Below are 55637 nucleotides of genomic sequence, written 5' to 3' on the forward strand. Positions count from 1 at the left end.
CCCGCGGGCGGGGGGGGGGGCGGGGGGGGGGGCGGCGCGCCGCCCCCCCCCCCGCCGCGCGGCGTTTTGCCGCCCCCCCCCCGGGGGGGGCCCCCGGGGGGGGCGGCCCCCCCCCCGGGCGCTGGTCGGCTCTTGTCGAGTCGTTCACTGCTACGTGCAGCCTCTCACTGGTGGAGGGTCAGGTCCGTCACGCGATCGCGTCGACGGCGCCCAGCACCTTCTGCTTGAACGCCTCGGGCAGCGAGACGTAGCCGGCCTCCTCCAGCTGCGCGGCGTCCGCGTTGGCGGCGACGGTCAGCACGGCCTTCACTGCCTTGGCGGTCTCCGGGTCGTAGCCCTTCGAGCAGACGATCTCGTAGGTGTTGAGCACGATCGGGTAGACGCCCGGCTGCTTGTTGCCGTAGATCGAGTCGAGGTCGACCCGCAGGTCGTGGCCCTCGCCCTCGACCTTGGCCCCGTCGATGGCCTTGCCGACGTTCTCGGTGGTCAGGTCGACCGGGCCGGCACCGCCGTCGATCTTGGCGATGCCGAGGCCGAGGTTCTTCGGGAAGGACCACTCGACGTAGGTGATGGCACCCGGGGTGGCCTTGACGGACTGGGCGACCTGGTCGCTCCCCTCGCGACCCTGGCCGATGCCCGGCCCCGACTGGAACTGCTTGCCCTCGCCCTTCCAGGCGCCGCCGGTCGCGGTGCTGAGGTACTTCTGGAAGTTGTCCGAGGTGCCGGACTCGTCGGAGCGGAAGAACGGGACGACGGCGAGGTCCGGCAGCTGCTTGCCGGGGTTCAGCGCGGCGACCGCCGGGTCGTTCCAGTTCTTGATCTGGCCCTGGTAGATCTTCGCGATCACGTCGGCGTTGAGCACCAGGTCGTCAACGCCTTCGACGTTGTAGGACACCGCGATGGGGCCGAAGACCATCGGGATGTTCCACGCCGGGTTGCCCTGGCAGCGCTCGGCGGCCTTGGCGACCTCGCCGTCGGCCTCGTCCAGCGGCGAGTCGGAGCCGCCGAAGTCGATCTGCCCGGCGGTGAAGGCGGCGACGCCCTTGCCGGAGCCGGACTTGGTGTAGTTGAGTTGCTGGCCTTCGCAGGCGATGCCGTAGTCGCGGGCGAACACGTCCATGGCGTTCTTCTGCGCGGAGGAACCTTCGGCGGAGACCGGCTTGGTGCCGCAGTCGACGTTCAGCCCGGCCAGCGCCGGGTTGCCGCCGCCCTGGGGAACGTTCTGGTCGGTGCCGCAGGCGGACAGCACGAGCGTGCCGGCCGCGAAGAATCCGAGCGCAGCACTGTGCCGCTTGATCTTCACTTCGTTCCTCCAGATCAGGGAAACACCGTGGGCGCGGCGCGCTGCCGCTCGTCTCCGAACGCTAAGCAGTGGGAGTGGATTCGCGCCATGCAACGGGTGAACGCGAAGTGAACAAGGCACGCTAAGTAAGCAGCGCCACGTTCCAACGGGTGACCGTCCACCATCTCGTGATCCAGGCGTTCGCAATCAGTGATCCAGACGGAGGGGGCGGATCACCGCCCGAACTGCACGTCCAGATCGGTGCGCTCGAAGCCCAGGCGCTGGTAGACCTTGATCGCGGGAGCGTTGTCGCCCTCGACGTAGAGCAGGACCTCCGCGCAGCCGGCCGCACGCAGGTGGCGCAGCCCGGCCGCGGTCAGCACCTTCCCCAGGCCACTACCCTGCGTGTCCGGATCCACGCCGACGACGTACACCTCGCCGCGCCCGTCCGGGTGGACCTTCGTCCAGTGGAAACCCAGCAGGCGGTCCTGCGGGTCCACTGCGAGGAAGAAGCCGGCCGCGTCGAACCAGTCCTCCGCTTCCTTCTCGCGCAGATCCGCCTCGCTCATCGCGCCCTGTTCCGGGTGCCATCGGAACGCTCGGTGATTGACCTCGACGACGGCGGCCTCGTCGGAGCCGGGCCGGAACGCGCGGATCGACACGCCGCCGGGCGCCGGGGCCTCCGGCAGTTCGGCGTCGGCGAGCCGCAGCCCCATCCGCCACAGCTCGCGCGGGCGGGCGAAGCCGAACCGCTCCGCCAGCCGCAGCGCACCCGGGTGCTCGCCGTGCGACCAGATCCGCAACCGGCCGGTGTCCTCGCCCGCGCCCTCCACCGGCAGGTCGGCGCGCTCCAGCAGCGCCCGCACCAGCCGGGTGCCGACGCCGCCGCGGCGCTGCGCCGGGTGCACGGCGAGCTCGGCGACCAGCAGGCCGGCCGCCTCGTCCGCGGTGTCCAGGTGCGCGTAGCCGAGCAGCTCGTCCGCCGCGTTCCGCACCACGAAGTGCTCGGAGCGGACGTCCGCCTGCACCGGCTCGATCTGCTGCGCCACGTCGCGGTGCGCGCGCAACCGCATGAGCACGTGCTCGCCCGCGGGCGCCACCCCGTCGGCCTCCGCGGCCGCGTCGAGCAGCGCCACCACCTCGGCCACCTCGGCCTGGTCCAGTCCGTTCCGCCACGTCAGCTGCACGGGCCCGACGTTACCCACCGAACCCCGCCCGGCACACGTGACGAACTCGGCACGACACCCCGGCGGGGCCGAATCCCGCGCCCGCCCGGATCTCGTCCGCCGGAACATCCCGCCGCCCGGTGGCACGATCACCAGGCCGCAGAACCACCCCACCGGCTGTCCTCGTGCGCGGGCTCGGACCGTCGCCCCCCGTCGGCCGAGCCCTCCGCCCCTGAGCCCGGGAGGAGGGCGGACCTAGACCGGCCGACACCGCCCCCGCAGCTCGGAGCGGCGGGGGCGGTGCGGCGGTGTCGGCTCAGGAGTGGGCGGCGATGATGGCTTCGGCCGCTTCGACGGCGCCGGAGGTGGCGGGCTGCTGCGGCTGGGCGGAGCGGGCGGGGCGGACGAACTTGTAGCCCACGTTGCGCACCGTGCCGATCATCGAGTCGTACTCGGCGCCGAGCTTCGCCCGCAGCCGCCGCACGTGCACGTCGACCGTGCGGGTGCCGCCGAAGAAGTCGTAGCCCCACACCTCCTGCAGCAGCTGCGCGCGGGTGAACACCCGTCCCGCGTGCTGCGCCAGGTACTTGAGCAGCTCGAACTCCTTGTAGGTGAGCTCCAGCGCCCGCCCCTTCAGCCGTGCCGTGTAGGTGGCCTCCTCGATCACGAGGTCGCCGACCGACAGCGAACCGTCGGCGGTGGCGCTCTCCCCGGCCCGGCGGGTGGTGAGCAGCCGCATCCGGGCGTCCACCTCGGCGGGGCCGCTGGTCGGCAGCAGGATGTCGTCCACACCCCACTCGGCGCTGATGGTGACGAGCCCGCCCTCGTTGACGATCGCGATCACCGGGGCGTCCCCGGCGGCGAGGACGCGGCACAGGTCCCTGGCTCCGGCCAGGTCGGTGCGGGCGTCGACGAGCACCACGTCGTGCGTCCCGGCGGAGAGGATCGCTCCGGGGTCGGGGGGCAGGACGCGCACCCGGTGCGGCAGCAGTGCCAGTGCGGGCAGTGCGGCTTCACCGTTCAGATCGCTGGTCAGCAGCAGCAGTTCGGAACTCATGTGGGGGTGCCTCCCGTCCCAGGGCCATCACCGAAGCGGCGGCTCGCGGAGGCCGACCGGACGGCGCGACAGACCGGACGACCCGGCTTCGTTGCCTGTGGATGCCGAGCACAATACCCCTCATGAGCACGAAAACCCCAGGTGAACCGGACGGCATCACATTTGTGAAGGCAACGCGAACCCGTGTTGCGCCGATGTTTCGGCCGACGCCGATCACGCTCTCGACCTCGGACGGGGTGCGGCTGCGCGGGCAGTACCTGAGCGGCCCGGGCAGCGCCGGAGTGGCGTTCGCGGTCGGGCACGGCTTCACCAACCACGTCCGGAAACCGGCGGTGCGGGCGGTGCTGCGGCGGCTCGCCGAGCACGGGGCGGTGCTCGCCGTGGACTTCCGCGGGCACGGGCGCTCCGGCGGAGCGAGCTCGGTCGGCCCCGCCGAGGTCGCGGACATCTCGGCGGCGCTGGAACGGCTCCGCGAGCTCGGGCACCGGCGGGTGGTGAGCGTCGGGTTCTCGCTCGGCGGCGCGGTCGCGCTGCGCCAGGCCGCGCTGGCCGACCCGGTGGAGCGGCCGGACGCGATGATCTCGGTGAGCGGGCCCGCGCGCTGGTGGGTGCGGGACACCCCGGCGATGCGGCGGGTGCACTGGCTGCTGGAGCAGCCGCACGGCCGGTGGGCGGCACGGCTGCTGGGCGTGCGCCTCGGCGAGGAGTGGGCCGAGGTCCCGGCCTCGCCGATCGAACTGGCACCGCTGCTCGCGCCGACCCCGGCGCTGCTGGTGCACGGCACCGACGACCACTACTTCCCGGTGTCCGACGCGGAGGCCCTGCACGCGGCGGCCGGTGGCGAGCTGTGGCTGGAGCGGGGCATGCGGCACGCGGAGAGCGCGACCACCCCGGAGCTGGTGGACCGGATGGCGCGCTGGGCCCGCACCGCCGTCGAGCGGTGCGCCGAGCGCGGTTGAGCGGGCGTTCCGGGGGATGTTGTCCAGGACACCTGTCGGCGTCCGGTGCTCAGGTGCGAAGGTGAACCGCACCGGATCACCCCGACCACGCCATCCGCTCACGAGAGAAACGGACCGCCCGCGGTGAAGAAGCTCGTCGTCACGCTGCTCCTCGTCCTCGGCCTGCTGGTCGTCGCCGACTACGGCGCGGCGTCGGTCGCCGAGTACCAGGTGTCGCAGCAGGTCCGCGAGCAGCTGGAGCTCGACGAGGACCCGTCGGTGCGGGTGCACGGCTTCCCGTTCCTCACCCAGGCCGTCGCCGGGGACTACCGGGACGTGGAGCTCGCGGCGAAGGCCGTCCGCGTCGGCCGGCTCAGCGAGCTCGGCGTCGAGGCGAACCTGCACCACGCGCGCGTCCCGCTGAGCGACGTCGTCGGGGGCACCGCGAACGAGATCCAGGTGGACGAGCTGGTCGGCCGGGTGAAGCTGAAGGCCTCCGACGTGGGGCGCTTCATCGGCATCACCGACCTGACGATCAACCCGGCGCCGAAGGACGCCCTCGACGAACCGGCGGACGACGCCAACGAGGGTTCCAGCGGCACCGCCGGGACGGGGACGAGCGATCGGAGCCGCGCGAAGGTGGCGCTGGACGGGTCGCTGGACATAGCGGGCAACGACGTGCGGGTGAAGGTGATCGCGGTGCTGTCGCTGCTCAACGGCCAGCTCACCATCGAACCGAAGAAGCTGGACATCGCCGACCAGGCGCTGTCGGACATCCCGCTCGGCGACGTCTTCGAGAAGTCGATCCTGCAGCAGTTCACCACCACCATCGACCCGGGCGTGCTGCCGTTCGAGGTGCGGCCCACCGCGGTGCGGGTGGAGCGCGGCGCGCTGGTCATGGAGGGCACCGCGGAGGACGTGACGATCGGCGCCGGCGGGGTGACCACGGGATGACCGGCTGGATCGTGCTGCTGGTCGTGGTCGCCGCGACGCTCGTGTTCGGCGCCTGGTGGCGTTCCCGCGAAGGCCGGGTGCGGCCGGCGAGCGGGCGGCTCGGGGCGGCGGGCGCGGACCGCGGCGCGACCGCCACCGAGGACGATCGCGGCTCCGGGAAGACCGGCGAGCCCGCGGGCGTTGCACCCGACGTGTCCGACCACCTGCCCGAAGGCCTGCGCACCCGGCTCGGCGACCTCGGCGGAGCCGGGGTGACGCTGCTGCAGCTGTCCACCACGTTCTGCGCGCCGTGCAGGCACACCCGGATCCTGCTGGCCGACCTGGCGCAGCGCACCGAGGGGATGCGGCACGTCGAAGTGGACCTCACCGACCACCCCGAGTGGTCGACGCCGCTGCGGGTGCACCGCACGCCGACGACGCTGGCGCTGGACGCCGCCGGGCGGGAGCTGTTCCGGGTCGGCGGCGTGCCCCGCCGCGACGAGCTCACCGCCGCGCTGCGCCCGCACCTGCCATGATCGCCCGGATGCTGGGAAACCCGGTGGGCGCCGCGTCCGGCGATCTCCGCCACACCGCCCGACGCGTGCCCCGCACCGACGTTGAGCTGCGGGTTCTCGGCCGCGCGTCGATGCGGCGGACCGAGCGGTGCGTCTCACCCAGTGAACGTTCTTCCCGCCGATCGGTCGGGACGGGTAGCCTCCGAGCCGTGCGCGTACTGCTGACCCGACGGCGCGCGGTGGACTTCTGCCGCGTGGGCAGCAGCCTGTGTCCGGAGCGCTGACCGGGCGGTGAACGATGCGCGCGGCGCTCGCGGTGGAACCTTCCCCGCGCAGCAGCCCGCATCCCGCACCGCCGGCCGGGCCGGGCGATCAGCCGGTTCCCGAGCTCCGGTCCACCCTGTCGGTCCAGCCAACGGAGGATGCCCATGCCCGCCACCCTCGACCCGCGCGGAATCCGCTTCACCGCCGCCATCACCAGCGTGATCCTGGCCATCGGCCTGGTCACCGGGAGCTGGCGGGTGCTCGCGGTGCAGACGGTCCTGTTCGCGCTGTGCGCCTTCGTCGGCATGGGCCTGAACCCGTGGGGCGCGGTGTACCGCTCGGCGGTGGCGCCGCGGCTGCGCGCCATCCCGGAGTCGGAGCGGGAGTCGCCGGCGCCGGTGCGCTTCTCGCAGGGGGTCGGGTTCGCGTTCGCGGTGGTCGCCACCGCCGGATACGCCTTGGAGTGGACGACGCTCGGCATGGTCGCCAACGCGCTGGCCTTGGTCGCGGCGCTGTTGAACGCGGCGTTCGGCTACTGCCTGGGCTGCCAGCTGTACCTGGTGCTGCGCCGGTTCGGGCCGGTGAAGCAGGAGGCCCGCTGATGGGCCCGCAACACACGTGCAAGGAACGAGAACGAGAAGGAGTCGCTCGATGAGCCGTGCAGAGGTCCTGGTCTCCACCGATTGGGCCGAACAGAACCTGAACACCGACAAGGTCGTGTTCGCCGAGGTGGACGAGGACACGACCGCCTACGACGGCGGCCACATCCCGGGCGCCATCAAGCTGGACTGGCGCAACGACCTGCAGGATCACGTGCGCCGCGACTTCGTCAGCCGGGAGGGCTTCGAGAAGCTGCTCTCCGCCAAGGGCATCTCGAACGACGACACCGTGATCCTCTACGGCGGCAACAACAACTGGTTCGCCGCCTACGCCTACTGGTACTTCAAGCTCTACGGCCACTCGGACGTGAAGCTGCTCGACGGCGGGCGCAAGAAGTGGGAGCTCGACGGCCGCCAGCTGGTCAAGGACGAGCCGAACCGCGGCGCCACCAGCTACCAGGCGCAGGACCCCGACACCTCGATCCGCGCGTTCCGCGACGAGGTCGTCGACGCGATCGGCACCAAGAACCTGGTGGACGTGCGCTCCCCCGACGAGTTCGCGGGCAAGCTGGTCGCCCCCGCGCACCTGCCGCAGGAGTCGGCGCAGCGCGCCGGGCACATCCCGCAGGCGGTGAACGTCCCGTGGAGCAAGACCGCCAACGAGGACGGCACCTTCAAGTCCGACGACGACCTCAAGAAGATCTACGCCGAGGCCGGGCTGGACGACTCGAAGGACACCATCGCCTACTGCCGCATCGGCGAGCGCTCCTCGCACAGCTGGTTCGTGCTCCGCGAGCTGCTGGGGCACGCGAACGTGAAGAACTACGACGGTTCCTGGACCGAGTACGGCTCGCTGGTGGGCGTGCCGGTCGCGAACCCGAGCCAACAGGAGGCGTGACATGAGCCTGGACGGATGCGGTGCGCCGCAGCAGGGGGCGACGGCCGTCGCCGAGGACACCGATCAGGTCGTGGTGACCGGCAAGGTGCGCTCCGGCGCGGCTCCGGTCGGCGGGGCGTTCGTGCGACTGCTGGACGCGACCGGGGAGTTCACCGCCGAGGTCGTGTCCTCGGCGGAGGGCGACTTCCGGTTCTACGCGGCTCCCGGGTCGTGGACGGTGCGCGCGCTGCACCGCGACGGCAAGGGCCAGTCGGACGTGTCCGCGTCCGGTCCCGGCGTGCACCCGGTGGACATCGCGGTCGCCTGATCCCGACCGCTCCCGGAGGGCCGGTACCCCGCGCGGGTACCGGCCCTCCGGCGTTCGCGGGGGTCAGACCTTCGTGGAGCGCAGCAGCGCGAAGGCGCGCTCGTCCCGGTCGGGGGGCGCCGGCTCGGAGCCGTCCGCGCAGCCGACGGTGGTGAACTCGACGATCTCCCAGCCGGTGCGCGCGAACAGCCGCTTCAGCCCGGTCTCGGAGAAGATCCAGAAGTTGGTGGCGTCGTCGTTCGCCTCCGCCGGGTCCAGCAGGTACGCCACCGGCTGCTCCCGCAGCGGCGTGCCGTCCGGTGCCTGCCGCGCGACCCGGGTGGACAGGAAGCACAGCTCGGCCCGCTGGGCCAGCGCCTCCAGCACGTAGAACGGGTTCTTCAGGTGGTAGAGCAGCCCCAGGAAGAACACCGCCCCGTAGTGCTGCGCGGGCAGCGCGAACTGCGAGTCGAGGTCGATCTCGTGCACCCGCACCTCGGAGGACAGCTCCTCGACGAGCCGCCGCGCCCCGCGCAGTCCGTTGAAGTTCGTCGGCGGGTTGTCCACCACGTCCACCGAGCAGCCCAGCTCGTGCTCCAGGAAGAACCCGAAGTCGCCGTCGGCGGCACCGATGTCGGCGATCCGGCTGCCCGCGATCCGGTCGAACACCTGCCGCTGCGGGCCGGTGAGCAGCCGGTCCAGGTGGAAGATGTTCGCCATCGTGTCGTACGGGTACCAGTCGAACTCGGCGGGAGCGATCTTCTCCTTGCGCGCGAGCAGCTCCTCGCGGAAGGCCAGCGCGCGTTCGCGCAGCGTGTCGAAATCGGTCATGTCGGCCCGGTTCCCCCAGTTCTGGCGGTCTGCTGCCTGCGAATCATGCCCGACGCCACACCCCACGTGGTGCGCGCGGTGGTTATCCTTTGCGCGTGGAACTCATACCTTTCCTGCACTACGGCCTCGTCACGCTGCTCGGCATCGCCGGTGATGGTCCTGTGGTTCGCCGGGTACGTGCTGTACCGGCTGTACAACGACTGACCCGCGGCGGTTCGCGCGCGGGTGCCGCGGGTAATCTCCGAACGATGAGCACGACGTCCAACCAGCCGGAGCCCGGCAGCGGCGACGCGGCCGTGCAGGCCGCCGCGGAGCGCGCCGAGAAGACCCGGTCCCGCAACGTTCCGACCTTCGACGACCTGCCCGGCGTCGGTGACACCGCGAACCTGCGCGAGGGTCCCGACCTGAACAGCGCGTGCTTGATGCTGCTGCCGCTGGTCGGGGTGTGGCGCGGCGAGGGCGAGGCGTCGCACCCGTCGCTGGACGAGAGCTACCGGTTCCTGCAGCAGGTCACCTTCGCCCACGACGGGCGCCCGTTCCTCTACTACGAGAGCAGGGCGTGGCGGCTCGACGGCGAGGGCGGTTCCGTGGTGGAGCCCGCGTTCCGCGAGGTCGGCTTCTGGCGGCCGCAGCCGGACGACACGATCGAACTGCTGCTGGTGCACAGCTCCGGCGTCTCGGAGATGTTCTTCGGGCAACCGCGGGGCAAGACGACCTGGGAGCTGTCCACGGACGCGGTGATCCGCACCCCCACCGGCGAGGACGCGACGGCGGCGAGCCGGCTCTACGGCGTCGTCGACGGGTCGCTGGCCTACGTGGAGGAGCGCGCGACCTCGGAGCACGAGCTGCAGCCGCGGCTGTCGGCGAAGCTGGAGCGCATCGTCGGCTGACGTCCCCCCGATCTCGCACGTGCCCCGCGGTGCCGCCCCGGGGGCCACGTCGCGCTTCAGTACAGCGATTCGTAGCGGCCGGTGAGCTCCCGGGTCAGCTCCGGATCGACCGCCAGCGGGACCCCGTCGAGCGCGTTCACCGGGGTGATGAGCCGGACGCTGGAGGTCATCCACACGCCGTCCGCGGTGCGCAGCTCCGCCTGGTCGAACGGTTCGACCCGCGTCTCCCAACCGGCCTTCTCGGCGGCGCGGAACAGCGCGCCCTGCGTGGTGCCGGGCAGGATCCCGGTGCTCGGCGGCGGGGTGCGCAGCGTCCGGCCGCGGGCGATGACGACCGCCGACGTGGGGCCTTCGAGCACCGAGCCGTCGGTGGCGGTGAAGATGACCTCGTCGGCGCCGCGGCGTTCCGCTTCGCGCAGCGCGGCCATGTTCGTCGCGTACGACAGCGTCTTCGCCGACAGCAGCAGCCACGGCGCCCGTTCCTTGAGGTCGGGCGCGATCCCGCGGTCGAGGGTGACCGCCGAGACGCCGTCCTGGCGCTTGCGCAGCGTGTCGGCGCCCACCGAGGACCCGGTGGCGAAGCCGGTGGGGGTGCCGTCGCCGCCGTCGACGCCGCGGCTGCACACGAGCTTGAGGGCCATCTCGCGCTCGGCGTCCCAGGGCCACGCGTCGATCACCGCTCGGGTGGCGCGCTCCCACACCTCGCGCGGCGGGGCGGGCAGGTCCAGCAGCGCGGCCGAGCGCTCCAGGCGGTCCAGGTGCGGGCCCAGCTCCCGCGGTTCCCGCGCCACCACCAAGATCGTTTCGAAGATTCCGTCGCCGCGGGTGACCGACAGGTCGTCGGCGCGCATCAGCGGCGCCTCCGGATCGGCCAAGGTCCCGTCCAGCAGTGCCAGTACACGCATACCCGCAGCCTAGGCGCCCTGCCGCGGGCCGGTGCCGCGCAGGGGTGGGCCCCGGCGGGCGGGCCCGGTCCCGCGATCAGCGGCGGCACCCGCCGTCCGCGCGAGGGGAGTTCGCGGACGGGCGCCGGGGGTGCGGGGCATACGATCGGAGGCGAGCCGCCGCCTTCGAGCACAGGAGCCAGCAGTGGGTGAGAAGGGATCGCTGCGCACCACACTGCACCGGCACGGCCTGCGGGTCACCCCGCAGCGCCAGCTGGTGCTCGACGCCGTGCGCGAACTGGGGCACGCGACCCCCGAGCAGGTGTGCCGCCAGGTGCGGGACACCGCGCACGCGGTGAACATCACGACGATCTACCGTGCCCTGGACGTGCTGGAGGAGATCGGGTTGGTGCGCCACACCCACCTCGGGCACGGCGCTCCCACGTACTCGGCGGACGAGCACGAGCACGTGCACCTGGTGTGCCACCGGTGCGGGGAGATCGACGAGGTGCCGTGCGACCTGCTCGACGACCTCGCGGAGCTGCTGCGGCGGCGGCGCGGGTTCGAGCTGGACGCCACGCACCTGGCGCTGTCGGGGACGTGCCGCGCGTGCCGCGGCCCCGAGGGCGCCGACCATCCGGAGCGCGCGGTCGAGGAGACACGATGAACTCACCCCTGCTGGAGCTGCCCGGAGCCGTGGCGGCTCCCGAGGAGGCCTCGCTGGACACCTCGCTCGACGTGGGGGTCGCGTGGCACTTCGGCGACCCGTTCGCCGAGCAGCGGTCGGCGACGCGTTCGGCGGTGGTGGTGGACCGCTCGCACCGCCGGATCATCGCGGTGCCCGGCGAGGAGCGGTTGAGCTGGCTGCACCTGGTGCTCTCGCAGCACCTCACCGAACTGCCGGAGGGCCGGGGGACCGAGGCGCTGGTGCTGGACAGCCAGGGGCGGGTCGACTGCCACCTGCTGCTCGCGCACCACGACGGCGTCGTCTACCTGGACACCGAGGCGGACGCGCAGGCGTCCAGCGCGCTGCCGTCGATGGGCGTGGACGGCAGGCAGCCGCTGCTGGAGTACCTGGAGGCCATGCGGTTCTGGTCGAAGGTCGAACCGCGCGACGCCTCCGACGAGTTCGCGCTGCTGAGCGTGCTGGGGCCGGACGCGGTGGACCTGCTCGGCAAGGCGGGCGTCACCGACGTGCCGACGAAGCCGTACGAGGTGGCCGGGCTCCCCGGTGGCGGGTTCGCGCGGGCGGTGCCGTTCCGCGGGCTGTACACGGTGGACCTGGTGGTGCCGCGCGAGTCGCTGGTGGACTGGTGGACCCGGGTGACCGATGCGGGGGTGCGCCCGGCGGGCACGATGGCCTACGAGTCGCTGCGCGTGGAGGCGCTGCGGCCGCGGGTCGGCGTGGACACCGACGAGCGGGCGATCCCGCACGAGCTGGGCTGGATCCACACGGCCGCGCACGTCGCGAAGGGCTGCTACCGGGGCCAGGAGACGGTGGCGAAGGTGCACAACGTGGGCAAGCCGCCGCGGCGCATGGTGCTGCTGCACCTGGACGGCTCGGTGGAGATCCGCCCGGAGACCGGTGATCCGGTGTGGCACGGCGAGCGCAAGGTGGGCCGGGTCGGTTCGGTGGTGCTGCACCACGAGCTGGGCCCGGTGGCGCTGGCGATGCTGAAGCGGACCGCGCCGGTGGACGTGGAGCTGGTGGCGGGCGATGCCGCGGAGGGCCGGGCGGTGGCCGCCGCGGTCGATCCGGACTCGGTTCCGCCGGACACCGGTGAGCCGCCGGGGCGGATCGCGGCGCAGGGTCTTCGCGGCCGCTGACCCGATGCCCCCGACCGGCGACCACACCGGGTGATGCTGATGGATTCGGTCACCCTGACAGGGGATATTTGACGGATCGGAACAACTGCGCGGCGCCGCCGGTGTGCCAAGATCACCCCATGACACGGTCGCCGGATCCGACGGGCGCGGTCCTCGCCGTCGCCCCGGCGCGCCCGGGCCGCGACGAGTCCGGTTCCGACGTCGTCGCCCGGTTCGCGCGCACCGCGGCGGACTGCGCCCGCGTCGGCGCCGCCGTGCTGGACCTGGCGCCGGTGCCGGGAGTTCCGCTGGCCGAGCCGGTCCGGGCCGTGCGCCGGGCCGGGTTGCTGGCCCGCGTCGCCGCGACTCCCGATGCCACGCCGGCCGAACTGCTGTCGTGCGGTGCGGACGCGCTGTGCGCGCCGCTGGACGCGCCGGCCGAGTTCCTCCGCGAGCTGCGGGCGGGCGTGGCGGAGCGCGGTGCGGCGCTGCACCTCCTGGCCCGCGGCGCGGCGGAGCTGGCGCTGCTGCGGGACGTCCCGGAGCCCGCGCACGTCGTGGTGGTCTTCACCGGTGACGGGCCCGGTGCGGTCGCCGCGTTCGCATCCGCAATGGATCAGGTCCCCGCGGGAACCGCCCGCACCGCCGCGGGCGTCGGACCCGCCGGGTTGCCCGTGCTGCTGACCGCGCTGGCCGGTGGTGCGCACGTCCGCATCGGACGCGGCGACACCCCGGACTACGCGCCGGGGACGCCGGCCCGGGACGACGCGCAACTGGTCGCCAGGGCCGCGGGCGTCGCGAAGATCGCGCAGCGGCCGCCGCTGGCGCCGGAGCGCGCCGCCGAACTGCTCGGGATCAAGACGTGATGCGGGAGTACTCGCAGGACATGCACACTGGACGCACCAGCCGCACCGGCCGTCGCGATGCCGCCAGGGCATCGGGTGCCGGTGGGCACGATCGACGGAGGATGGGCACGTGATCGAAGTCCGCCCCGGTGGGCGCCGCCGGATCGACCGGGTCCTGGACCCGGCCTACGCCGACGGGATCGAACAGCGCGAACTGGGCGAGGTCCGCGAACTGCGCGACGAGGCCGCTCAGGAGGAGACCGATCTGTCGTACCTGCGGCGGATGCTGCACGCGCGGATCGACATCGTGCGGGCCGAGCAGCGCAGGCGCACCGAGGACGGCTCCGCTTCGGTCGTGGAGCAGCTGGTGAACATCCTCTCCGACAACGCGGTCGGCCCGGCCACCGGTTCCGGCCGCTACCAGACCACCGAGCCGTCGCGGGCCGAAGCGCACCGCAGGCACGTGGAAGCGCTGGTGTCGGACGTGGACCTGTCGAACGTGACCTCGTTGACCGACGCCAAGCTGGACACCGCGCTGGCGGCCTACACCGGCGAGGAGGACTCGGTCTCGCAGCGGCGCCGCGAGGTGCAGGCCGTGGTGGACCGGTTCAACGGCGAGATCGCCCGCCGCTACCGCGAGGGCGCCGCCTCGGTGGACGACCTGCTGGCCGCGGAGCGGGACCGCCCGTGACCGCTCCCGCCCCGCTCGTCGAGCTGGTGCGCGGCGGGCTGCGCGAGGGGGTCCACTTCGGATCGGTGGTCCTGCTGGACGCCGACGGCTCGGTGCTGCGCTCCGCCGGTGACGTGCGGTCGCCGATGTTCCCGCGCTCCACGGTGAAGCCCGCGCAGGCGCTGGCGATGCTGCGCGCCGGGCTGGACCTGCCGGACGACGCGGATTTGGCGCTGGGCGCCTCCTCGCACGACGGGGAGCCCGGGCACGTGGAGCGGGCGCTGGCGCTGCTGCGCCGGCACGGCCTGGACGAGGACGCGCTGCGCTGCCCGCCGGACCTGCCGGGCCACGGACCGACCCGCGAGCACCGGCTGGCCGACGGCATCGGCCCGAGCAGGCTCGCGATGAACTGCTCCGGCAAGCACGCGGCGATGCTGGCGACCTGCGTGCAGCGGGGTTGGCCGGTGGAGAGCTACCTGGATCCGGCGCATCCGCTGCAGCGGGGCGTGCGGGAGGTGATCTCCGAGTTGTCCGGCGATCCGATCGACCTGACCACCGTGGACGGTTGCGGAGCGCCGCTGTTCGCGATCTCGTTGCTCGGGCTGGCCAGGGTGTTCCGCGGCGTGGTGACCGCGGGTGGTGACGCCGGCCGGGTGGCGGACGCGATGCGCGCGCACCCGTGGCTGGTGGCGGGCACGGACCGGGACGACACGGCGCTGATGACCGCGGTGCCGGGGCTGCTGTCGAAGATCGGCGCGGAGGGCGTGCTCGCGTTGGCGCTGCCGGACGGGCGCGCGGCCGCGGTGAAGATCAGCGATGGCGCCTCGCGGGCCCGCGGCCCGGTGGCGGTGGCGGTGCTGCGCGCCTTCGGCGTGCGGGTGGCCGGGGACGAGCTGGACCGCATCGCCGAGCAGCCGGTGCTGGGCGGCGGCGAGCAGGTCGGCGTGCTGCGGGTCATCGCGGGCGCCGTGGACTGAGCAGGAGTGCGGGTCCGCCCGGTACCTCGGAGGTGCCGGGCGTGCTCGTCGTGCGCGCGATCCGCACCGTAGACTCATATTCTGGACTCATTTTCCCACTTCTTGGGAGCAGTGATGGCTGACGTCTACACGCACGGGCACCACGAGAGCGTGCTGCGCTCGCACCGCTGGCGGACCGCGGAGAACTCCGCCGCCTACCTGCTCGCCGACCTGACCCCCGGCGCCGCGGTGCTCGACGTCGGCTGCGGACCAGGCACGATCACCCACGACTTCGCCGAGCGCGTCGCCCCCGGCCACGTCACCGGCGTGGACAACGCCGCCGAGATCGTCGAGCAGGCGAGCGCGGGCGCGCCCGCCAACACCGAGTTCCAGGTGGCCGACGTGTACGCGCTGCCGTTCGCCGACGGCTCCTTCGACGTGGTGCACGCGCACCAGGTGCTGCAACACCTCACCGACCCGGTCGCGGCGCTGCGCGAGATGCGGCGGGTCTGCCGGCCCGGCGGGATCGTCGCCGCCAGGGACGCCGACTACGCGGCGATGACCTGGTATCCGCAGCTGCCCGCGCTCACCGACTGGCTCGACCTGTACCACCGCGTGGCGCGCGGCAACGACGCCGAACCGGACGCCGGGCGGCGGCTGCTCGGGTGGGCGCGGGAAGCCGGGTTCGGCGAGGTCGACGCCACCGCCTCCGCCTGGTGCTTCGCCACCGCCGAGGAACGCACCTGGTGGGGCGGCCTGTGGGCGGACCGGGTGCGGAACTCGGCCTTCGCCACCCAGGCCGTCGAGCGCGGGCTGGCCACCGGCGCCGAACTGGAGCGGCTGAGCGCGGGCTGGCGCGAGTGGATCGACGCCGACGTGGCCTGGTTCGCCGTCCTCAACGGCGAGATCCGCTGCCACCGCTGAGGATCCCTCGCGGCGGGAGAGCGGCAGCGGTCAGTTGTAGCGCTCGCGGGCGGCGAACTCGGACCAGAAGTCGCGCAGCGCCTCGTAGCGCTCGCCGACCTCCACCGTGTCGCCGGACTCCATCGCGTCGATGATCGCGTGCACGTCCTCCGCCGAGGTGTCGGCGTCCAGGTCGCTGTCGCTCATCATCTGCACCAGGCCGCCGTAGTCCAGCTCCACCGCGGAGTGCGGGTGGAACCGCTCCAGCCAGCGACCGGTCTCGCGCAGGATCTTGGTGGGCCCGCCGTCGCCGATGGAGTCCCGCGCGACGGAGTGCGCCCGCGCCACCCGGCGCCGCGCGTCGGCCATCGCGACCCGCCAGCACACCCGGCGGGTGCCGTCCGAGTTCCCGGCCTCCCGCTCCACCGGGTCCACCAGCACGAACCACGGCAGCGGGACGGTCCAGGTGGACGAGAGCACGTGCACCGCGTTCTCGGCGAGCTCGCTGACCACCGCGCTGGCCTGGCTCTTCGCCTTCTCCACCGGCAGGGACAGCACCGCGGAGCGCAGCGGCAGCTCGGCCGCGCCGAGGAAGCCGACCAGCGCCGCAGCGGACCTGCCGCGCAGGTCCAGCGGGCACACCAGCGGGCCGGGGCCGACGGTCGCGGCAGGACCGCTGGGCACGGACTCGGGGTCGAGGGTGAGGACATCACCGGAATGCGCGCCGGTGCCCTCGTCGGGCAGCAGCTTCGGCGGAGCCGACACCTGGGTGCGCAGCCACTGGTCCTGTTCCCTGGTCGCCGCGACGGTCGGTTCCAGCGCTCCCCGCTCCAGGGTCGCGGCCAGCTGCTCGCGCAACGGGGAATCGATCGACGACAAGGGTTCGTACACCCTCAGGTAGGCGACGAACGGTTCAGGCACGCGAGTATCGTGCCATGCGCCCCGATGGTGCCTTCGGCTGCCCGCGTTGGACGGCGAGCCGGGGGCCTCGACGATCGCGGACCGCCGATCCGCGATCTGGGGGGAAGGTCACGCGCGACACGGAGACTCTCCAGGGCACCACGTCGCGTAGAACCGCATCGGCACGGTACGGTAGTTACAGGAAAAGTTGTCGAGATCATGCGGGGTCGCCGTTCCCCTGGCCACCCCGCACACCCTGCGCGAGGGGGTCGAGCCATGGGGCGCGGCCGGGCTAAGGCCAAGCAGACGAAGGTGGCCCGCGAGCTGAAGTACAGCTCCCCCACCATGGACGTCGAGGCATTGCAGCGGGAGCTGTCCACGGAACCGCCTGGCGAATGGTCCGAGGAGGACCGCGACGACACATACGACGACGGGTACGACGACTACCGGCGTTGACGGCACGTGCACACCGGGTGGACGGCTTCAGCTTCGTCCACTCGGTGTTCTGTGTCGCAGGTAGCGTCGTTGCGTTCCCGCAGTCGTTCCGTGGGCGAGAGGCACCAGCTGTGTGGTCCTGTCGAAATCGCCCGGTCGGCGCGCATCCGCTGGATGCGCTCCGTCCGGGCGGAACAGGTCGTGCGGATGTCGGCGAGCGGTGCCGACGGCCTGGTGAGCGCGTGATCGCCGAACACGCCACGAGAACACGAGATGAGTGCGCCGGTCCGCCGGCGCACTTTTTTCGTTCCCGATCGGACTCCGGCGGGCCGGACGAGTAGGGGCCGGTGTGCGGGCCGCCTCTCGGCGGATGGCGCTGCAAGGCTCCAGCCGAACGGTATTCCCTGCAGGCTCGTGATGGAGCCCGGGGGCACGCGCACACCGGCCACCCCGTACAACGGGCGGGTCCACTGCGGAATTCCCGGCTCCGCGAACTTTTCCGGGCGATGCCGGGCCGGGCCAGAGCGGGCCCCGGACGCACCGCGGGGGGCGACCGTGGTGCTCGGTCGCGCCCCGCGGGTCAAGTCCTCAGAAGCGGGGGTGGTTGCCCCGGACGACGACGCGCTGGTCCTCGGCGGCGTCCTCCACCGCGGGCTGCTTGGCGACCTCGCCGAGCACCCAGGCGGGCACGTGGCGCGCGGTCAGCACCGCCAGCGCCCGGTCCACGTCCTCGGCGGTGACGACGGCGACCATGCCGACGCCCATGTTGAAGGTCCGCTCCATCTCCTCGGTCTCGACCCGGCCGCGCTGCGCGATGAGGCCGAACACCGGGTCCGGGGTCCAGCTGCCGCGGTCCAGCACCGCGGTGAGGCCCGCGGGCACCACCCGCGCCAGGTTCGCGGCCAGGCCACCACCGGTGACGTGCGCGAAGGTGCGCACCTCGGTCTCGGCGGCCAGCGCCAGGCAGTCCTTCGCGTAGATGCGGGTCGGCTCCAGCAGCTCCTCGCCGAGGGTGCGGCCGAACTCCTCCACGTGGCCGGTCAGCGGCATCCGGGCCAGCTCCAGCAGCACGTGGCGGGCCAGCGAGTAGCCGTTCGAGTGCAGCCCGGACGAGCCCATGCCGATCACCACGTCGCCGGGCCGGACCTTGTCCGGGCCGAGCATCCCGCTCGCCTCGACGACGCCGACGCCGGTGGCGGAGATGTCGTACTCGCCGGGCGCCATCATGCCCGGGTGCTCCGCGGTCTCCCCGCCGAGCAGGGCGCAACCGGCCTGCAGGCAGCCTTCGGAGACGCCCTTCACCAGGTCGGCGATCCGCTCCGGCACGACCTTGCCGACGGCGATGTAGTCCTGCAGGAACAACGGTTCCGCGCCGCACACCACGAGGTCGTCGACGACCATCGCGACCAGGTCGAGGCCGACCGTGTCGTGCTTGTCCATCGCCTGCGCCACGGCGAGCTTGGTGCCGACGCCGTCGGTGGAGGAGGCCAGCACCGGTTCGGTCCACCGGTCCAGCTTCAGCTGGAAGAGGCCGGCGAAGCCCCCGAGCGAGCCCAGCACTTCCGGCCTGCTCGCCCGCTTCGCCCAGGGCAGCATCTGCTGCACGGCTTCGTCGCCTGCCTCGATGCTCACCCCCGCGTTCGCGTAGGTGGCCTTCTCAGCTTCGGCGGATGAGCCTGCGAGCAGGTCTTCGGACACGACTGACTCCACATCTGGTGTGCGTTCAACGTTGGTGGGCTCGCGGTCGGCGGCGCGAGCGCTGTGGGCCATCCCACAACGGCCCTGCCCCTTGCCTACCACAGGCGTACCCGCCGGTACCCGTTCCGTCGCGCGGATTTCCGCTTCCACCCGGCTGCGGGCCACGGACGGACCAGCCCGGCCGGAGGGCGGCACCACGCTACGCGGCGCGCCCGGTGCCGCCGCGGCCGGTCAGGGCCTGCGCAGCGCGTCGGCTCCGCCGTAACCGCTGGACAGGACCGGTTCGGCCGGTCCGGCGACGCCCTTCTCGGAACTGCCCGCCACGCCTTCGAGCAGGTACTTGCCGAGCTGCGCCTCTTCCGGCAGCGGGATCGGGTAGTTCCCGTCGAAGCAGGCCGCGCACAACCGGGTGCGCGGCTGCTCCGTGGCGGTGACCAGCCCGTCCAGCGACACGTAGCCGAGCGAGTCGGCACCGATGGAGCGGCGGATGCCGTCGGTGTCGGTGCCGCTGGCGATGAGCTCCGCGCGGGAGGCGAAGTCGATGCCGTAGAAGCACGGCCACTTCACCGGCGGCGAGGCGATCCGGACGTGCACCTCGATCGCCCCGGCCTCGCGCAGCATCCGCACCAGGGCGCGCTGGGTGTTGCCGCGCACGATCGAGTCGTCCACGACCACCAGGCGCTTGCCGCGGATGACCTCGCGCAGCGGGTTCAGTTTCAACCGGATCCCGAGCTGCCGGATGGTCTGCGACGGCTGGATGAAGGTGCGCCCCACGTAGGAGTTCTTCACCAGCCCGTTGCCGTAGTCGATGCCGGAGGCCTGCGCGTAACCGATCGCCGCGGGCGTGCCGGACTCCGGCACCGGGATGACCAGGTCGGCCTCGACGGGGTGCTCGCGGGCCAGCTTGCGGCCGATCTCCACCCGGGTGCTGTTCACCGAGCGGCCGGAGATCGTGGTGTCCGGACGGGCCAGGTAGACGTACTCGAAGATGCAGCCCTTCGGCTTGGGGTGCGCGAAGTGCTGCGAGCGGAGGCCGTCGGCGTCGATGGCGAGCAGCTCGCCCGGCTCGACCTCGCGGACGAAGGACGCACCGACGATGTCCAGCGCCGCGGTCTCGCTGGCCACGACCCAGCCGCGCTCCAGCCTGCCCAGCACCAGCGGGCGCACGCCCTGCGGGTCGCGGGCGGCGTACAGCGTCGACTCGTCGGAGAAGACCATGGAGAACGCGCCGGACACGGTGGGGAACAGGTCCATCGCGGCCTGCTCGATGCCCTTGTCCGCGGCGTGCGCGGCGAGCAGCCCGCACACCAGGTCGGAGTCGGTGGTGGCGCGGTCGCACGCGGAGGCCGGGGAGGAGCTGTTCGCGGACACGGTGTCGACGCCCTCGGCGACGACCCGCTCGCGCAGCTCCGCGGTGTTCACCAGGTTGCCGTTGTGGCCCAGCGCGAGACCACTGCCGGAGGCGGTGGTGCGGAAGGTCGGCTGGGCGTTCTCCCAGCTCGCGCCGCCCGTCGTGGAGTAGCGGTTGTGCCCGACGGCGACGTGGCCGCGCAGCGAGGCGAGCACCTGCTCGTCGAACACCTGGCTGACCAGGCCCAAGTCCTTGTAGACCAGCACCTGCGAGCCGTCGCCGACGGCGATGCCCGCGGCTTCCTGGCCGCGGTGCTGGAGGGCGAACAGCCCGTAGAAGGTCAGCTTCGCGACCTCCTCGCCAGGAGCCCACACGCCGAAGACCCCGCACTCCTCGTGCGGCACGTCCTGTTCGAACGGATCGGCGGGCGGTTCGGGGGCGCCGCCCGAACCGGGAGCGCTGGAGGTAGCGGGAACACTGCCGTCTGGCCGGTCGAAGACCACCGAGAACTCCCTGGAGGACGGAGTCGGAGTTACGCCTCAGTGTAAACGGGCGTCGAAGGCCGGATGACCGGCCGCCTCCGCGAACCACGACGAGCACCCCCGTTGAGCAGGACTTTCGACGAGGGCGTGCCACCGGTGTGAACCCGGTCATCGCGGTGGCCACCCCCGTCCGCACCCGCCCGCTCACCCGAGGTGGCCGCGCGGGCAGCACTCGCAGCGGGCGTTGCGCCGACCGGTCCTCGGGCGGCCGCCGATCGGAGCAGCGCCCCCGGCCGTTCGGCCCGCGGGCCGAGTTCCCCGGGCCTGCGGCTAGAAACGTCGCCATGACCTCACGCAGCGACAGCGCCCGGGCCGAGCACATCGCCTCGGTGCTGCGCGAACGGATCTACGGCTCCATCGCCTGCCTGAGCACGCTGCTGGTGCTCGTGCGGCATCCCGGCGAGCACGTGGAGCCGTGGACGGCGGTGCTGGACGTGGTGGTGGCCACGGGCGGGCTGTGGGCGGCGAGCCTGCTCTCCGAGTACGTCGCGCACCTCGCCGTGCGGGAAGTGGTGGCGGAACCGCTGCACCCGGCGCGGATGCTGCGCACCTCCGGGCAGATCCTGCAGGCCGCGGTGCTGCCGGTGCTGCTGCTGGTCGGCTCGGCGCTGGGCCGGGTGCCGTTCGCGGTGGCGACGTGGACGAGCATCTGGTTCCTGGTCGCCACGATGGGCGTGTTCGCGGTGCTCGCGGTGCGGCGCACGCGGTTGCCGTGGTGGAAGCGCGCGGTGCTCGTCCTGGTTCTCATCGGGCTGGGCCTGCTGGTCGTGCTGCTGAAGTCGGCGCACTGACCGAGGACTCACTGGTGCTGCGGAGCACCGGGGTGGCGGGTTCTCCTCTTGCTCTGGTGGTCGCCGCTCAGCGGCTTCGCCGCTGACAGGGGAACGACCGAGGACCCGTCGGCAGGCTCACAGGCAGGCGGCGAGGTTCCGCCACCCCAGTGCTCCACAACAAGAGCCGGAAAGAATTCGGTCAAGACGCGCGGACCAGGGGGAGCCACGCGGTGAGGTCGGCCCGGGACCCGGAGGCGCTGACCCGGCCGTCCTCGACCGCGGTGGCGAAGTCCAGCTCACCGGTGGCCAGCAGCAGCCAGGTGCGCGGATCGGTCTCGATCACGTTCGGCGGGGTGCCGCGGGTGTGCTCGGGGCCTGCGACGCACTGCACGGCGGCGTACGGCGGCACCCGCACCTCGACGGTGCGGCCGGGCGCGATCTCCTCCAAGGTGCGCAGGCTCGACCGGACCGCGGCCGCGGTCTCCGCGCGCGCCGGGCGCCGCGCCTCGTCGGCCAGCCACGGGGCGACCGCGTCGATCGCCGCGCGCAGTTCGTGCGGGTCGACCCGCCGACGTGGAGGCATGCGGCCAGCTTAGGACTCGCCCGGAGCTCTTCCCGAGCCCGCACCGCTGGGCCGACCGGGCGAAACCCCGGCCGGTTCCGGCCGAACGCACCGGAGGCGCACCGCGCCGTCCCTAGGCTCCGGCTCTGCTGTCGGAGGGGACGCACCGGACGGGCGCGGTCCCTGCTGGGGACGGCCCCATCCGCTGAGGGGAACCGGAATGAGCAGCATTCGCACCGCACGCCGAGCGGCGCTCACCGCCGTGGTCGTCACCGCCCTGGTGGGCACCGCCGCGCAGGCCGCGCCGCCGGACGTCCAGGACGTGCTCAACGCCTACCAGGCGCAGACCGGCCCGGGCGCCGGCGTGCACGGCGGGGACCCGGCCGGGAGCTGGGAGCTGAGCGCGGGCACCGCCCAGGTGGGCACCGCCCGGCCGCTGCGCTCCACCGACCACTTCCGCGCCTACAGCCAGACCAAGACATTCACCGCCACCACCGTCCTCCAGCTGGTCGACGAGGGCTCGGTCGAGCTCGACGCGCCGATCGAGCGCTACCTGCCCGGCGTGGTCGCGGGCGGCGGCTACGACGGCGGCGCCATCACGGTCCGGCACCTGCTGCAGCACACCAGCGGGGTCCCGGCCGGACTACCCGATCCGCGACCGGGGCCGGACGGGACCTACTCGTTGGAATCCCTGGTGCGCGCGGGGCTGAGCAGTCCGCCGGTGCACGAGCCCGGCGGGGAGTTCGTGTACGCCAACACGAACTACCTGGTGCTCGGCATGCTCATCGAGCGGATCACCGGCGAGCCGGTGGGCACCGCCCTCACCGAGCGGATCATCCGGCCGCTGGGGCTGGCGGACACCACGTACCCCGCGGCGGGCGACCGGTCCGTGCCGGAACCGCGGGTCAACGGGTACCGCGGCGGGCGGGTGCCGCCGTTCGACCTGTGGTTCGACGTCACGACGAACTCGGAGCCGTCCCGGTCCGCGACCTCCGGCGCGATCATCTCCACGCAGCGGGACCTGGTGCGGTTCTACCGGGCGCTGCTCGACGGCGAGCTCACCTCGCCCGCCGCGCTCGCCGAGATGAAGCGGACGGTGCCGATCCCGGAGGGCGGCGGCAACGCGGCCGGCCTCGGGCTGATCAGCAGGCCGCTGGCCTGCGGCGGGGCGGCCTGGGGGCACAGCGGTTCCGGCGAGGGCTACCTCTCGCTCACCGAGGTGACCGAGGACGGCGGGAACGCCTCGGTGCTGACCAACGCGCAGATCGACTCGCCGCTGCTGGCGGAGGTGACCGGTTCGGCGTTGTGCGGCTGATCCGCCGCGGCCCGTTCGCCGGACGCGGCGGGCGGGCCGTCCGGTCAGAGCCAGCCGAGCTTGACGGCCTGCATCCCCGCCTGGAACCGGGTTTCGACGCCGAGTCGGGCGATCAGTTCGCGCACCCGCCGGTGGGCGGTGCGGGCGCTGAAGCCCATCAGCCTGCCGATCGTGTCGTCGGTGGCGCCGGAGGCCAGCAGCGACAGGATCCAGCGCTCCTCCTCGGAGGGCTGGTCGTCGCCGACGAGCCGTTCCTGCTCGGAGGTGAACGGGGCGGCGAACCGCCACATGTCCTCGAAGATGCGCATCACCGCGACGAGCATGGCGGAACTGCGGATCACCACCGCGCTCTCGACCGTGTGCTCCGTGGTGGTCAGCGGCAGCAGCGCCACCTCGTTGTCCACCACGATCATCTTCGTCGGCGCCACGTGCACCACGCGGGCCTGTTCGCCGAGCGCCACCAGCCGCGAGGTCAGCTCCAGCTGCGGGGAGCGGGCGAGCGCCGAGCGGTCGTAGAGCACCTGGTAGGCGACGCCCTCGGCGAGCTTGCGGGATTCCAGCGAGTCCAGCGATCCGGTGGCGGCGTAGGGCGGTTTCGCGACGCCCTGCACGAGTTCGGTGGCGCTGCGCTGGAGTTCGTAGGCGGCCCAGCCGACGCGGCGGGCCCCGTGCACGACCTGGAGCACTCCGCCCGAGCCGCCCGCCTGGGCCTTGGCCGCGTGGGCGACGGAAACGACGGCTTCGCGCGCTTCGACCTGGGAGCGCACCGCGCGTTCCGCGTCGGTCGCCGCGGGCCTGGTCCGGCCGGGCAGCTCCGACGTGGTCGGTTGTGCGCGCTCAGGCGCCTCGGTGTATCCGGATAACACGGCACACCCCTTCGTGACGTGCCTTCGCGGGCGGGGCCCAGTCGATCTTGGTCTGGACCAGTTCCGCGAGAGGCAGCGAGCGGCCCCCTCGATCGATACCGTAACCAGCTTGAGATCGTCCCGGGAACCCACTTTTGCCGTAGGGCACCGCTCAACCTTTGTCGAACACCATTCGGCGGTCGCGGCCCCTCCGCTGAACGTGCCAACCCGCGGCGCGCACCGGTCCCCGCCTCCGGCGCGGAGGCGGGGACCGGTCCGATCAACTCACAGCTCGCCGGTCTGCAGCAGGTCGGCGATCGTGCCGGACGGGGCGCCGCCGATGACGTCCGCCGACGCGGAACCCTGCAACCCGCTGATCACGTCCGCGGGCGCGGCGCCCGCGTTCGCCGCCAGGTGCAGCGCCGCGACCCCGGCCACGTGCGGGCTGGCCATCGAGGTGCCGCTGAACGTCGCGGTCCCGCCACCGGGCGCGAGCGACACGATGTCCACGCCGGGGGCGTAGCCCTCGACGGTGGCGCCGAAGTTGGTGAACTCGGCGGAGGCGTCGGTCTCGTCGGAGGCCGCCGTGGTGAACACGCCCTCCGCGCTGGCCGGGGAGACGTTCTCGGCGTCCTGCGCCTCGTTGCCCGCCGCGACCGCCAGGAACACGCCCTCGTCGACCAGGCCCGTGGCGGCCTCGTTGAGCGCCGGATCCTTGCTGCCGCCCAGCGACAGGTTCGCCACCGCGGGACCGTCGGCGTCCTGGGCGACCCAGTCCAGCCCGGCGATGATGTCCGCGGTGGTGCCGCTGCCGTTGTCGTCGAGGACCTTCACCCCGACCAGGTCGGCGCCCTTGGCCACGCCGTAGGTCGCGGACCCGATGGTGCCCGCCACGTGGGTGCCGTGGCCGTGCCCGTCGGCACCGTCGCCGCCGGTCGCGTCGAAGCCGATCGACGCGCGGCCCTCGAAGTCCGGGTGGGTCGGGTCGATGCCGGTGTCGACGATGTAGGCCGTCACGCCCGCACCGGTGCCGTTCGGCGCGTAGTTCCCGTCGAGCGGCAGGTTCGGCTGGTCCAACCGGTCCAGGCCCCACGAACCGACCTCGGCGGGCCGCTGCGGCTGCTCGACCTGGATGCGGAAGTTCTGCGACACGCCTTCCACGTCGTGGCTCGCGCGCACCGCCCGCAGCTGCTCGGGGGTCAGCTCCGCGGAGAACCCGGTCAGGCTGTGCGTGTAGAGGTGGTCGGTGCGCACGCCGAGCTCGGCGGCGACCGCGGCCGGGTCCTGCCCGTCCTGGAGATCGACGACGTAGGAGTCGGCGGCGCCGTCCGCGGACAGCACCGCCGCTTCGGGGTGCAAGGTCAGCGGGGCGAGCGTCGGCGCCGCGAACGCCGGGGCACCGGCGAACACGAGCGCGGCGGCGGTGATTCCCGCTCCGGCCATCCTGCTTCGGGAGAGCATTTTCGTCATGGTCCCTCTTCCTTCAGCGCCGCCCGGGTGAGGCCGAACGGCGATCTGATGGTGCAAAACGGAACGTAAGCCACGGGGACAAGCGGATTTGCGCACTTGGCGATTAGTGGTCAAACCCTTGCGCGGACGTGGGAGCACCATTCAACGACGCAGGCCGGAAAATCGTCAACACCCTTCCTACCTGCGACTTCAATGCCTGTTCGACACTCAGCGCACCGCATTCGCCATTTCCCCGAATTGGTTCGCAAGACTGGCGGCGCACCGGCGAGCGGATGAGCCGGCGAGCACGCAGCGCGCAGAATGGGCGGCGGGGAGCGGCCCGTTCACCCCGATGGCGGCACGAATCGGTCCCCGGCGGCGGTCCCGAAAAGGAGATCCCCCGCTCGTTGCGCCATTCGGGGAGGCCTCGGAAGAATGCGCTGCGCGGTCCCGGGAACGGAGTGCATTTCCCAGCGGGTGGACGCGTCACACCTCGGATCGCGCCCGGAACCGCACCGGATCCGCTCCGGGATCGCGCCCGGGGATCAGGTCGCGGCGACCCAGCGGCGGAGCTTGAGCCGCACCGCCTCCACGTACTCCTGCGGCAGCTCGCCCTCCGCGACGACCTGGTCCGCGTCCGGCGCGGCCGGTTCGGCGGGTGCCACCCCGTACTCCAGGCCGTAGTACAGGTACAGCGCGTGCTCCTGCTCCAGCAGCAGGTCGCCGTCGTCGAGCCGCACGTGCGGCGCGTGGCGCACCGTGTCCTTGAGCACCGAGACGGTGAGCGTGTCCCCGTCGAACGCGGCGCCCTCCAGCGGGACGAAGCTCTCGTTGGTGCCGAACAGGCCGGTCTGCACGGTGATCCACGCGGGTTGTTCGGTGGTCTCGTCGAGGAACAGCTGCCCGACGATGCCGATGCGGTGCCCCGCCGGGTCGAAGACCTCGCACCCGAACAGGTGCAGTGCTTCCCGCTGACCGATCATGCCGACCGCCTCCCCGAACTCGCCGCCCGCCCAGTCTGCCCCGCCCGCGACCGGACCGGCACCTCGGAAAGATGGATCCGCGACCAGCGTCACCGGTCCCGGAACATCGCCGGAACCCCTTGCCGCGGCGGCGAATCCGTGATCGGCCACCGCGCGACCCGGCACCGTCCTGCCGGGATGGACGGACCCGCCAGGTGATCCACCCGGCACCGGCCGGTAGAACTGGGAGGCTCGATGGGTACACCTCGCACGGGCGAGGAACCCGCGGGATCGGCGACGATCGCGCCGGCCGCGTCCGGTCGAGCTCCACCACCCAGCCGACGAAGGACGCCAGCGCCATGTCAGAGCAACCCGACCGCCCCGGACCGCCGCCGATCACCGACGAGATGCGGGAGCAGGCCAGGCAGACTCCGAACAGCTGGCTCTACATCGTCGACCCCGGCTACCAGGAGTCCGGGGACGACGTGCCGCCGGAAGGCGTCGTGGGCGCCTTCCACATCGACGCGGACGGCGAGATCGACCCGGAGTTCCAGTACAACGACGAGTACGAGCCCTCGGATCTCACCTTCGCGCTGCCCGAACCGGTGAACGAGCTGGAGCGGGTGCTGCACCGCATCGCCACCGGCGAGGCCCCCGACACCGAGCTGGCGCCCGCGGTGCTCGCCGCCGACGTGCTGCTCTACGACCCGGAGGACGGCGCGGGCGAACCGGCCGTCTACGTCGCCGAGCTGGACGACGGCAGCCAGCTGGTCCCCGCCTGCACCTCGGCGGAGCGGGTGCCGGAGAGCTGGCCCGGTTCCCGCCGCGTGGCCGGGGGCGACCTGCCCGCGCTGCTGGACGGCCTGGACCTGGGGCTGAACCTGGACGACGCGGTGCGCGCCGTCATCCCGCACCACGTCCTCGTGGACACGGCGGCCCCCAACTGACCACCCGCCCCGGGACGACCGCCGCCGCGGAGGTGGTCGTCCGGGGCGTCGATGCCTAGCCTCGGCCAGGTGAGCGATCAACCCGTCGGCCCGCCCGGCCCCATCGAGCACTACGCCCTGCTGTCCGATCTGCGCACCGCGGCGCTCGTGGGCGTCGACGGTTCGGTGGACTGGCTGTGCCTGCCGCGCTTCGACTCGCCGTCCTGCTTCAGCCGCCTGCTCGGCGACGGCCGCGACGGGCACTGGCAGATCGTCCCGGACGAACCGGTGCGCGAGGTGCGGCGCCGCTACCGGGACAACTCGCTGGTGCTGGAGACCGAGTTCCACACCGACGGCGGCGTGCTCCGGCTGGTCGACAGCATGCCGCCGCACGAGAAGAACCAGCACGACCCGCCGTGTCTGGTGCGGATGGTGGAGGGCGTCTCCGGCGAGGTCGACGTGCGGCTGCGCTGGATCGTGCGCTTCGCCTACGGCGACTCGGTGCCGTGGGTGCGGCACGTGCGGCAGGCCGAGCCGGAACCCGACGAGTACATCCTGGCGATCGCCGGCCCGCACACCGCGGTGCTGCGCGGTGACCTGCTGCCGCAACGGGTTCCGCACGAGCGCGCCCACGAGCTGGTGTTCACCGTGAGCGAGGGGCAGCGCCGCTCGTGGGTGATGCAGTGGTCCAGCGACCACGAGACGGTCCCGCCGCCGATGGATCCGGTGCAGGAGACGCAGGACAGCGCGGACTTCTGGCACGAATGGACCGAGAAGATCGACTACTCCGGCCCGCACGCGGCGGCCGTGTACCGGTCGCTGGCCACGCTCAAGGCGCTCACCTACGCCCCCACCGGCGGCATCATCGCCGCCCCCACCACCTCGCTGCCGGAGGCGTTCGGCGGCAACCGGAACTGGGACTACCGCTACTGCTGGCTGCGGGACGCGACGCTGGTGCTGCTGGCGCTGGACAACTTCGGCTGCTCCGCGGAGGCGGCGGCGTGGCGGCGCTGGCTGGTGCGCGCCGTGGCGGGCGATCCGGCGGGCGTGCAGATCATGTACGGCGTGGACGGAGAGCGGCACCTGCTGGAGTGGGAGGTGGACTGGCTCGCCGGCTACCAGGGCGCGCAGCCGGTGCGCGTCGGCAACGGCGCGTTCCGCCAGCAGCAGCTCGACGTGTACGGCGAGGTGATGGACGCGCTGCACCTGGCCCGGGAGCGCGGGGTCGCGGAGAACGCCGACACCTGGGCGTTGCAGCGCGGGATGCTCCGGCACCTGGCGACGATCTGGCAGCAGCCGGACAAGGGCCTGTGGGAGGTGCGCGGACCGGACCGGCACTTCACCCATTCCCGGGTGATGGTGTGGGTGGCGTTCGACCGCGCCGTGCGGGCCGCCGAGGAGGACGGGCTGCCGGGCCCGGTGGAGCACTGGCGGGAGCTGCGCGACGAGGTGCACGCGGAGGTGCTGGCCAAGGGCTGGAACCCGGAGCTGGGCGCGTTCACCCAGTACTACGGCGGGACCACGGTGGACGCGGCGACGCTGCTCATCCCCTCGGTGGGCTTCCTGCCCGGCGACGACGAACGGGTGCGCAGCACGATCCGGGTGGTGGAGCGGGAGCTGCGCCGCGGCGTGCTGGTGGACCGGTACACGACGGGCGAGGACACCAACGAGGTCGACGGGCTCAGCGGCCGCGAGGGCTCGTTCCTGGCGTGCTCGTTCTGGCTGGTGGACGCGCTGGCGTTGAGCGGGCGGCGGGACGAGGCGGTGGCCATGTTCGACGAGCTCGTGGCGCTCGCCAACGACGTGGGGCTGTACGCCGAGGAGTTCGACGTCCACTCCGGACGGTTCACCGGGAACTTCCCGCAGGCGTTCAGCCACTTGGCGCTGGTCAATTCGGCCGCGGTCCTCCACGGCGGGCACACTCGGGGCGAGTCGAGCAGGCGCAACGGGAAGGATTCGCGGTGAAGGCGGCGACGGTGGTACCGGGAGAACCGGATTCGGTTGCGGTCTCCGAACTCCCGGAGCCCACGCCGGGCCCGGGCGAACTGCTGGTGGACGGCCTGCTGGTCGGGTCGTGCGCGACGGACCACGACGTGGCGCACGCGTCGCACGGGGCGCTGCCGCCCGGCCGGGACCGGATGGTGCTGTTCCACGAATCGCTGGGCCGGGTGCGGTACGCGCCCGCGATCAGCGGGTTCAGCGAGGGCGACCTGGTGGTGGGCGTGGTGCGCCGCCCCGACCCGCACCCGTGCCCGGCGTGCGCGGCGGGCCAGTGGGACTTCTGCCTGAACGGCGAGTTCACCGAGTGCGGCATCAAGGAGCTGGACGGGTTCGGCGCGCAGCGCTGGACCATCGAACCCCGCTTCGCGATCAAGGTGCCCGCCCGGTTGGGCGACCGCGGGGTGCTGACCGAACCGGCATCGGTGGTGGCGAAGGCGTGGGAGCAGGCCGAGCTGATCGGCCGCCGCGCCTACTACGCGCCGCGGCACGCGCTGGTCACCGGCGCGGGGGCGATCGGGCTGCTGGGGGCGCTGCTGGGCGTGCAGCGCGGGCTGGACGTGCACGTGCTGGACCAGGTGACCGACGGGCCGAAGCCGGAGCTGGTGCGGCGGCTGGGCGCGACGTACCACACCTCGATGGACGACCTGGGCTGCGAACCGGACGTGGTGATCGAGGCGACCGGCGCCGGCGAGGTGGTGTTCGAGGTGCTGCGCCGCACCGCGCGGAACGCGATCACGGTGCTCACCGGCATCGCCGGGCATGACCGGACGCTGCCGGTCCCGGCCGGCGCGATCAACGACGAGCTGGTGCTGGACAACGACGTGGTGGTGGGCAGCGTGAACGCGAACCTGCGGCACTACCAGCAGGCGGTGCGGTCGCTGTCCGACGCGGACCAGGACTGGCTGGCCGACCTGATCACCCGCCGGGTTCCGCTGGACGACTGGCCGCAGGCCCTGGACCGGAAGCCGGACGACGTGAAACCGGTGGTCGACCTGCAGGTCTGACCCCGGGAACGCGACGAGCCCGCGCCGACCTCCGGCGCGGGCTCGCGGTGTTCGCGGTGCGGATCAGAACGCGACGACGCCCTGCGGCGACGACTGGAGGGTGCCGATCTGCATGCTCTTGACCGCCATCTCCAGGGTGCCGCTCTCGCCGTTGAGGTCCTTCACGTCGACGTTCGCCTCGCCCTGCATGTCGGTGGGCTCGGCGGTGAAGCCGGAGGCGACCTGGGCGTCCGGGTCGGACTTCTCGGCGCTCACGATCTTTACGCCGGAGAAGGCGCTCTTGCCGGGCTCCAGGGTGAGGTTCTGGTCCGGGCCGGGCTCGTTGACGTTCTCGGAGGGCGCTTCGATCTTCTCGCCGGCCATGTTGGTCGGCGTGACGTCGGCCCAGCCGCCGAGCTCGCAGGACTTGTCGGAGGTGTTCTCCATCTGGAGCAGGAACATCTTGGTGCTGCCCGCGTCGGAGGGCTGCGCCTGCATGGTGAACGTGAAGTCGTCCGCCGAGCAGTTGGAGGCGGAGATGTCGTCGTGCGTGCCGCTGGCGTGGTCGTCGGTGGGGGCGAGGTCGGAGCCCATGCCCTCCTGCCCGGCCGAAGGCGCGAGGTCGGACCCCATGCCTTCCTGGCCCACCGCGGCGTTCGACGCCGCCGGGCCGCCGCAACCGGCGAGCAGCAGCGCACCGCCGACCAGTGCCGCCGCCGTGGTAGCCGTACGAGTCCGCTTCAACATCAGTTCGAACCTTCCCCTCGGGTGTGCGCCGGTGTCCCCCCGCGCTTCTCTACTCGTAAGACGTCCACCCGCTCGGCGAGTTGCGCATCCGATGGAAAAAATTCGAATCACCCGGCGAACTTCCCGGTTCGCGCAGGTGAGCGGCCCGGACCGGCCGAAGAGGACGGTGCGGAACCGTCACACGTGGTCGGCGATGAACGCTCGGATGCGCTCCGGGGAGCACGGGCGGGCGAAGAAGTAGCCCTGCCCGGTCTCGCACCCGATCTCCGCCATCCGCCGCGCTTGGGCGTGCGTCTCGACGCCTTCGGCGGTGACGGTGAGCCCGAGGGTGTGCGCGAGGTCCACGAGGGTGCCGACGATGCGGGCGTCCACCGGATCGGCCTTCTCCGGATCGCGCAGCCCGGACATGAACGAACCGGCGATCTTCAGCTCGTGCACCGGCAGGTGCCGCAGGTAGGCGAGGTTCGAGTAACCGGTGCCGAAGTCGTCGATGGCGATCCGCACGCCCATCTTCGTCAGCGCCCACAGCGTTTCGATGGGTTCGTCGGCGGTGCCCATCACCGCGCTCTCGGTGAGCTCCAGCTGCAGCCGGGACGGGTCGAGGTCGGTCTCGCGCAGGATCGTCTCCACGTCGGAGGCGAGGTTGGGGTCGCGGGACTGCCGCACGGCGAGGTTGACGCTGACGAACGGGGCCGCGTCGCCGAACTCGTCCTGCCACTCCTTCGCCTGCTTGCACGCCTGCCGCAGCACCCAGCGGCCCAGCGGCACGATCAGCCCGGTCTCCTCGGCGAGCGCGATGAACCGGTCCGGGCCGAGCCTGCCGAGGTCGGGGTGCCACCAGCGGGCGAGGGCTTCGACGCCGACGACGCCGTACTCGCGCAGCCCCACCAGCGGCTGGTACTCGACGTAGAACTCCTCGCGCTCCAGCGCGGCGGGCATGGTCGCCGACAGCCGGTACTGGGCGACTTCGGTGGCGTTGCGGTCCGGGTCGAACAACGCCCACTGGCCTTTGCCCTCGGCCTTGGCCCAGTACAGCGTGACGTCGGCGTCGCGCATGAGCTCGGCGGCGCTCTGGCCGTGCACGGGGCGTTCGACGATGCCGATGCTGGCGGAGACGGACAGCTCGTGGCCACCGATGCGGATGGGCTCGACGAGGGCGTCGAGGATCTCGTCGGCGATCTCGATGGCCTGCTCGGTGCTCGCGGAGTCCTCGATGAGGATGACGAACTCGTCGCCGCCCATCCGAGCGACCAGGCGGTCCTCGCCGTGCACGGACATCGCGAGCCGCTCGGACACCGCGACGAGCAGGTCGTCGCCGACGTGGTGGCCGAGGCTGTCGTTGATGACCTTGAACCCGTCCAGGTCCATGTAGCAGAGCGCGACCCGCTCGCCGTCCTGCCTGGTGCGCATCGCGGAGGTCAGCCGCTCCATGAACAGCGCCCGGTTCGGCAGCCCGGTCAGCGGGTCGTGCATCGCCTGGTGGCGCAGCCGGTCCTGGAGGAGCTTGCGGTCGGTGACGTCCTCGATCATCGCGACCTGGTACAGCGGCATGCCGTCCTCACCGCGCACCAGCGAGACGATCACGTCGGTCCAGGCGCGGCCGCCGTCGGGGCGGGTGAACTGCTTCTCCACCCGGTACTGGTCGCGCTCGCCGCGGACGAGCTCCTCGTAGAGCCGCCAGAAGCCCTCGGAGTCGGCGGGGTGCAGCAGGTCGTGCGTGGTCATCCGCTTCAGCTCCTCGGTGGGGCGCCCGAGGATGCGCCGCAGCGAGGAGTTGACCTCCAGGACCTGCCCGGCCATGTCCGCGATGCAGATGCCGATGGCGGCTTCGGCGAAGATCGCCCGGAACCGGGCCTCGCTGGTGCGCAGGGCCTGTTCGACGGCGTCGCGCGCGTCGAGCACGGCCTGCCGGATGGCTTCCTGCTCGTCGAGGGTGCGCTTGCGGGCGGCCTGGACGAACCCGGTGCACAGCGAGCCCTGCAGCGCGGCGATGCGCCGCCGCCAGCCGGGCCCGTCGTCGAGATGCAGCACGTCGAGGAACTGGTCGCCGATCAGGTCGATGGTGCGGGCGAGCGAGTCGGCGCTGGTGAAGTGCACGGCCACCAGGTCGTCGCCGACGTCCTGCGCGGCGGCCGGGTCGAACGGGTCGGAGAGCAGCGATTCGACCAGGCGCTCGGTGTAGCCGAGCAGGCGGCCTTCGACTTCGGCGCTGGTCATGGGCACGTAGCTGGTGCCCATCAAGGTCTGCGCCCAGACCGCCGCGAACCGCCTGCGGTCCGTTCTGCTCACCGCCGGCTCCGTTTCCCGGGTGTTCGGGACCGGCGTGGTCCACCCCGTCATTCCCGTGGCGCCCCTCCACTCGTGCGTCGTCGGTTCGCCCCCTCGGCCGTGGCCCGCCGGTCAGGTGCCCCGATTGCGCCCGGTGCCCGGTTCGTCCTTCGGTGGCCCGGTTGTGCCTGGTGAAGCGGGTCCCCGGAGCATACGACCGGTGGCGCTGAGCGGTCGAACCCGCATTCCCGCCCACCCAGGGTAGCCATCCGTGTCGATCCGGCAGGCCAGCAGGCCCGGCGACGGGCCGGGCCGAGGCGCCGTTCACCCGACGGTCGGGTCGGGAGCGGTCAAAACATGCGGATTCCCCTCACTCCGGCTGAGATGTCGCTCGACGTGACCCGGGCGTCCGGATTGCGCCATTCCGGTCATTCACCCACGTTCGCGCTGCAAAAGCTGAAAAACATTCGCCACACTTTCGGGCTAGGCGGACGCCCGACCCCGGATACCGGCTTCGACTCTTCGAGAGGGCCACCTTCGATGACGCATTCGAGTGGACGCGCTCGCCGGCGCGGCCTGATCTCCCTACTCTCGATCACCTGGGCGTGCGCGCTGCTCGCGACCCCCGCGCACGCCGGCACATCCCCTCTCCGATCGGAGGAAGCGATGAGCACCCAGGCCGACGAGCCGGCGACCGACCACGCGATGGGCTCCCAGATCCGCAAGCACGAAGGCGGCGACGAGACCCGCGGCGCGCCAGACAAGTCCCCGCTCGCCACCGTCGAGGGCATCGACGTCAGCGGGCACCAGCAGAACGTGGACTGGCCCGCGTACTGGGGCCAGGGCAAGCGGTTCGCGTTCGTGAAGGCCACCGAGGGCACCACTTACCGGAACCCGTACTTCGCCCAGCAGTACAACGGGTCCTACGACGTCGGCATGATCCGCGGCGCCTACCACTTCGCGCTGCCGGACGTCTCCAGCGGCGCGGCGCAGGCGAACTTCTTCGTCGACCACGGCGGCGGCTGGTCGCCCGACGGCAAGACGCTGCCCGGCGCGCTGGACGTGGAGTACAACCCGTACGGCGACACCTGCTACGGGCACTCGCAGGGCTCGATGACCGCGTGGATCAAGGACTTCTCCGACACGTACTTCCACCGCACCGGCCGGTACCCGGTGATCTACACCAGCACGAACTGGTGGAACCAGTGCGCGCGCGGCGACTTCAGCTCGACGAGCCCGCTGTGGGTCGCGCGCTACGCGGGCAGCGTGGGAGCGCTGCCGTACGGCTGGGGCTTCCACACGTTCTGGCAGTACAGCTCGACGCCGATCGACCAGAACGCGTTCAACGGCGCCTACTCCCAGCTCGAAGCCATCGCTCGCGGCTGATCCGGCCCCGCCGGGAGCCGCCGGCTGCGAAGATCGCCCCGTGGACGAGTGGGGGACGCGGCGGCTGCGCCGGGCGGGACTGGCCGGGACGATCGTCGTGGCGGTGTTCGTGCTGTGCGGGGTCAGCACCGCGCTGCTGGTGTTCGACCCCCGCAGCACCGGCGCCGACGCCCTCCGCACCGGCGGACTCGCCGCCGGATCCGTCGTCGCCCTCTACGCCCTCTGGCTCAACGACCGCCGACGCCGCGTCGAGGAACGCCGCCAGGAACTCGACCAGCAGCGCCAGGAGCTCGACCGGGAGCGCTACGACCTGGAGCGCAGGCGGCAGGAGCTGGAGGACCGCCGCACCGGCCACGACCGGGACCGCGCCGACGACGAGCGCTTCGCCCGCGCCGTGGAGCTGCTCGGGCACGACGCCGACCAGGTCCGGGTCGGCGCGATGCACTCGCTGGCCGCTCTCGCCCGCACCAGGCCGCAGTACGCGCAGACCGTGCTGGACGTGCTGTGCTCCTACCTGCGCAGGCCGTTCGACCATCCGAAGTGGACTCTCCCGGAACTGCTGCCGGGCGGCGACCTCCCCGAGATCGCACCGGAGCTGGAGCGGGAGCGGCACGCGCGGCAGACCGCGCAGCGGCTCGTCGTCGCACTGCTGCCGCACCGGGACGACCCGGACGCACCGATCCACGACCTGGACCTGACCCGCGCCTGGCTGGAGCGGTTCTCCCTCGAAGACCGCATCGTCGGGCGCATCGCCGCCTACCGCTGCCGCTTCCGGCACACCACGGTCTTCAGCGGTGCGGTGTTCCGCGGCGGCGTGCACCTGCGGGACTCAGTGTTCCTCGGGCGGATCCGGGCCACCGACGTCGAGTTCGCGGGGCCGGTGGAGCTGCGCGGCGCTCGGACCGTCGCACCCTGCGACTTCGCCCGGTCGGTGTTCCGCGGATCGGTGGACTGCAAGCGGCTCACGGGCGAGCAGCGGTGGTACGTGCGCGACGCCCGCTTCGACGGGGCGGTGGACCTGCGGTCGGCGCGGCTGATCGGCGGCCTGGACCTCGGCGGCACCGCCCCGCCCGTCGAACTGCGCGCCGAGGAGTCCCGGGTCGCCCCCGTCTCCCACCTCAACGGCTGGGACCTGACGGCCTCCCCCGAGCAGCCACCGCGCGCCGGGTCGTGACAGCGGACCGGCAGGACTCGCGAGGAGCCTCGCGGTTCCACCGGGGCCCACCCGCGGGGGCGGCCCACGTCGAGTCGGGGGAGTGCCGTGCCGGGACCATCGCGCCGTTACGCACTCCGCAGCGGGCCCTACGCTGCTCGGGGTGATCAAGCGGGCGCTCGCCGACGAGTCGTTCCACGAAGCCACCTCGGGCGGGTTCTACGTGGCCCCGCGGCCGAACGAGCCGTGCGGTAGGGGTGGGCGGGGGCGCACCGGGGTGGTGCGCCCCCGCTCCGCCTCCCTGGCGCGGGCCGGGTCGGGGTTTCCGGCGCCGCGACCGGCGGGAGGCCTGCCCGGGACGGGAACGGGACGGGGAGAGGGGTCCCGTCCGACCCGGGAGTCTTCAACAGAACAGGTTCGGTGCCAGGCCCCGGGAATTCGACCGAACAGGTTCGGTGTCAGGCCCCGAGGAGTCCGGCCGAACAGGTTCGGCTCGGATCTCAGCGGTTCAGCCGAACAGACCCGGCTCGGGCCTCGGGAGCTCGGCGCGCAGCAGCTCGTTGCAGGCGGTGCAGGTCGGGGCCACCACCCAGTCCTGTTCGGACGGATCGGAAGCCAACTCCACCCCGACACCGCACACCGACACCGCACCCGACTCACCGCACCACCGACGACCCCGGAACGCATGCCGCACGGAATCCCCACCAGGACGCCAGAAATGCCGCTCACCCATCACCCACCGCCACGCACTCCCGGCAGGCGTCCCGATCGAACACACCGTCCGGACACGCACCCCGCCGCAGGTGCACCGGCCCGTACACGAACACCCCGCACCACGCCGGCAACGCACCACCATCGGACCGCCGCACCCCGTGCCACCGCGAATCCACCGGCCCGCACGACGCGGCCCAGATCGGAACAGCCATCGGACCACCTCCTGGTTTCCGCAAACAATGCCAGTTTCAGAAACTGGTGTCCATGATCCGATAGGGGGACATCGTTCGTGATCGCCGAGCCGATCTAGGCTCGGCGCATGGCGAGTGGTGCGCGACAACGTGCTCTGGCGGCCGAAATCCGCGACGCGCGCAAGAAGTCCGGCTGGGAAGCCCAAGCGGTGGCGCAGCGCCTCGGCTGGTCGAAGGCCACCATGTCGCGCGTGGAGAGCGGCGCCCGCGCTATCACCGAAGCGGACCTCGCCGCCATCCTCGCGATCATCGGGGTGACCGGGACGGAGCGCGACCGGCTGCTGGGGATGGCGCACGACCTGCACCAACCCGGTTGGTGGGAATCGCGGGCCACAGCCGGTCTTCCGGCGCAGCTGACGGCGGTGCTCGGCTTCGAGCGCGAAGCGCTGCGCATCACCGAACTCACCCTGGCGCTGGTGCCCGGCTTGTTGCAGACCGCCGACTACGCCCGTGCCGTGATGTCCGGTGGCGGCGTACCTGCGCCTGAAGCCGACGCCCGAGTGGCCGTGCGAGTCGGCCGGCAAGAAGTCATCACGCGCCGCCGTGCTCCAGTCGAGCTGACCGCGCTGATCGACGAGGGCGCCCTGCTGCGGCCGGTCGGGACACCTGGCGTCATGGCCGACCAGGTCCACCGGCTTATCAGCATCGGCAAGCGGACGAACGTCACGATCCAGGTGCTCCCGTTCGGCGTGCACCCCGGCATCGACGGCCCGTTCCTGTTCTACGAGTTCGCGAAGGCGCCGTCGATCGTCCACGTCGAGCACCACAGCGCCAGCGCGTTCCTGGACGAACCTGAAGATGTTTCCGCTTACGACGCGCTCCGGAGTACCGTTCTCGCGGCAGCGCTCAGCGCGGTGGAATCGGCCGAGTTGCTGGCGACCTACGCACGCGATTGGGAAGGCAGGGGAACGTGACTTCCGAGCCGCTCAAGGGATGGCGCACCAGTACCCGCACCACGGCGACGCAGACCTGCGTGGAAGTCGGCGGGGCGCCGGGGATCGCGGGCGTGCGGGACACGAAGGACCGCGACGGCGGGACCCTCCGCATCGACTCCGCCCGCTGGGCGGCGTTCCTCGCCGCGATCGGCTCCGGCCGCTACGACCGCTGATCGTCCGACGGCCCGTTCGACCGGTTCGACCGAGCGGACGAGCCGCGCCCACGACGCGGAACGGCCCGCCGCCCCTGGTCGGGGTGGCGGGCCGTCCGGGTGGGAACGTCAGCCGAAGAGCGCCGGGAGGGTGCCCTCCCACGCCTCGCGGAGCTCCGCGAGCGGGATCTCGGCGATGTCCTGGATGTCCAGGCTCGACGTGCCCGCGTCGGCGACGCCGACCTTCGCGCACGGCAGCTCGCGCGCCGCGCACATCTCGGTGAACCGCAGCTCCTCGCTGCGCGGCACCGCCACCAGCACGCGGCCCGCCGACTCGGAGAACAGCGCGACGAACGGGTCCACGCCCTCCGGCAGCACCACGCGGGCACCGCACTCGCCGACCAGCGCCGTCTCGACCAGCGCCTGCGCCAGCCCGCCCTCGGACAGGTCGTGCGCGGCGGAGATCATGCCGTCGCGGGAACCGGCCAGCAGCACGTCGGCCAGCAGCTTCTCCCGGGCCAGGTCCACCTTCGGCGGGGTGCCGCCGAGGTGGTCGTGGGCGACGCGCGCCCACTCCGAACCGCCGAACTCCTCGCGGGTGTCCCCGAGCAGCAGCAGCGTCTCGCCCTCCTCGCCACCGATGCCGGTGGGGATGCGGCGGGTGACGTCGTCGATCGTGCCGAGCACGCCGACCACCGGCGTCGGCAGGATCGGCTGGCTGCCGGTCTGGTTGTAGAAGCTGACGTTGCCGCCCGTCACCGGGATGCCCAGCTCCGCGCAGCCGTCCGCCAGCCCCTGCACCGCCTGCTGGAACTGCCACATCACGCCCGGGTCCTCCGGCGAACCGAAGTTCAGGCAGTTCGTCACCGCCATCGGGGTCGCCCCCGTGGTGGCCACGTTGCGGTACGCCTCGGCCAGCGCCAGCTGCGCACCCGCGTACGGGTCCAGCCGCGTGTAGCGGGCGTTGCAGTCGGTGGCGACGGCGATGCCGCGGCCCGTCTCCTCGTCGATGCGCAGCACGCCGCCGTCCGAGGGCTGGGCCAGCACCGTGTTGCCCCGCACGTAGCGGTCGTACTGGCTGGTGACCCACTCGCGGGAGCACAGGTTCGGCGACGCCGCCATCGTCAGCAGCGTCTCCCGCAGCTCGTCCGGGGTGGACGGGCGGGCGAGGGTGTTCGCGTTGTCCGCGGCGATCAGGTCCTGCTCACCGGGGCGCTGCACCGGCCGCTCGTACACCGGGCCCTGGTGGGCGACGGTGCGCGGCGGCACGTCCACGACCAGCTCGTCGTGCCAGTAGATCTCCAGGTTCTCGCCGTCGGTGACCTCGCCGATCACCGTCGCGAGCACGTCCCACTTCGCGCACACCGCCATGAACTCGTCCACGCGGGACGGTTCGACGACGGCGCACATGCGCTCCTGGGACTCGCTGGAGAGGACCTCCGCCGGGTTCATGCCCGACGCGCGCAGCGGCACCCGGTCCAGGTCCACGCGCATCCCGCCGTCACCGGCCGAGGCCAGCTCCGAGGTCGCGCAGGACAGGCCGGCGCCGCCCAGGTCCTGGATGCCCACGACCAGACCCGAGTGGTACAGGTCCAGGCAGCACTCGATCAGCACCTTCTCGGTGAACGGGTCGCCGACCTGCACGCTCGGGAGCTTCTTGCGGCCCGTGCCGCCCTCGGCGTCGTCGAAGGTCTCCGACGCCAGCACCGAGACACCGCCGATGCCGTCCAGGCCCGTGCGGGCACCGAACAGGATGATCTTGTTGCCGGTGCCGGAGGCGTGCGCGAGGTGCAGGTCCTCGGTCTTCATCACGCCGACGCACATCGCGTTCACCAGCGGGTTGCCCGCGTAGGACTCGTCGAACACGACCTCGCCGCCGATGTTCGGCAGCCCCAGGCAGTTCCCGTAGCCGCCGACCCCGGCCACCACGCCCGGCAGCACCCGACGGGTGTCCGGCGCGTCCGCCGGGCCGAAGCGCAGCGGGTCCGCCACCGCGACCGGGCGGGCGCCCATCGCCATGATGTCGCGGACGATGCCGCCGACACCCGTGGCCGCGCCCTGGTACGGCTCCACGTACGACGGGTGGTTGTGCGACTCCAGCTTGAACGTGACCGCCCAGCCGTCGCCGATGTCCACCACGCCCGCGTTCTCGCCGATGCCGGCGAGCATCTTCTCCCGCATCTCCGGCGTCGTGGTCTCGCCGAAGTACTTCAGGTGCACCTTCGAGGACTTGTACGAGCAGTGCTCGCTCCACATCACCGAGTACATCGCCAGTTCGGCGTCGGTGGGGCGGCGGCCCAGGATCTCCTTGATCCGCTCGTACTCGTCGTCCTTCAGGCCCAGCTCGCGGTACGGCTGCGCCAGGTCCGGCGAGGACTTCGCGATGCCCACCGTGTCCAGCTCCGGCCGGGACTCCACCGGATCCGCCTCCGGGCCGTCGGCGACCGCGGCCACCGCGGCGGCCGTCGCGTCGTGCTCGTTGTTGCTCACGCTGCCACCAGTACGTCGAGAGCGGACAGGAACATGCCGAGGCCGTCATCGGTGGGCCCGGTCAGCGGGTCGATCGCGTGCTCCGGGTGCGGCATCAGGCCGGCGACCCGGCCGCGCGCGTCGGTGATGCCCGCGATGCCGCGCAGGGAACCGTTCGGGTCGTCCTCCAGGTACCGGAACAGCACCCGGCCCTCGCCCTCCAGCTCGTCCAGCACGGCCTGGTCCGCCAGGTAGGCGCCCTCACCGGACTTCAGCGGGATCAGCAGCTCGGCGCCCGCGTCGTAGCGGGACGTCCACGCGGAGGAGTTGTTCTCGACCTTCAGCCACTGGTCGCGGCACACGAAGTGCAAGCCCGAGTTGCGGGTCAGCGCACCCGGCAGCAGCCCGGCCTCGCACAGGATCTGGAAGCCGTTGCAGATGCCCAGCACCGGCATCCCCTGCCCGGCGGCGCGCACCACCTCGCCCATCACCGGGGCGAACTTCGCGATCGCGCCGCAGCGCAGGTAGTCCCCGTAGGAGAACCCGCCCGGCACGACCACCGCGTCCACGCCGCGCAGGTCCGCGTCGGCGTGCCACAGCGGCACCGCCTCGGCACCCGCCTTGCGGACCGCGCGCTGCGCGTCCACGTCGTCGAGGGTGCCGGGGAAGGTGATGACGCCGATCTTCGGGCTCATGCCGGTACCGCCTCTCCGCGATTCGCAGTGGTGGTTGCGCCCGGCCGAACCTCGCGTTCCGTGGTTCCTCGTGGCCGGCTTGCGTCACGTTCCCCTGAGGTGCGGTCACGCAGGACTGGAGTGGGCCCGAAATCGCTCATGCTTCCACCCTGCGGACGACGAAGTTCTCGATCACGGGGTTGGCCAGCAGCGTTTCGGCGATCTGGGCGAGCGCGGCGTCGTCGACGTCGTCGGCGACCTCCAGCTCGAATCGCTTCCCCTGGCGGACTTCGGAGATGCCCTCGAAGCCGAGCCGGGGCAGCGCGGCGGCCACCGCCTGACCCTGCGGGTCGAGAATCTCCTGCTTGGGCATGACGTCGACGACGACTCGGGCCACGGGCGATGCTCCCGGATTCGTGCAGATCCTCCTGCCCCGTGCAGGACAGGGATGGATATCCAGCAGTACCTGCAAAGGGTAACTGAGCTGCGGGTTCGCCCTCGCAGACAGGTGCACCGGAAGCGCCGTGGACCACATCCGGCCACGCTCCGCGACCAAACCGTCACCGTTCATCCGGCCGGGGGAGGTCACGCGAATCCACTCCCGCTTTCCGCGCAGTGCTGCTCAGCCGAATTCAGCAGCATTGCGCAGAAAAGCATTTTCACGCTGTGTCCTCCGGCACTTTCCGCCGCATTCGCGGAACGTTCACCGGACTTCGCACGTCTTCCTCATGGCAACACCGGAAGGCGGGCCACGACGAGCACCGCGTGGACCGCACCGCACACCCCGGACACCGACGAAACCCCAGCTCCCCGGCCGCAGAGCCCGAACAGGCCGGGTGGAACCGCCACCGCAGGCGCGCGGAGAACCGTTCGCGCGACGCGGGGCGGCGGGGATTCCGCCACCCCCCAGCGGAATCCCCGGAACGCTTCCCGTTGCGCTGCACACCCCCCCGATCAGCGGCGCAACGGGAAGCTCCGGACATGTCAGTTCCGCGATGCGTTCCTGGTCTCACCCGAATGGGAGAACTCGAATTCCGCGACCCGTTTCCCGGCCACCTCCCGGCGAACCGGACCGAACGCCCTGCCGCACCGGAAACGACCTCGCGCACCGCTCTGGGAAGCTGGAGGGCGACACCGATGCGTCCGGGGAGGGCGAGCCGATGAAGATCACACACTTCGGACACGCGTGCGTGCTGGTGGACACCGGGCAGGCGCGGCTGCTCATCGACCCCGGCGCGTTCTCCCAGGGGTTCGAGGAGCTGCGGGACCTCGACGCGGTGCTCATCACCCACCAGCACTTCGACCACCTCGACGCCGACCGGCTGCCCGGGCTGCTCGGGGCCAACCCCGGCGCGCGGCTCATCACCGACCCGGCCACCGCGGACATCGTCACCGGCCAGGGCTTCCAGGCCGAAGCGGTCCGGCCCGGGGACGCGTTCGAACTCGGCGGGGCCGCCGTGAACGTCGTCGGCGGCCAGCACGCCGTGATCCACCCGGACATCCCGGTGATCGACAACGTCGGGCTCGTCGTCGACCACGGCGCCTTCTACCACCCCGGTGACTCCTTCCACGTGCCCGAACAGCGGATCGACGTGCTGGGACTGCCCACCGGGGCGCCGTGGCTGAAGCTCTCCGAGGCCGTGGACTTCCTGCGCGCCGTCGCGCCGCGGGTCGCGGTGCCCATCCACGAGGCCGTGCTGGCCTCGCCCGCGATGCACCACCGGATGTTCGAGCAGCTCGCGCCGCAGGACACCGACGTGGCCGTGCTGGACCGGGCCGCGGCGACCTCCGTGTAGGACACCGCCGCGGCCGCTGGTGGATCAGTCGTCGTGGTGGTCGTCGTGGTCGTCGTCGAAGCGGTCGTCGTCGTGGTCGTCATCCCGATCGTCGAGCCGGTCGTCCCGGTCGTCGTCGAGCCGGTCGTCCCGGTCGTCGTGCCGCTCGGCCGCGCCCGGCGGCAGCGGTGCCGGAGCGCCCGCCCGCAGCCGCGCCTCGGCCTCGGCTTCCGCCCGGTCGTCCGCGTCGTCCCACGGCCCGTCGTCGAAGCGGTCGTCGCGGTCGTCCCGCTCCCAGCGGTCGTCGTCCCACGGCCCGTCGTCGTCCCACCTCGCGGGTGCTCCGGCGGCCGGGTTCGCCGGCACCGCGCCGGTACCCGCGCCCGCGAGCGCGACGCCCGCGCCACCGACCCCCAGCACGCCCACGATCGCCGCGGTGGCCAGCACCGCCCTGCTCGGTTTCCTGATCCGCATCCGTCCTCGTCCTCCCGGTCGCTTTCCTCCTGGACGAGATCGAGCTTCGCGGCCGCGGATGAGCTCACCCTGAGCCCGAGGTGAAAGCCCCTTCACCCGCTCGGCAGCGCACGGTCCGCCTCAGCTGGAGAGCGGGTCGAGGTTGCGGATCGCGGCGGGCAGCGGCATCAGCCGGCGGGGGACGGCGGTGGCGGCGAACGCGGCGTAGGTCGCGGGCTCCGCGCCGTGGTGCAGCGCGAGGTCGACCGCGTCCAGCACGGCCTGCCGCGAACCGGACCGCGCCAGGTCGGCGGCGTCCACCGCCAGCCGCACCGGCCGACCGCGCCGGGCCGCCCGGCTCACGCCCAGCACCAGCGCCCGGCACCACCAGTGCTCCACCCGGGCGCCCGGCCCGAGTGCGTGCACCCGGGCGCGGTGCACCCGTCCGGTGCGCAGCTCGTGCACGCCCAGCGCGTCGGCGCACACCGCGAAGTCCCGCCTGCGCAGCGCCGTCACCGTGCCCGGCGAGGACAGCCAGCGCGGCGGCACGAACAGTTCGGCGCGCAGCCCCAGCCGGTCCAGGGCGGCGGCCGCGGCGTGCAGCCGCAGCCCGGCCTCGTGCGCGGGGAGCGCGGCGAACTCGGCACCGCGGACCGCGGCCGTCGGACCGGACGACGCCACCCTCGGCAGCAGCCGCTGCGCGTGCGGGGCGTGGTCGAAGCCGTGCAGCGCCACCGCGTCCCCGAGGCGGCGCCGCTCCCGCACCCAGCTCACCGCGGGCCGGTCCGGCCCCGGTGGCGCGGTGCCGTTCGGGCGCGGCGCCACCAGTAGCGTCAGCGGGACGCGGCGCAGATCCAGCTCGGCGGCGAACCCGGCGCAGTGCTCCAGCGCCCGGTCTCCGAGCCCCGACAGGGAGACGACCAGCGGAAAGCCCACGGCTCACCATTGGGCCGCACCCGGGTGTCCCGGCCCTGACCGCCGGGTGACCGAACGGCGCAGATCGGGCGAACGTCGCCCGGGCGATCAAGCAGGCCGGACGTCCGCGAGTCGGCGTCCGCGGACCGGAGGCCCGCAGGCCGGGCGTCCGCAAGCCAGGTGTCCCCCAGACCGGAGGTCGCCGAACCGGCGGTCCCGAGCCAGGCTGTCCGCAGACCGGGCGCCCGCAGATCAGGCGTCCGCGGACCGGAGGTCGTCGAGCCGGGCGTCAGCAGACCAGGGGTCGGCGAACCGGCGGTCGGCGGACCGGGTGATCAACGGGTCGTCGGCCGATCGGCGCGAAACCGGCGGCAGGCGGGCCCCGGATCAGGCGGGCGAAGGCCAGTCGGCGAGGTCGCGGCCGGTGATGCGCTCGTAGGCCTCGACGTAGCGGTCGCGGGTGGCGGCCACCACCTCGTCCGGCAGCGACGGCGGCGGCACGTCGGAGGCCCGGTCCCAACCGGACTCCGGCGAGGTCAGCCAGTTCCGCACGTACTGCTTGTCGAACGACGGCTGCACCCGGCCCGGCTCGTAGCCGTCGGCCGGCCAGAACCGGGAGGAGTCGGGGGTGAGCACCTCGTCGCCCAGCACGATGCCGTCGGCGTCGAGGCCGAACTCGAACTTGGTGTCGGCGAGGACCACGCCGCGGCTCTCCGCGTGCTCGGCGGCCCGCGCGTACACCCGCAGCGTCAGCTCCCGCAGCTGCTCGGCGCGCTCCCGGCCCACCTCGGCGGCCACGGCGTCGAAGCTGACGTTCTCGTCGTGCGAGCCGAGCTCCGCCTTCGTGGCCGGGGTGAAGATCGGCTCGGGCAGCCGGGACGCCTCGGTCAGCCCGTCCGGCAGCTCGACGCCGCACACCGCGCCGGTCGCCCGGTAGTCGACGAGGCCGGAGCCGGTGAGGTAACCGCGGGCCACGCACTCCACCGGCAGCATCTCCAGCCTGCGCACCAGCAGCGCGCGGCCGCGCACCTCGGCGGGGATGCGCGGGTCGTCGTGCGCGACGACGTGGTTCGGCACCAGCTCGGCGAGCAGGTCGAACCAGAACACGCTCATCGCCGTCAGCACCCGGCCCTTGTCCGGGATGGGGGTGTCGAGCACGTGGTCGTAGGCCGAGATGCGGTCCGACGCGACCATCAGCAGGTGCTCGTCGTCCACGGCGTGCAGCTGGCGAACCTTGCCCGCGGCGATCAGCGGGTATGCCGAGAGTGCGACCACGCGGCGATTCTCCCCCACGCCGACCGCCGCCCGGCCGAGCGGCCCTCCGGAGGCTCCGGTGCACGGCCCGTTCGCCCGGGTCGGCTGGGCGAACGGGCCGTCCACCTGCGGGATCAGAGGATGGGGGACGGGGTGTACCGGGCCGCCTCGGGGTAGCGGGCGACGACCTCGTCCACCGCGGCGACGACGGCCGCGACCTGGGCGGAGGCCGCGCCGGTGAAGGACAGCCGGTCGGCGAGCAGCTCCTCCAGCGCCGCCTTGTCCAGCGGCAGCCGCTCGTCCGCGGCGAGCCGGTCCAGCAGGTCGTTGCGCTCGATCCCCTGCTCCCGCATGGCCAGCGCCACGGCGACCGCGTTCTCCTTGATCGCCTCGTGCGCCGTCTCCCGGCCGACGCCGGCGCGCACCGCCGCCATCAGCACCTTCGTCGTGGCCAGGAACGGCAGGTAGCGGTCCAGCTCGCGGGCCACCACGGCCGGGTAGGCGCCGAACTCGTCGAGCACCGTCAGGAACGTCTCCAGCAGCCCGTCGAACGCGAAGAACGCGTCCGGCAGCGCGATGCGGCGCACCACCGAGCAGGACACGTCGCCCTCGTTCCACTGGTCCCCGGCCAGCTCGCCGCCCATCGACGCGTAACCGCGCAGCAGCACGGACAGGCCGTTGACGCGTTCGCAGGAGCGGGTGTTCATCTTGTGCGGCATGGCGCTGGAGCCGACCTGGCCGGGCTGGAAGCCCTCGGTGACGAGCTCGTGGCCCGCCATCAGCCGGATCGTCTTCGCCACCGAGGACGGCGCCGCGGCCAGCTGGGACAGCGCGGTGAGCACCTCGAAGTCCAGCGAGCGCGGGTACACCTGGCCGACGCTGGTGAGCACCTTCCCGAACCCGAGGTGCTCGGCGATGCGGCCTTCGAGGTCGGCGAGCTTCCCGGCGTCGCCGAGCAGGTCCAGCATGTCCTGCGAGGTGCCGACCGGGCCCTTGATGCCGCGCAGCGGGTAGCGGGCCAGCAGGTCCTCGACCCGGCCGAACGCGACGAGCAGCTCGTCGGCGGCCGTCGCGAACCGCTTGCCGAGCGTGGTGGCCTGCGCCGCCACGTTGTGCGACCGGCCCGCCACGACCAGCTCGCCGTGCTCGGCGGCCAGCCGCGCCAGCCGGGCCAGCACGGCGACCACGCGGTCGCGCACGTGCTCCAGGCTGCGGCGGACCTGCAGCTGCTCCACGTTCTCGGTGAGGTCGCGGGAGGTCATGCCCTTGTGCACGTGCTCGTGCCCGGCGAGGGCGTTGAACTCCTCGATGCGGGCCTTCACGTCGTGCCGGGTCTGGCGCTCGCGCTCGGCGATGGATTCCAGGTCGACCTGGTCGACGACCCGCTCGTAGTCGGCGACCGCGCCCGCGGGCACGTCGACGCCGAGGTCGGCCTGGGCGCGCAGCACGGCCAGCCACAGCTGCCGTTCCAGCACGATCTTGTGCTGCGGGGACCACAGCTCGACCAGCTCCGGCGAGGCGTAGCGGTGGGCGAGCACGTTCGGGAGGTGGGGCTTGACCGTCACGGCTGACCAGGATACTTCCCGGCCGCGGACCCCAGGACCGGGCAGTGGGCGGGCGCGGAAAATCGGTCGAGGCGGCGGGCCGTCGCGAGCTAGGTTCGGCTCGTCATGACTCCTGATCCGCGCGGCCCGCTGCGCCTGCTGTGGTCGCTGCTGCGCGACCGTCCCGCGCTGCTGGCCGCGGCACCCGTCACCGGTTCGCTGTGGCTGCTGCCGACCGCGGTGCTGCCGCTGGTCATCGGGCGCGCGCTGGACGCGGGCGTGGCCGGCCGGGACGGGTCGGCGCTGCTGCGGTGGGTGCTGGTGGTGCTGGTGCTCGGGATCGTGCAGGCGTTGGGCGCGGCGGCGCTGAGCTGGACCTCGCACACCCTGTGGCTGCACGGCGCGAGCTCCGCCGAGAAGGTGGTGCTGCACCACGTGGCGGGCCTCGGCGGCGCGCTGACCAGGCGCGTCCGCACCGGTGAGGTGGTGTCCGCAGGCTCCGCCGACATATACCAGGTGGGGCAGGCGTTCGAGGTGTCCGCCCGGCTCAGCGGAGCGGTCGTCGCGTTCCTCGCCGCCGCGGGCGCGCTGCTGACGATCTCGCCGCTGATGGCGGTGGTGGCGCTGGTCGGGGTGCCGCTGGCGACGCTGGGCATCGGGCCGCTGCTGGGCCCGCTGCGGCGCCGCGAGGAGGCGCAGCGGGAGAACCTGACCGGGCTGAACACGCTCGCCGCGGACATCGTGTCCGGGCTGCGCGTGCTGCGCGGCATCGGCGGCGAGTCCCGGTTCCACGACCGGTTCGTCGCGGCCAACCGCCGCGTCCAGGACTCCGGGGTCGCCGCCGGGCGGATCACCGCGTGGCTGGCCGGGGCGGAAGTGCTGCTGCCCGGTCTGGTGACGGTGCTGGTCACCTGGCTGGGCGCGCGGATGGCGCTGGCCGGGACGATCAGCGCCGGTGAGCTCGTCGCGTTCTACGGGGTGTCCAGCTTCCTGGTCATCCCGGTGCGCACCGCCACCGAGGCCGCGAGCACCTTCGCCTCGGCCGTCGTGGCCGCGGACCGCGCCTGCGCGCTGCTGCGGCTGCGACCGGAACCCGCCGACCCGGACGTGCCGCGGACGCTGCCCGCCGGACCGCTCGCGCTCGCAGACGAGCGCACCGGGGCCCGCGCCGACGCGGGCGAGCTCACTGCCGTCGACGCCGCCGGGCACGGCGAAGCGCTGGCCGAACGCCTCGCCCGGCACGTCGACGACGGGCCGGTGCTGGCCGGCGGCGTGCCGCTCGCGGAGGTCGCCATCGCCGAGCTGCGGGAGCGGATCGTGCTCGCGCACAACCAGGACCTGCTGTTCGCCGGTCCGGTCCGCGCCGGGATCGACCTGGGCTCGCCGGTGCCGGTGGAGGCCGCGCTGCACGCCGCCGACGCCGCGGACGTGCTCGCCGCGCTGCCCGCGGACGGCGAGCTCACCGAGCAGGGCCGCGCGCTCTCCGGCGGCCAGCGCCAGCGGCTGCTGCTGGCGCGGGCGCTGTGCAGCGACGCCGACGTGCTGGTGCTGGACGAACCCACCTCCGCGGTGGACGCGCACACCGAGGCGCGCATCGTGCGCCGCGTCCGCGACCTGCGGAAAGGACGCACCACGATCGTGCTCACGCAGAGCCCGCTGTGGCACGCGGTCGCCGACCGGGTGGTGCACGTGACGGAGGACCACGCATGACGCTGCCCCTGGCCGAGCGGACCGAGGTGCTGCGGTGGCTGCGGCGCACCGCCGCCGCCCACCGGAAGCGGTTCGCGCTGCTCGTGCTGCTGTTCGCGCTGTCCACCGCGGTCGGCCTGATCGGCCCGCAGCTGCTCGGCCGCCTGGTGGACGCGGTGGTCGCCGGAGCACCGGTGCGGCAGGTCGACCTGCTGGCGGCCGGGTTCCTGGCGGTGCTGGTGGTGCACGCGCTGCTGGCCCGCGCGGCCCGGCTGCGCGCCGCCGTGTTCGGCGAAGCCGTGCTCGCCGAGGCCCGGGAGCGGGTGGTGGGCCGCGCGCTGCGGCTGCCGCTGAGCACCGTGGAGGAAGCAGGCACCGGGGACCTGCTCAGCCGCGCCACCTCCGACGTGGACCGGCTCGACTCCACCGTCCGCGACGCGGCACCCGAGCTGACCGGGGCGGCGCTGGCGCTCGTGTTCACCGCGGCCGCGATGGTCGCCACCGCACCGCTGCTCGCCTGCGGCCTGCTGGTGGCGGTCCCGCTGCTGGTGGCGGTGAGCCGCTGGTACTTCCCGCGCGCCCGGCGGACGCTGACCAGGCTGCTCGCGGACTGGGCCGGGGTGCAGTCCGGCATCCACGAGACCGTGCGGGGCGCCCGCACCATCGACTCGCTGCGGCTCGCCGCGCGGCGCCGCGAGCACAACGACCGGGTGCTCGCGCAGGCCGTCGCCGACGAGCAGAGGCACCGCGGGCTGCTGTCGATCTTCCTGCCCGCGCTGGAGCTGTCCTACGTGCTGCCGCTCGCGGCGATCCTGCTCATCGGCGGCTGGAGCTACCACGCGGGGCTGGCGGAGCTGGGCACGGTGACGACGGTGGTGCTGTACGCGGCGGCGCTGTCCGAACCGCTGGCCGAGCTGTTCTCCTGGCTGGAGGAGCTGCAGCTGGGGCACGCGGCGCTGCGGCGGATCCTCGGGGTGCCGGGGAGCGGGGCGGGGAAGCCCGAACGCGCTGAGCATGAGCGTCGTCCCGAGCACGAGCGTTCCGCGCCCCATCGCCCGGAGCCCCACCGCGCTGCGCCCGAACGCCCAGAACTCGATCACGCTGCGCCCGATCACCCGGAGCGCGAACGCGCCGAGCCCGAACGCGCCGAATCCGATCGCGCCGCGATCAGGGACGCCGCGCTCGGGGACACCGCACCCCGCGACGCCGGACCCGAGCGCACCGAGCACCGTCCCGCGGCCGGCCGCGGCCCGTCCGAGCGAGCCGGTTCCGGCGCGCACGACCTGGTGCTGCGCGACGTCCGGTTCTCCTACCGCGCGGGCCGCGAGGTCCTGCACGGCGTCGACCTGCGGGTTCCCGCCGGGGAGCGGCTCGTCGTGGTCGGTCCGTCCGGGGCGGGCAAGTCCACGCTGGGACGGCTCATCGCGGGCGTCAGCGCACCCGACTCCGGTTCGGTCGCCTTCGGCGACGTGGAGATCACCGCGTTGCCGCCCGCCCGCGTCCGCCGGGAGGTCCTGCTGCTCACCCAGGAGCAGCACGTGTTCACCGCGAGCCTGCGGGACAACCTGTCGCTGCCCGAAGCGCGGGAGTGGACCGACCGCGAACTGCACGAGGCGCTGGCGGTGGTCGGCGCCGCCGAGTGGGCCGCGCGGCTGCCGGGCGGGCTGGACGCGGTGGTCGGCTCCGGCGGCGCGGCGGTGCCCGCCGCGGTCGCACAGCAGCTCGCGCTGGCCCGGGTGGTGCTCGCCGACCCGCACACGTTGGTGCTCGACGAGGCGACCTCGCTGCTGGACGGGGACGGCTCGCGGGAGCTGGAGCGCTCGCTGTCCCGGCTGCTGGCCGGGCGCACCGTCATCGCCATCGCGCACCGGCTGCACACCGCGCGCACCGCGGACCGGGTGGCGGTGGTGGACGGCGGACGGATCGTGGAGCTCGGCGCGCACCGCGAGCTGCTGGCGGCGGACGGCTCCTACGCCGCCCTGCACCGCGCCGCCGCGGGCGAGGACTGATTCCCGCCGTGGGGCGGTGGTCCCCGGCGGCCCGTCGCCGCCGGGACCGCTGTCGCCGGTGGCTCCGCCGCCGGCGACGGCACCGTCCTCGCGAGCACCCGCGGGTGGTCGGCGGCTTCGCCGCGTGGACACGAGCACGATCCGGAGTGGGGTGCGCGGACGGTGGCGCGCATCTCGGGCTCGGGGAGAAGCGCCTGACCTCGGAGTCCCGGATTTCTGGTACGGTCGTCCCGGAACTGGAGGTAGTGATGGCTTGGATCGTGCTGATGATCTCCGGCGTGTTCGAGGCGGGCTGGGCGATCTCGCTGAAGCTCTCCGACGGCTTCAGCAAGCTGTGGCCCAGCGTGTCGTTCCTGGTGCTGGCCGCGATCAGCTTCAGCGGCCTCGCCTGGGCCATGCGCACGCTGCCCGCCGGCCCCGCCTACGCGGTGTGGACCGGCATCGGCGCCGCGCTCACCGCCGTGATCGGCATGGTGTGGCTCGGCGACGCCGTGTCCGCGCTCAAGATCGTGTCGCTGGTGCTCATCGTCGCCGGGGTGATCGGGCTGAACCTCGCCGGATCGCACTGACTCCTAGGATCGGGCGTCATGACAGCGGCCACCCCCAAGGGCGAACGCCGCCGCCACGCACTCGTCGCGGCGGCGGCGGAACTGCTCGCCGAAGGCGGGCTCGAAGCGGTGCGGCACCGCGCCGTGGCGGAACGCGCCGGGCTGCCGCTCGCGTCCACCACCTACTACTTCACCTCGCTCGACGACCTCGTCGCCGCCGCCCTCGAGCACGAGGGCCGCGCGGAGCTCGCCGCGGGCCGCGCCCGGCTCGACGGGCTCGCCGACGAGCTCCGCACCACCGAGGACGTCGTGGAACTGGTGCTGGACCTGCTGCTGGGCACCGGATCCCGGATCGGCGGCACCGAGCCGGTGCTGCTGCGCTACGAACGGCTCGTCGGCTCGCCGCGGCGGCCGTACCTGGCGCCGCTGATGCGGGAGCTCACCGGGGAGCTGAAGGACCTGCTCGGCGAGATCCTCGCCCGCAGCGGCAGGCCCGTCGACCGCGAGCAGCTGGACGAGCTCATCGCGCTCGTCGACGGGACCGTGGTGAACGCGCTCATCGAGAGCGACCCCGAGCCGCGCCGCGCGGCCCGCCGGACCCTCCGCCGCAGGCTCGGCTGACCGGTCAGAAGCGGGGCGCCAGGTCCGCCGCGATGCCACCGAGGCGGTCGGCGAACGGCGCCGTCGGCGCGCCCATCGGCTCGCTGAGCACCGTCAACGTCCGGCCGCTGCGCGTCGGCACCTCCACCACCTCGGTGTGCGGCGCCCGACCCTCCGCGGCCGCGGGTTTCGCGCCGGACGGGCTCAGCAGCAGCGCCACCTTCCCCGACACCGCGCCCTCCCGGACCGGGACCGCGGCGGTCCGCGACCCGATCGGGCAGGAGCCGTCGGCACCCGTCGGCCGGGTGCTCCCCGCCTCCGGCAGCTGCTCGGCCAACGCCGCGGCCAACGCCGAATCCGGTGCGCCGCACTCGGCGCCCGCCTTCGGGTCGCCCAAGGTGATCGGGCCGGAGCGCGGCGTCGCGGGCTCCTGCGGCAGCGCCATCGGCGCCTGCGTCGGCTCGGCCGGGGCCTGCGCCACCGGTTCCCCGGACTGGCCGAAGAACCCGGTGCCCACGCCGACCCCGCCGACCAGCACGGCCGCCGCGACCAGCGAGCCACCGGCGAACGCCGTGCGGCGGCGCGCCGTCACCCGGCGGGACCCGCGCAGCACGTCCTGCTCGTCGAACGACGCCTCGGGCGCGTCGCGGGCCGCGTTGTGGAAGAGCTGTTCCAGCTCGGTCTCGTTCACTTGCCGCACCTCCTCACGACGTCGATCGAAGATCGTCGAGCTGGCCGCCCAAGGCCTCGCGCAGCGCCTCCAGCCCACGGGCCGACTGGCTCTTCACGGTGCCTTCGCTGCACTTCATCACCTCGGCGACCCCGGCGACGTCGAGCCCCTCCAGGAATCGGAGCACCAGCACGGCCCGCTGCTTCGGCGGCACCTGGCGCAGCCCGGCGACCAGCGTCTGCCGGGTCGCGATGCCGTCTTCGACCGAGCCGCCGGTGGGCCGGTCCGGGAGCACGTCGGTGAACTTCTCGCGGCGCCACGGCCGCCGGGACTCGTCGATCACGGCTCGGCTGAGCGTGCGGCGGACGTACGCGTCCAACGCGCCCTTGTCCCGCACCTTGCGCCAATGCCGGTGCAAGGAGATGAACGCGGTCTGGGCCAGGTCGTCCGCGCGGTGCCAGTCACCGCACATCATGTACGCCATCCGACGAACCGCCTCCCGCCGAGCCGCGAAATACTCCGCGAACTCCTGCTCCTCGCGCTGGTCCACGCGGAACTCTCCGCTCGTCCGTGCTTGCACTGCTGGGACGGTGCGCCCGGCACCTGTGGTTGCACGCCGCCGCGAAAACGAACGGTGCGCGTGCAGAACCTTAGTGAAGGCGGACCGCCCGGCCGAGCCGCCACCGGTGGAGTTCCGGGCCGCGCAGGTCAGCCGCGCGGGCACCCGCTGCGATCACCCGGATGCGCGGTGCCACGGCCCCGAGCGGGCCGAGCGGAATCCTCCGACCAGTTGCCTCGACCCCCCGCTGATGTGGTGTGATCGGTTCGTGACCCGAACGGCCCCCATCGACCTGCGTTCCGACACGGTCACGCGCCCCGACGAGCGGATGGCCGCGGCGATGGCCGACGCCGAAGTCGGCGACGACGTGCTCGACCACGACCCGACCATGCGCGCGCTGGAGGAGCGGGCCGCCCAGCTGCTCGGCACCGCCGCCGCGCTGTGGGTGCCCAGCGGCACGATGGGCAACCTGATCGCGCTGTCGGTGCACCTGCGCCGCGGGGACCGGTTCCTCGCGCCGCGCGGCGCGCACGTGCTGCACCACGAGCTGGGCTCCGCCGCGTGGCTCGCCGGGGGCATGCCGGAACCGCTGGAGTGGGACGCCGGTCCGGGACGGCCCACCGCCGACTCGGTGCGTGCGCACGCGAGCGGCGACCGGCGCTACGACGCGCTGCACACCACGCTGCTGTGCCTGGAGAACACGCACAACGCGGCGGGTGGCGCGGTCATCCCGCCGCACGAGCACGCCCAGCTCGCCGCGGCCGCCCGCGACCGCGGGCTGCACGTGCACCTGGACGGCGCGCGGATCTGGAACGCCGCCACCGCGCTCGGGTTGCCGCCCGCCGCGCTGACCGTCGGGGTCGACACGGTGCAGGCCTGCCTGAGCAAAGGGCTCGGCGCCCCCGTCGGATCGGTGGTGGCCGGGACCAGCGACTTCGTCGCCGAGGCGCGGCGGGTGCGCAAGATGCTCGGCGGCGGCGTCCGGCAGGGCGGGGTGCTCGCGGCGGCCGGGCTGGTCGCGCTGGACCGGATCGCGGACCTGGCGGCGGACCACCGGCACGCGGCGCTGCTCGCCGACGGGCTCACCGAGCTCGGCTGGGACGTCACCGCCCCGCAGACCAACATCGTGCTGGCCGCGGTGCCGGACGTGCGGCTCACCCTGGACCGGCTGCGGGAGATCGGGGTGCTCGCGGTGCCGATGGACGGGAACGTGCGGTTCGTGACGCACCGGGACGTGGGCGAGCGGGACGTCCAGGAGGTGCTGCACCGGATCTCCCGCAGCGGCGGCGCGGACCGGCCGACCGGGATCCCGCAGGCGGGCTGACCCGGGATCAGCTCCCGGTGGCCAGCCTGCGCCTGCGGTGGGCGGCCATCCGGACCGGGGCGTTGTGCTCACCGCGGCCGCGGTAGCCGCCGACCCGCTGCACCACCTCGAAGAACACCCGCGAGCCCGGCACCGCCACCGAGAAGTGCAGGTACTCGCCGCGCGCGTCCCGGTCGTAGAGCACCGAGCACTCCCGCAGCCGCGCCGCGAGCCCCGGGTCCAGCTCCAGCCAGGCGTCCAGGTCGTCGTAGTAGTTGTTCGGGATCGCCACCACCGGCGCGCCCAGCTCCCGCACCGCGCGCGCGGTGGCGAACACGTCGTCGGTGCTCAGCGCCACGTGCTGCGGGTTCGGCACGGCGGGCGCCCACGAGCCGCGGCGCAGCACCGCCGAGTCCAGCGCCAGCCGCACCGTCCCGCCCGGGTCCAGCACCAGCCTGCTGCGCACCAGCCCGAACGGGGCGGCGAACTCCACCGGCGGCTCCGGGTCGAGGCCCAGCACCGAGCGGTAGAACAGGATCGCCTCGTCGAAGTGGTCGAACGGCTGGGTCATCGCGACGTGGTCGATGCCGGTGACGCCCGCGCCCGCGGTGCCGCCCGGCTCGGGGTCGAAATCGCCGAGCCAGCTCGCGTCCCGGTCCGCGCCGGTGCGGCAGAAGAACAGGGCGGTGCCGTCCGGTGCGGCCACCGAGGACAGGTCCGCCTCGTCGGGCCGGGCGGAGCGCGGCAGCACCGGCGCGAGCAGCCCTTCGGCGCGGCGGGTGGCGGCGCGCGGGTCGGCGCTGTGCACGCCGATCGCGGCGAGCGCCCCGCCGCCGCGGTGCTCGGGCCGGTCCGGCCCGGTGTTCACCAGGATCCGCGCGTCCCCCTGCTCCCAGAGGCGCACCGGTTTTGAGCGGTGCCGCCCGGCCGGCCGGAAGCCGAGCGCGGCCAGCGTCGAGCCCAGCCGCTCGCCCGCGCCGGCGTCGGCACCGAGCTCCACGAACGCCGGTCCGGCCAGCTCGGGCGGTTCGGGCAGGCTCCGGCCGCCGACGACGGGCCCCGCCGGTACCGCGGCCTCCTCCAGCGCCAGCAGCGAGCGCATCG

The 55637-nt window shown here is 73.0% G+C and carries 54 protein-coding genes (1 of these 54 running past the window's edge); 29 read left to right on the forward strand and 25 right to left on the reverse strand.

Features of this window, described 5'->3' with window-relative positions; translation table 11 throughout:
- Window positions 1-187 precede the first annotated feature (187 nt).
- From pstS to LCD31_RS11865, 3 genes are all read right to left on the reverse strand, one after another.
- Window positions 188-1303, reverse strand: coding sequence for a phosphate ABC transporter substrate-binding protein PstS (gene pstS / locus LCD31_RS11855; RefSeq protein ID WP_224957989.1), 1116 nt, complete (start codon window positions 1301-1303; stop codon window positions 188-190).
- Between the two features lie 212 nt (window positions 1304-1515).
- Entirely contained in the window at window positions 1516-2469 is a 954-nt protein-coding gene (gene mshD, locus LCD31_RS11860; RefSeq protein WP_308011321.1) for a mycothiol synthase, read from the reverse strand.
- A gap of 295 nt (window positions 2470-2764) precedes the next feature.
- Window positions 2765-3505, reverse strand: coding sequence for a response regulator transcription factor (locus LCD31_RS11865; protein WP_224957990.1), 741 nt, complete (start codon window positions 3503-3505; stop codon window positions 2765-2767).
- Between the two features lie 194 nt (window positions 3506-3699).
- Between LCD31_RS11865 and LCD31_RS11870 the strand changes: the two genes are divergently transcribed.
- From LCD31_RS11870 to LCD31_RS11895, 6 genes are all read left to right on the forward strand, one after another.
- A complete protein-coding gene (locus tag LCD31_RS11870) occupies window positions 3700-4464 on the forward strand; it encodes an alpha/beta hydrolase (RefSeq protein WP_224957991.1) in 765 nt (254 codons plus the stop codon).
- A gap of 123 nt (window positions 4465-4587) precedes the next feature.
- Complete coding sequence (locus LCD31_RS11875) at window positions 4588-5397, forward strand: LmeA family phospholipid-binding protein (RefSeq protein ID WP_224957992.1); 810 nt, start codon at window positions 4588-4590, stop codon at window positions 5395-5397.
- A complete protein-coding gene (locus tag LCD31_RS11880; protein ID WP_224957994.1) occupies window positions 5394-5912 on the forward strand; it encodes a thioredoxin family protein in 519 nt (172 codons plus the stop codon). Before LCD31_RS11875 ends, LCD31_RS11880 begins: the two co-directional genes overlap by 4 nt.
- 401 nt (window positions 5913-6313) lie before the next feature.
- The gene (locus LCD31_RS11885) at window positions 6314-6757 is read left to right on the forward strand and encodes a DUF4395 domain-containing protein (RefSeq protein ID WP_374108071.1); all 444 of its coding nucleotides are present in this window, start codon (window positions 6314-6316) and stop codon (window positions 6755-6757) included.
- A 49-nt stretch (window positions 6758-6806) separates the two neighbouring features.
- Entirely contained in the window at window positions 6807-7652 is an 846-nt protein-coding gene (locus tag LCD31_RS11890; protein ID WP_224957996.1) for a sulfurtransferase, read from the forward strand.
- 1 nt (window position 7653) lies between these two features.
- Window positions 7654-7959 carry a DUF1416 domain-containing protein gene (locus LCD31_RS11895; protein ID WP_224957997.1) on the forward strand — a complete coding sequence of 102 codons (306 nt, stop codon included), beginning with the start codon at window positions 7654-7656 and terminating at the stop codon, window positions 7957-7959.
- Window positions 7960-8022: 63 nt separating this feature from the next.
- On the opposite strand, the gene LCD31_RS11900 is transcribed toward LCD31_RS11895, so the two are convergent.
- The gene (locus tag LCD31_RS11900) at window positions 8023-8769 is read right to left on the reverse strand and encodes a methyltransferase domain-containing protein (RefSeq protein ID WP_224957998.1); all 747 of its coding nucleotides are present in this window, start codon (window positions 8767-8769) and stop codon (window positions 8023-8025) included.
- 248 nt (window positions 8770-9017) lie between these two features.
- Here LCD31_RS11900 and LCD31_RS11905 point away from each other — a divergent pair, with 248 nt between their 5' ends.
- The gene (locus tag LCD31_RS11905) at window positions 9018-9659 is read left to right on the forward strand and encodes an FABP family protein (protein WP_224957999.1); all 642 of its coding nucleotides are present in this window, start codon (window positions 9018-9020) and stop codon (window positions 9657-9659) included.
- A 56-nt stretch (window positions 9660-9715) separates the two neighbouring features.
- Here LCD31_RS11905 and LCD31_RS11910 read toward each other — a convergent pair whose 3' ends face one another.
- The gene (locus LCD31_RS11910; protein ID WP_224958000.1) at window positions 9716-10564 is read right to left on the reverse strand and encodes an aminodeoxychorismate lyase; all 849 of its coding nucleotides are present in this window, start codon (window positions 10562-10564) and stop codon (window positions 9716-9718) included.
- Between the two features lie 184 nt (window positions 10565-10748).
- On the opposite strand from LCD31_RS11910, the gene LCD31_RS11915 reads away from it, so the two are divergent.
- The 6 genes from LCD31_RS11915 to LCD31_RS11940 all read left to right on the forward strand — a co-directional run bounded on the left by LCD31_RS11915 (window position 10749) and on the right by LCD31_RS11940 (window position 15744).
- Complete coding sequence (locus LCD31_RS11915; RefSeq protein ID WP_224958001.1) at window positions 10749-11210, forward strand: Fur family transcriptional regulator; 462 nt, start codon at window positions 10749-10751, stop codon at window positions 11208-11210.
- The gene (locus LCD31_RS11920; protein ID WP_224958002.1) at window positions 11207-12370 is read left to right on the forward strand and encodes a folate-binding protein YgfZ; all 1164 of its coding nucleotides are present in this window, start codon (window positions 11207-11209) and stop codon (window positions 12368-12370) included. The genes LCD31_RS11915 and LCD31_RS11920 overlap by 4 nt, the downstream gene beginning before the upstream one ends.
- A 119-nt stretch (window positions 12371-12489) precedes the next feature.
- Complete coding sequence (locus LCD31_RS11925; RefSeq protein ID WP_224958003.1) at window positions 12490-13215, forward strand: 3-keto-5-aminohexanoate cleavage protein; 726 nt, start codon at window positions 12490-12492, stop codon at window positions 13213-13215.
- Window positions 13216-13324: 109 nt separating this feature from the next.
- Entirely contained in the window at window positions 13325-13885 is a 561-nt protein-coding gene (locus LCD31_RS11930) for an aerial mycelium formation protein (RefSeq protein ID WP_224958004.1), read from the forward strand.
- The gene (locus tag LCD31_RS11935; RefSeq protein WP_224958005.1) at window positions 13882-14841 is read left to right on the forward strand and encodes an asparaginase; all 960 of its coding nucleotides are present in this window, start codon (window positions 13882-13884) and stop codon (window positions 14839-14841) included. The genes LCD31_RS11930 and LCD31_RS11935 overlap by 4 nt, the downstream gene beginning before the upstream one ends.
- 114 nt (window positions 14842-14955) lie before the next feature.
- Complete coding sequence (locus tag LCD31_RS11940) at window positions 14956-15744, forward strand: methyltransferase domain-containing protein (RefSeq protein ID WP_224958007.1); 789 nt, start codon at window positions 14956-14958, stop codon at window positions 15742-15744.
- Between the two features lie 30 nt (window positions 15745-15774).
- On the opposite strand, the gene LCD31_RS11945 is transcribed toward LCD31_RS11940, so the two are convergent.
- The gene (locus LCD31_RS11945; RefSeq protein ID WP_224958009.1) at window positions 15775-16644 is read right to left on the reverse strand and encodes a hypothetical protein; all 870 of its coding nucleotides are present in this window, start codon (window positions 16642-16644) and stop codon (window positions 15775-15777) included.
- 255 nt (window positions 16645-16899) lie between these two features.
- Between LCD31_RS11945 and LCD31_RS11950 the strand changes: the two genes are divergently transcribed.
- Window positions 16900-17079, forward strand: a complete 180-nt coding sequence (locus LCD31_RS11950; protein WP_224958010.1) for a DUF3073 domain-containing protein — start codon at window positions 16900-16902, stop codon at window positions 17077-17079.
- 567 nt (window positions 17080-17646) lie between these two features.
- Here LCD31_RS11950 and purM read toward each other — a convergent pair.
- Together purM and purF are read right to left on the reverse strand one after the other, a co-directional pair.
- Complete coding sequence (gene purM / locus LCD31_RS11955; RefSeq protein ID WP_224958011.1) at window positions 17647-18756, reverse strand: phosphoribosylformylglycinamidine cyclo-ligase; 1110 nt, start codon at window positions 18754-18756, stop codon at window positions 17647-17649.
- Window positions 18757-18987: 231 nt separating this feature from the next.
- A complete protein-coding gene (gene purF / locus LCD31_RS11960) occupies window positions 18988-20511 on the reverse strand; it encodes an amidophosphoribosyltransferase (protein WP_224958060.1) in 1524 nt (507 codons plus the stop codon).
- A 422-nt stretch (window positions 20512-20933) separates the two neighbouring features.
- Here purF and LCD31_RS11965 point away from each other — a divergent pair, with 422 nt between their 5' ends.
- Window positions 20934-21440 carry a hypothetical protein gene (locus LCD31_RS11965; protein WP_224958012.1) on the forward strand — a complete coding sequence of 169 codons (507 nt, stop codon included), beginning with the start codon at window positions 20934-20936 and terminating at the stop codon, window positions 21438-21440.
- A 181-nt stretch (window positions 21441-21621) separates the two neighbouring features.
- Here LCD31_RS11965 and LCD31_RS11970 read toward each other — a convergent pair whose 3' ends face one another.
- Window positions 21622-22005 (reverse strand): sterol carrier family protein, encoded by a 384-nt coding sequence (locus LCD31_RS11970; protein WP_224958013.1) that lies wholly within the window; start codon window positions 22003-22005, stop codon window positions 21622-21624.
- Between the two features lie 199 nt (window positions 22006-22204).
- On the opposite strand from LCD31_RS11970, the gene LCD31_RS11975 reads away from it, so the two are divergent.
- Window positions 22205-23299 (forward strand): serine hydrolase, encoded by a 1095-nt coding sequence (locus LCD31_RS11975; RefSeq protein WP_224958014.1) that lies wholly within the window; start codon window positions 22205-22207, stop codon window positions 23297-23299.
- Window positions 23300-23343: 44 nt separating this feature from the next.
- On the opposite strand, the gene LCD31_RS11980 is transcribed toward LCD31_RS11975, so the two are convergent.
- From LCD31_RS11980 to LCD31_RS11990, 3 genes are all read right to left on the reverse strand, one after another.
- Window positions 23344-24165, reverse strand: a complete 822-nt coding sequence (locus LCD31_RS11980; RefSeq protein ID WP_224958015.1) for a DNA-binding response regulator — start codon at window positions 24163-24165, stop codon at window positions 23344-23346.
- 264 nt (window positions 24166-24429) lie between these two features.
- Window positions 24430-25614 carry a S8 family peptidase gene (locus LCD31_RS11985; RefSeq protein WP_224958017.1) on the reverse strand — a complete coding sequence of 395 codons (1185 nt, stop codon included), beginning with the start codon at window positions 25612-25614 and terminating at the stop codon, window positions 24430-24432.
- Window positions 25615-26138: 524 nt separating this feature from the next.
- A complete protein-coding gene (locus LCD31_RS11990) occupies window positions 26139-26576 on the reverse strand; it encodes a PRC-barrel domain-containing protein (RefSeq protein WP_224958019.1) in 438 nt (145 codons plus the stop codon).
- Window positions 26577-26914: 338 nt separating this feature from the next.
- On the opposite strand from LCD31_RS11990, the gene LCD31_RS11995 reads away from it, so the two are divergent.
- The 3 genes from LCD31_RS11995 to LCD31_RS12005 all read left to right on the forward strand — a co-directional run bounded on the left by LCD31_RS11995 (window position 26915) and on the right by LCD31_RS12005 (window position 30486).
- Window positions 26915-27502: a type VII secretion system-associated protein gene (locus tag LCD31_RS11995; RefSeq protein WP_224958021.1), complete on the forward strand. Its 588-nt coding sequence runs from the start codon at window positions 26915-26917 to the stop codon at window positions 27500-27502.
- Between the two features lie 69 nt (window positions 27503-27571).
- Window positions 27572-29446 carry a glycoside hydrolase family 15 protein gene (locus LCD31_RS12000; protein WP_224958023.1) on the forward strand — a complete coding sequence of 625 codons (1875 nt, stop codon included), beginning with the start codon at window positions 27572-27574 and terminating at the stop codon, window positions 29444-29446.
- Window positions 29443-30486, forward strand: coding sequence for a glucose 1-dehydrogenase (locus tag LCD31_RS12005; protein ID WP_224958025.1), 1044 nt, complete (start codon window positions 29443-29445; stop codon window positions 30484-30486). The genes LCD31_RS12000 and LCD31_RS12005 overlap by 4 nt, the downstream gene beginning before the upstream one ends.
- 63 nt (window positions 30487-30549) lie before the next feature.
- Here the strand turns inward: LCD31_RS12005 and LCD31_RS12010 are convergent, their stop codons facing one another.
- Window positions 30550-31212, reverse strand: coding sequence for a DUF4232 domain-containing protein (locus tag LCD31_RS12010; RefSeq protein WP_224958026.1), 663 nt, complete (start codon window positions 31210-31212; stop codon window positions 30550-30552).
- Window positions 31213-31389: 177 nt separating this feature from the next.
- Entirely contained in the window at window positions 31390-33501 is a 2112-nt protein-coding gene (locus LCD31_RS12015; protein ID WP_224958027.1) for an EAL domain-containing protein, read from the reverse strand.
- A 645-nt stretch (window positions 33502-34146) separates the two neighbouring features.
- Between LCD31_RS12015 and LCD31_RS12020 the strand changes: the two genes are divergently transcribed.
- Both LCD31_RS12020 and LCD31_RS12025 read left to right on the forward strand, forming a co-directional pair.
- Window positions 34147-34866: a lysozyme gene (locus LCD31_RS12020; protein ID WP_224958028.1), complete on the forward strand. Its 720-nt coding sequence runs from the start codon at window positions 34147-34149 to the stop codon at window positions 34864-34866.
- 40 nt (window positions 34867-34906) lie between these two features.
- Window positions 34907-36040 (forward strand): pentapeptide repeat-containing protein, encoded by a 1134-nt coding sequence (locus LCD31_RS12025; RefSeq protein ID WP_224958029.1) that lies wholly within the window; start codon window positions 34907-34909, stop codon window positions 36038-36040.
- 704 nt (window positions 36041-36744) lie between these two features.
- Here LCD31_RS12025 and LCD31_RS12030 read toward each other — a convergent pair.
- A complete protein-coding gene (locus LCD31_RS12030) occupies window positions 36745-36945 on the reverse strand; it encodes a hypothetical protein (protein WP_224958030.1) in 201 nt (66 codons plus the stop codon).
- Between the two features lie 107 nt (window positions 36946-37052).
- Between LCD31_RS12030 and LCD31_RS12035 the strand changes: the two genes are divergently transcribed.
- Together LCD31_RS12035 and LCD31_RS12040 are read left to right on the forward strand one after the other, a co-directional pair.
- The gene (locus tag LCD31_RS12035; protein WP_224958031.1) at window positions 37053-37898 is read left to right on the forward strand and encodes a helix-turn-helix transcriptional regulator; all 846 of its coding nucleotides are present in this window, start codon (window positions 37053-37055) and stop codon (window positions 37896-37898) included.
- Window positions 37895-38092 (forward strand): DUF397 domain-containing protein, encoded by a 198-nt coding sequence (locus LCD31_RS12040; protein ID WP_224958033.1) that lies wholly within the window; start codon window positions 37895-37897, stop codon window positions 38090-38092. The genes LCD31_RS12035 and LCD31_RS12040 overlap by 4 nt, the downstream gene beginning before the upstream one ends.
- Window positions 38093-38200: 108 nt before the next feature.
- Here the strand turns inward: LCD31_RS12040 and purL are convergent, their stop codons facing one another.
- The 3 genes from purL to purS all read right to left on the reverse strand — a co-directional run bounded on the left by purL (window position 38201) and on the right by purS (window position 41611).
- Window positions 38201-40489, reverse strand: coding sequence for a phosphoribosylformylglycinamidine synthase subunit PurL (gene purL / locus LCD31_RS12045; RefSeq protein ID WP_224958062.1), 2289 nt, complete (start codon window positions 40487-40489; stop codon window positions 38201-38203).
- A 68-nt stretch (window positions 40490-40557) separates the two neighbouring features.
- Window positions 40558-41235, reverse strand: coding sequence for a phosphoribosylformylglycinamidine synthase subunit PurQ (purQ, locus tag LCD31_RS12050; protein WP_224958035.1), 678 nt, complete (start codon window positions 41233-41235; stop codon window positions 40558-40560).
- Between the two features lie 136 nt (window positions 41236-41371).
- On the reverse strand, window positions 41372-41611 hold the full coding sequence (purS, locus tag LCD31_RS12055; protein ID WP_224958036.1) for a phosphoribosylformylglycinamidine synthase subunit PurS: 240 nt from the start codon (window positions 41609-41611) through the stop codon (window positions 41372-41374).
- Window positions 41612-42374: 763 nt separating this feature from the next.
- Between purS and LCD31_RS12060 the strand changes: the two genes are divergently transcribed.
- A complete protein-coding gene (locus LCD31_RS12060; protein WP_224958037.1) occupies window positions 42375-43010 on the forward strand; it encodes an MBL fold metallo-hydrolase in 636 nt (211 codons plus the stop codon).
- A gap of 24 nt (window positions 43011-43034) precedes the next feature.
- Here the strand turns inward: LCD31_RS12060 and LCD31_RS12065 are convergent, their stop codons facing one another.
- The 4 genes from LCD31_RS12065 to purB form a co-directional block, all read right to left on the reverse strand.
- Complete coding sequence (locus LCD31_RS12065; protein WP_224958038.1) at window positions 43035-43463, reverse strand: ATPase; 429 nt, start codon at window positions 43461-43463, stop codon at window positions 43035-43037.
- Between the two features lie 120 nt (window positions 43464-43583).
- Complete coding sequence (locus LCD31_RS12070) at window positions 43584-44378, reverse strand: DUF2334 domain-containing protein (RefSeq protein ID WP_224958039.1); 795 nt, start codon at window positions 44376-44378, stop codon at window positions 43584-43586.
- Window positions 44379-44744: 366 nt separating this feature from the next.
- Window positions 44745-45632, reverse strand: coding sequence for a phosphoribosylaminoimidazolesuccinocarboxamide synthase (locus LCD31_RS12075; RefSeq protein WP_224958040.1), 888 nt, complete (start codon window positions 45630-45632; stop codon window positions 44745-44747).
- Between the two features lie 113 nt (window positions 45633-45745).
- Entirely contained in the window at window positions 45746-47176 is a 1431-nt protein-coding gene (purB, locus tag LCD31_RS12080; RefSeq protein WP_224958041.1) for an adenylosuccinate lyase, read from the reverse strand.
- Between the two features lie 105 nt (window positions 47177-47281).
- On the opposite strand from purB, the gene LCD31_RS12085 reads away from it, so the two are divergent.
- From LCD31_RS12085 to LCD31_RS12100, 4 genes are all read left to right on the forward strand, one after another.
- Complete coding sequence (locus LCD31_RS12085) at window positions 47282-48865, forward strand: ABC transporter ATP-binding protein (RefSeq protein WP_224958042.1); 1584 nt, start codon at window positions 47282-47284, stop codon at window positions 48863-48865.
- Entirely contained in the window at window positions 48862-50853 is a 1992-nt protein-coding gene (locus tag LCD31_RS12090; RefSeq protein ID WP_224958044.1) for an ABC transporter ATP-binding protein, read from the forward strand. The genes LCD31_RS12085 and LCD31_RS12090 overlap by 4 nt, the downstream gene beginning before the upstream one ends.
- A gap of 248 nt (window positions 50854-51101) precedes the next feature.
- Complete coding sequence (locus tag LCD31_RS12095; RefSeq protein ID WP_224958046.1) at window positions 51102-51422, forward strand: multidrug efflux SMR transporter; 321 nt, start codon at window positions 51102-51104, stop codon at window positions 51420-51422.
- Window positions 51423-51440: 18 nt separating this feature from the next.
- Window positions 51441-52022 (forward strand): TetR/AcrR family transcriptional regulator, encoded by a 582-nt coding sequence (locus LCD31_RS12100; protein WP_224958048.1) that lies wholly within the window; start codon window positions 51441-51443, stop codon window positions 52020-52022.
- Window positions 52023-52026: 4 nt separating this feature from the next.
- On the opposite strand, the gene LCD31_RS12105 is transcribed toward LCD31_RS12100, so the two are convergent.
- Together LCD31_RS12105 and LCD31_RS12110 are read right to left on the reverse strand one after the other, a co-directional pair.
- Entirely contained in the window at window positions 52027-52692 is a 666-nt protein-coding gene (locus LCD31_RS12105) for a hypothetical protein (RefSeq protein WP_224958050.1), read from the reverse strand.
- A gap of 13 nt (window positions 52693-52705) precedes the next feature.
- Window positions 52706-53221, reverse strand: a complete 516-nt coding sequence (locus LCD31_RS12110) for a SigE family RNA polymerase sigma factor (protein WP_224958051.1) — start codon at window positions 53219-53221, stop codon at window positions 52706-52708.
- Window positions 53222-53498: 277 nt separating this feature from the next.
- Here LCD31_RS12110 and LCD31_RS12115 point away from each other — a divergent pair, with 277 nt between their 5' ends.
- Window positions 53499-54554, forward strand: coding sequence for a low specificity L-threonine aldolase (locus LCD31_RS12115; RefSeq protein ID WP_224958052.1), 1056 nt, complete (start codon window positions 53499-53501; stop codon window positions 54552-54554).
- A 7-nt stretch (window positions 54555-54561) separates the two neighbouring features.
- Here the strand turns inward: LCD31_RS12115 and LCD31_RS12120 are convergent, their stop codons facing one another.
- Window positions 54562-55637, reverse strand: partial view of a bifunctional sugar phosphate isomerase/epimerase/4-hydroxyphenylpyruvate dioxygenase family protein gene (locus tag LCD31_RS12120; protein WP_224958053.1) — the 3' portion only. Its footprint extends 790 nt past the window's final position; only the last 1076 of its 1866 coding nucleotides appear in the window; its start codon lies off the right edge, out of view; its stop codon occupies window positions 54562-54564.

Origin of the sequence: Saccharopolyspora sp. 6M, assembly GCF_020176775.1 — a bacterium.
In the GTDB taxonomy this organism is placed as follows: domain Bacteria; phylum Actinomycetota; class Actinomycetes; order Mycobacteriales; family Pseudonocardiaceae; genus Saccharopolyspora_C; species Saccharopolyspora_C gregorii.

What these genes read in the sequence shown, in the direction of transcription:
- LCD31_RS11905 (WP_224957999.1), top strand. Translation starts at nt 9,018, where the DNA reads ATGAGCACGACGTCCAACCAGCCGGAGCCCGGCAGCGGCGACGCGGCC.
- LCD31_RS11975 (WP_224958014.1), top strand. Translation starts at nt 22,205, where the DNA reads ATGAGCAGCATTCGCACCGCACGCCGAGCGGCGCTCACCGCCGTGGTC.
- LCD31_RS11970 (WP_224958013.1), bottom strand. Translation starts at nt 22,005, where the DNA reads ATGCCTCCACGTCGGCGGGTCGACCCGCACGAACTGCGCGCGGCGATC.
- LCD31_RS12030 (WP_224958030.1), bottom strand. Translation starts at nt 36,945, where the DNA reads ATGGCTGTTCCGATCTGGGCCGCGTCGTGCGGGCCGGTGGATTCGCGG.
- LCD31_RS12100 (WP_224958048.1), top strand. Translation starts at nt 51,441, where the DNA reads ATGACAGCGGCCACCCCCAAGGGCGAACGCCGCCGCCACGCACTCGTC.
- LCD31_RS11880 (WP_224957994.1), top strand. Translation starts at nt 5,394, where the DNA reads ATGACCGGCTGGATCGTGCTGCTGGTCGTGGTCGCCGCGACGCTCGTG.
- LCD31_RS11865 (WP_224957990.1), bottom strand. Translation starts at nt 3,505, where the DNA reads ATGAGTTCCGAACTGCTGCTGCTGACCAGCGATCTGAACGGTGAAGCC.
- LCD31_RS12090 (WP_224958044.1), top strand. Translation starts at nt 48,862, where the DNA reads ATGACGCTGCCCCTGGCCGAGCGGACCGAGGTGCTGCGGTGGCTGCGG.
- LCD31_RS12060 (WP_224958037.1), top strand. Translation starts at nt 42,375, where the DNA reads ATGAAGATCACACACTTCGGACACGCGTGCGTGCTGGTGGACACCGGG.
- LCD31_RS12095 (WP_224958046.1), top strand. Translation starts at nt 51,102, where the DNA reads ATGGCTTGGATCGTGCTGATGATCTCCGGCGTGTTCGAGGCGGGCTGG.
- LCD31_RS11985 (WP_224958017.1), bottom strand. Translation starts at nt 25,614, where the DNA reads ATGACGAAAATGCTCTCCCGAAGCAGGATGGCCGGAGCGGGAATCACC.
- LCD31_RS11940 (WP_224958007.1), top strand. Translation starts at nt 14,956, where the DNA reads ATGGCTGACGTCTACACGCACGGGCACCACGAGAGCGTGCTGCGCTCG.
- LCD31_RS12085 (WP_224958042.1), top strand. Translation starts at nt 47,282, where the DNA reads ATGACTCCTGATCCGCGCGGCCCGCTGCGCCTGCTGTGGTCGCTGCTG.
- LCD31_RS11995 (WP_224958021.1), top strand. Translation starts at nt 26,915, where the DNA reads ATGTCAGAGCAACCCGACCGCCCCGGACCGCCGCCGATCACCGACGAG.
- LCD31_RS11885 (WP_374108071.1), top strand. Translation starts at nt 6,314, where the DNA reads ATGCCCATGCCCGCCACCCTCGACCCGCGCGGAATCCGCTTCACCGCC.
- LCD31_RS12065 (WP_224958038.1), bottom strand. Translation starts at nt 43,463, where the DNA reads ATGCGGATCAGGAAACCGAGCAGGGCGGTGCTGGCCACCGCGGCGATC.
- LCD31_RS11910 (WP_224958000.1), bottom strand. Translation starts at nt 10,564, where the DNA reads ATGCGTGTACTGGCACTGCTGGACGGGACCTTGGCCGATCCGGAGGCG.
- LCD31_RS11870 (WP_224957991.1), top strand. Translation starts at nt 3,700, where the DNA reads ATGTTTCGGCCGACGCCGATCACGCTCTCGACCTCGGACGGGGTGCGG.
- purQ (WP_224958035.1), bottom strand. Translation starts at nt 41,235, where the DNA reads ATGAGCCCGAAGATCGGCGTCATCACCTTCCCCGGCACCCTCGACGAC.
- LCD31_RS12020 (WP_224958028.1), top strand. Translation starts at nt 34,147, where the DNA reads ATGAGCACCCAGGCCGACGAGCCGGCGACCGACCACGCGATGGGCTCC.
- LCD31_RS11990 (WP_224958019.1), bottom strand. Translation starts at nt 26,576, where the DNA reads ATGATCGGTCAGCGGGAAGCACTGCACCTGTTCGGGTGCGAGGTCTTC.
- LCD31_RS11950 (WP_224958010.1), top strand. Translation starts at nt 16,900, where the DNA reads ATGGGGCGCGGCCGGGCTAAGGCCAAGCAGACGAAGGTGGCCCGCGAG.
- LCD31_RS11895 (WP_224957997.1), top strand. Translation starts at nt 7,654, where the DNA reads ATGAGCCTGGACGGATGCGGTGCGCCGCAGCAGGGGGCGACGGCCGTC.
- LCD31_RS11890 (WP_224957996.1), top strand. Translation starts at nt 6,807, where the DNA reads ATGAGCCGTGCAGAGGTCCTGGTCTCCACCGATTGGGCCGAACAGAAC.
- LCD31_RS12035 (WP_224958031.1), top strand. Translation starts at nt 37,053, where the DNA reads ATGGCGAGTGGTGCGCGACAACGTGCTCTGGCGGCCGAAATCCGCGAC.
- LCD31_RS12010 (WP_224958026.1), bottom strand. Translation starts at nt 31,212, where the DNA reads ATGTTGAAGCGGACTCGTACGGCTACCACGGCGGCGGCACTGGTCGGC.
- LCD31_RS11920 (WP_224958002.1), top strand. Translation starts at nt 11,207, where the DNA reads ATGAACTCACCCCTGCTGGAGCTGCCCGGAGCCGTGGCGGCTCCCGAG.
- LCD31_RS11925 (WP_224958003.1), top strand. Translation starts at nt 12,490, where the DNA reads ATGACACGGTCGCCGGATCCGACGGGCGCGGTCCTCGCCGTCGCCCCG.
- LCD31_RS11965 (WP_224958012.1), top strand. Translation starts at nt 20,934, where the DNA reads ATGACCTCACGCAGCGACAGCGCCCGGGCCGAGCACATCGCCTCGGTG.
- LCD31_RS11900 (WP_224957998.1), bottom strand. Translation starts at nt 8,769, where the DNA reads ATGACCGATTTCGACACGCTGCGCGAACGCGCGCTGGCCTTCCGCGAG.